At 59.6% G+C, this 56,473-nt stretch carries 48 protein-coding genes and 8 pseudogenes (1 of these 56 running past the window's edge); 26 read left to right on the forward strand and 30 right to left on the reverse strand.

Annotated elements, in window-relative coordinates:
- The first annotated feature begins 69 nt into the window (after positions 1-69).
- The 3 genes and pseudogenes from JFV26_RS07940 to JFV26_RS07950 all read left to right on the forward strand — a co-directional run bounded on the left by JFV26_RS07940 (position 70) and on the right by JFV26_RS07950 (position 7,352).
- Positions 70-696 (forward strand): response regulator transcription factor, encoded by a 627-nt coding sequence (locus tag JFV26_RS07940; protein WP_201191247.1) that lies wholly within the window; start codon positions 70-72, stop codon positions 694-696.
- An 8-nt stretch (positions 697-704) separates the two neighbouring features.
- Positions 705-4,357, forward strand: a pseudogene (locus tag JFV26_RS07945) (transporter substrate-binding domain-containing protein).
- Positions 4,358-4,406: 49 nt separating this feature from the next.
- Positions 4,407-7,352 carry an HD domain-containing phosphohydrolase gene (locus JFV26_RS07950; RefSeq protein WP_201191249.1) on the forward strand — a complete coding sequence of 982 codons (2,946 nt, stop codon included), beginning with the start codon at positions 4,407-4,409 and terminating at the stop codon, positions 7,350-7,352.
- A gap of 113 nt (positions 7,353-7,465) precedes the next feature.
- On the opposite strand, the gene JFV26_RS07955 is transcribed toward JFV26_RS07950, so the two are convergent.
- The gene (locus tag JFV26_RS07955; RefSeq protein WP_007940023.1) at positions 7,466-7,948 is read right to left on the reverse strand and encodes a GAF domain-containing protein; all 483 of its coding nucleotides are present in this window, start codon (positions 7,946-7,948) and stop codon (positions 7,466-7,468) included.
- Positions 7,945-8,835 (reverse strand): ATP-binding protein, encoded by an 891-nt coding sequence (locus tag JFV26_RS07960; protein ID WP_201191251.1) that lies wholly within the window; start codon positions 8,833-8,835, stop codon positions 7,945-7,947. Before JFV26_RS07960 ends, JFV26_RS07955 begins: the two co-directional genes overlap by 4 nt.
- Positions 8,836-9,000: 165 nt before the next feature.
- Between JFV26_RS07960 and JFV26_RS07965 the strand changes: the two genes are divergently transcribed.
- The gene (locus JFV26_RS07965) at positions 9,001-11,322 is read left to right on the forward strand and encodes a hybrid sensor histidine kinase/response regulator (RefSeq protein WP_201191253.1); all 2,322 of its coding nucleotides are present in this window, start codon (positions 9,001-9,003) and stop codon (positions 11,320-11,322) included.
- Here the strand turns inward: JFV26_RS07965 and JFV26_RS07970 are convergent.
- The 3 genes and pseudogenes from JFV26_RS07970 to msrB all read right to left on the reverse strand — a co-directional run bounded on the left by JFV26_RS07970 (position 11,306) and on the right by msrB (position 12,871).
- Entirely contained in the window at positions 11,306-11,767 is a 462-nt protein-coding gene (locus JFV26_RS07970) for a MarR family winged helix-turn-helix transcriptional regulator (RefSeq protein WP_201191254.1), read from the reverse strand. The two genes, JFV26_RS07965 and JFV26_RS07970, sit on opposite strands and share 17 nt — an antisense overlap.
- Positions 11,764-12,248: pseudogene (locus JFV26_RS07975) on the reverse strand (glutathione peroxidase). The gene JFV26_RS07970 and the pseudogene JFV26_RS07975 overlap by 4 nt, the downstream one beginning before the upstream one ends.
- 227 nt (positions 12,249-12,475) lie before the next feature.
- Positions 12,476-12,871, reverse strand: coding sequence for a peptide-methionine (R)-S-oxide reductase MsrB (gene msrB / locus JFV26_RS07980; protein ID WP_201191256.1), 396 nt, complete (start codon positions 12,869-12,871; stop codon positions 12,476-12,478).
- 226 nt (positions 12,872-13,097) lie between these two features.
- On the opposite strand from msrB, the gene JFV26_RS07985 reads away from it, so the two are divergent.
- Both JFV26_RS07985 and htpX read left to right on the forward strand, forming a co-directional pair.
- A complete protein-coding gene (locus JFV26_RS07985) occupies positions 13,098-14,309 on the forward strand; it encodes a pyridoxal phosphate-dependent aminotransferase (RefSeq protein WP_123409453.1) in 1,212 nt (403 codons plus the stop codon).
- A 310-nt stretch (positions 14,310-14,619) separates the two neighbouring features.
- Complete coding sequence (gene htpX / locus JFV26_RS07990) at positions 14,620-15,507, forward strand: protease HtpX (RefSeq protein ID WP_059403635.1); 888 nt, start codon at positions 14,620-14,622, stop codon at positions 15,505-15,507.
- Positions 15,508-15,632: 125 nt separating this feature from the next.
- Here htpX and JFV26_RS07995 read toward each other — a convergent pair whose 3' ends face one another.
- Positions 15,633-16,289, reverse strand: a complete 657-nt coding sequence (locus JFV26_RS07995; RefSeq protein ID WP_201191258.1) for a thiopurine S-methyltransferase — start codon at positions 16,287-16,289, stop codon at positions 15,633-15,635.
- 103 nt (positions 16,290-16,392) lie between these two features.
- Here JFV26_RS07995 and JFV26_RS08000 point away from each other — a divergent pair, with 103 nt between their 5' ends.
- Positions 16,393-17,160, forward strand: coding sequence for a DODA-type extradiol aromatic ring-opening family dioxygenase (locus JFV26_RS08000; RefSeq protein ID WP_201191265.1), 768 nt, complete (start codon positions 16,393-16,395; stop codon positions 17,158-17,160).
- A 182-nt stretch (positions 17,161-17,342) separates the two neighbouring features.
- On the opposite strand, the gene JFV26_RS08005 is transcribed toward JFV26_RS08000, so the two are convergent.
- Entirely contained in the window at positions 17,343-19,016 is a 1,674-nt protein-coding gene (locus JFV26_RS08005) for a DEAD/DEAH box helicase (protein WP_054052043.1), read from the reverse strand.
- A 433-nt stretch (positions 19,017-19,449) separates the two neighbouring features.
- Between JFV26_RS08005 and JFV26_RS08010 the strand changes: the two genes are divergently transcribed.
- Entirely contained in the window at positions 19,450-20,241 is a 792-nt protein-coding gene (locus JFV26_RS08010; protein ID WP_201191267.1) for a crotonase/enoyl-CoA hydratase family protein, read from the forward strand.
- A gap of 112 nt (positions 20,242-20,353) precedes the next feature.
- Here JFV26_RS08010 and JFV26_RS08015 read toward each other — a convergent pair whose 3' ends face one another.
- On the reverse strand, positions 20,354-21,109 hold the full coding sequence (locus tag JFV26_RS08015; RefSeq protein ID WP_201191269.1) for a spermidine synthase: 756 nt from the start codon (positions 21,107-21,109) through the stop codon (positions 20,354-20,356).
- 161 nt (positions 21,110-21,270) lie between these two features.
- Between JFV26_RS08015 and JFV26_RS08020 the strand changes: the two genes are divergently transcribed.
- Positions 21,271-22,617 carry a class II 3-deoxy-7-phosphoheptulonate synthase gene (locus tag JFV26_RS08020; RefSeq protein ID WP_201191273.1) on the forward strand — a complete coding sequence of 449 codons (1,347 nt, stop codon included), beginning with the start codon at positions 21,271-21,273 and terminating at the stop codon, positions 22,615-22,617.
- Positions 22,618-22,659: 42 nt separating this feature from the next.
- Here the strand turns inward: JFV26_RS08020 and JFV26_RS08025 are convergent, their stop codons facing one another.
- Positions 22,660-23,925, reverse strand: coding sequence for a winged helix-turn-helix domain-containing protein (locus JFV26_RS08025; protein WP_201191275.1), 1,266 nt, complete (start codon positions 23,923-23,925; stop codon positions 22,660-22,662).
- Positions 23,926-23,989: 64 nt separating this feature from the next.
- The gene (locus tag JFV26_RS08030; RefSeq protein WP_201191694.1) at positions 23,990-24,205 is read right to left on the reverse strand and encodes a DUF1127 domain-containing protein; all 216 of its coding nucleotides are present in this window, start codon (positions 24,203-24,205) and stop codon (positions 23,990-23,992) included.
- A gap of 96 nt (positions 24,206-24,301) precedes the next feature.
- Here JFV26_RS08030 and JFV26_RS08035 point away from each other — a divergent pair, with 96 nt between their 5' ends.
- On the forward strand, positions 24,302-25,156 hold the full coding sequence (locus JFV26_RS08035; protein ID WP_201191277.1) for a LysR substrate-binding domain-containing protein: 855 nt from the start codon (positions 24,302-24,304) through the stop codon (positions 25,154-25,156).
- On the opposite strand, the gene JFV26_RS08040 is transcribed toward JFV26_RS08035, so the two are convergent.
- Positions 25,146-25,895, reverse strand: a complete 750-nt coding sequence (locus JFV26_RS08040) for a TSUP family transporter (protein WP_201191279.1) — start codon at positions 25,893-25,895, stop codon at positions 25,146-25,148. The genes JFV26_RS08035 and JFV26_RS08040 overlap by 11 nt on opposite strands.
- A 109-nt stretch (positions 25,896-26,004) precedes the next feature.
- On the opposite strand from JFV26_RS08040, the gene JFV26_RS08045 reads away from it, so the two are divergent.
- From JFV26_RS08045 to JFV26_RS08060, 4 genes are all read left to right on the forward strand, one after another.
- Positions 26,005-26,967 (forward strand): LysR family transcriptional regulator, encoded by a 963-nt coding sequence (locus tag JFV26_RS08045; RefSeq protein WP_201191281.1) that lies wholly within the window; start codon positions 26,005-26,007, stop codon positions 26,965-26,967.
- 62 nt (positions 26,968-27,029) lie between these two features.
- On the forward strand, positions 27,030-27,491 hold the full coding sequence (locus JFV26_RS08050; protein WP_201191283.1) for a MarR family winged helix-turn-helix transcriptional regulator: 462 nt from the start codon (positions 27,030-27,032) through the stop codon (positions 27,489-27,491).
- A 363-nt stretch (positions 27,492-27,854) separates the two neighbouring features.
- Positions 27,855-28,274 (forward strand): organic hydroperoxide resistance protein, encoded by a 420-nt coding sequence (locus tag JFV26_RS08055; protein WP_201191285.1) that lies wholly within the window; start codon positions 27,855-27,857, stop codon positions 28,272-28,274.
- Between the two features lie 32 nt (positions 28,275-28,306).
- The gene (locus JFV26_RS08060) at positions 28,307-29,320 is read left to right on the forward strand and encodes an alpha/beta hydrolase (RefSeq protein WP_201191287.1); all 1,014 of its coding nucleotides are present in this window, start codon (positions 28,307-28,309) and stop codon (positions 29,318-29,320) included.
- A gap of 158 nt (positions 29,321-29,478) precedes the next feature.
- Here the strand turns inward: JFV26_RS08060 and JFV26_RS08065 are convergent, their stop codons facing one another.
- Together JFV26_RS08065 and earP are read right to left on the reverse strand one after the other, a co-directional pair.
- Positions 29,479-30,048 (reverse strand): elongation factor P, encoded by a 570-nt coding sequence (locus tag JFV26_RS08065; protein ID WP_032626910.1) that lies wholly within the window; start codon positions 30,046-30,048, stop codon positions 29,479-29,481.
- 48 nt (positions 30,049-30,096) lie between these two features.
- On the reverse strand, positions 30,097-31,239 hold the full coding sequence (earP, locus tag JFV26_RS08070; protein ID WP_201191294.1) for an elongation factor P maturation arginine rhamnosyltransferase EarP: 1,143 nt from the start codon (positions 31,237-31,239) through the stop codon (positions 30,097-30,099).
- A 124-nt stretch (positions 31,240-31,363) separates the two neighbouring features.
- Here earP and JFV26_RS08075 point away from each other — a divergent pair, with 124 nt between their 5' ends.
- Complete coding sequence (locus tag JFV26_RS08075) at positions 31,364-31,774, forward strand: hypothetical protein (RefSeq protein ID WP_201191296.1); 411 nt, start codon at positions 31,364-31,366, stop codon at positions 31,772-31,774.
- A 14-nt stretch (positions 31,775-31,788) separates the two neighbouring features.
- Positions 31,789-32,270, forward strand: a pseudogene (locus JFV26_RS08080) (GreA/GreB family elongation factor).
- A 6-nt stretch (positions 32,271-32,276) separates the two neighbouring features.
- Here the strand turns inward: JFV26_RS08080 and cysB are convergent.
- The 5 genes and pseudogenes from cysB to JFV26_RS08105 form a co-directional block, all read right to left on the reverse strand.
- A complete protein-coding gene (gene cysB, locus JFV26_RS08085) occupies positions 32,277-33,251 on the reverse strand; it encodes an HTH-type transcriptional regulator CysB (protein ID WP_054052018.1) in 975 nt (324 codons plus the stop codon).
- A gap of 274 nt (positions 33,252-33,525) precedes the next feature.
- The gene (locus tag JFV26_RS08090; protein WP_201191298.1) at positions 33,526-34,029 is read right to left on the reverse strand and encodes a universal stress protein; all 504 of its coding nucleotides are present in this window, start codon (positions 34,027-34,029) and stop codon (positions 33,526-33,528) included.
- Between the two features lie 95 nt (positions 34,030-34,124).
- Positions 34,125-35,029, reverse strand: a pseudogene (locus tag JFV26_RS08095) (5'-nucleotidase).
- Positions 35,030-35,053: 24 nt separating this feature from the next.
- Complete coding sequence (locus JFV26_RS08100; RefSeq protein ID WP_201191300.1) at positions 35,054-36,010, reverse strand: putative 2-dehydropantoate 2-reductase; 957 nt, start codon at positions 36,008-36,010, stop codon at positions 35,054-35,056.
- Positions 36,007-36,392, reverse strand: a pseudogene (locus JFV26_RS08105) (thioredoxin family protein). The gene JFV26_RS08100 and the pseudogene JFV26_RS08105 overlap by 4 nt, the downstream one beginning before the upstream one ends.
- Here JFV26_RS08105 and JFV26_RS08110 point away from each other — a divergent pair.
- Together JFV26_RS08110 and JFV26_RS08115 are read left to right on the forward strand one after the other, a co-directional pair.
- The gene (locus tag JFV26_RS08110) at positions 36,391-36,834 is read left to right on the forward strand and encodes a PilZ domain-containing protein (RefSeq protein ID WP_201191307.1); all 444 of its coding nucleotides are present in this window, start codon (positions 36,391-36,393) and stop codon (positions 36,832-36,834) included. The pseudogene JFV26_RS08105 and the gene JFV26_RS08110 overlap by 2 nt on opposite strands.
- 187 nt (positions 36,835-37,021) lie before the next feature.
- Complete coding sequence (locus tag JFV26_RS08115; protein ID WP_201191309.1) at positions 37,022-38,098, forward strand: 3-deoxy-7-phosphoheptulonate synthase; 1,077 nt, start codon at positions 37,022-37,024, stop codon at positions 38,096-38,098.
- Positions 38,099-38,159: 61 nt separating this feature from the next.
- Here JFV26_RS08115 and JFV26_RS08120 read toward each other — a convergent pair whose 3' ends face one another.
- A complete protein-coding gene (locus tag JFV26_RS08120) occupies positions 38,160-38,447 on the reverse strand; it encodes a GNAT family N-acetyltransferase (protein WP_020800382.1) in 288 nt (95 codons plus the stop codon).
- 639 nt (positions 38,448-39,086) lie between these two features.
- On the opposite strand from JFV26_RS08120, the gene oprI reads away from it, so the two are divergent.
- Positions 39,087-39,338 (forward strand): outer membrane lipoprotei OprI, encoded by a 252-nt coding sequence (oprI, locus tag JFV26_RS08125; RefSeq protein ID WP_002553018.1) that lies wholly within the window; start codon positions 39,087-39,089, stop codon positions 39,336-39,338.
- 122 nt (positions 39,339-39,460) lie between these two features.
- Here oprI and JFV26_RS08130 read toward each other — a convergent pair whose 3' ends face one another.
- The 3 genes from JFV26_RS08130 to JFV26_RS08140 form a co-directional block, all read right to left on the reverse strand.
- Positions 39,461-40,432 carry a L,D-transpeptidase family protein gene (locus tag JFV26_RS08130; RefSeq protein WP_201191311.1) on the reverse strand — a complete coding sequence of 324 codons (972 nt, stop codon included), beginning with the start codon at positions 40,430-40,432 and terminating at the stop codon, positions 39,461-39,463.
- Between the two features lie 260 nt (positions 40,433-40,692).
- Positions 40,693-40,986 (reverse strand): hypothetical protein, encoded by a 294-nt coding sequence (locus JFV26_RS08135; protein ID WP_003226812.1) that lies wholly within the window; start codon positions 40,984-40,986, stop codon positions 40,693-40,695.
- 55 nt (positions 40,987-41,041) lie between these two features.
- Entirely contained in the window at positions 41,042-41,644 is a 603-nt protein-coding gene (locus JFV26_RS08140) for an arylesterase (RefSeq protein ID WP_242487767.1), read from the reverse strand.
- A gap of 10 nt (positions 41,645-41,654) precedes the next feature.
- On the opposite strand from JFV26_RS08140, the gene JFV26_RS08145 reads away from it, so the two are divergent.
- The 3 genes and pseudogenes from JFV26_RS08145 to greB all read left to right on the forward strand — a co-directional run bounded on the left by JFV26_RS08145 (position 41,655) and on the right by greB (position 45,386).
- On the forward strand, positions 41,655-42,338 hold the full coding sequence (locus JFV26_RS08145; RefSeq protein WP_201191313.1) for an ABC transporter ATP-binding protein: 684 nt from the start codon (positions 41,655-41,657) through the stop codon (positions 42,336-42,338).
- On the forward strand, positions 42,338-44,842 hold the full coding sequence (locus JFV26_RS08150; RefSeq protein ID WP_201191315.1) for an ABC transporter permease: 2,505 nt from the start codon (positions 42,338-42,340) through the stop codon (positions 44,840-44,842). Before JFV26_RS08145 ends, JFV26_RS08150 begins: the two co-directional genes overlap by 1 nt.
- Before the next feature lie 47 nt (positions 44,843-44,889).
- Positions 44,890-45,386 (forward strand): annotated as a pseudogene (greB, locus tag JFV26_RS08155) (transcription elongation factor GreB).
- A gap of 18 nt (positions 45,387-45,404) precedes the next feature.
- Here greB and JFV26_RS08160 read toward each other — a convergent pair.
- The 3 genes from JFV26_RS08160 to JFV26_RS08170 all read right to left on the reverse strand — a co-directional run bounded on the left by JFV26_RS08160 (position 45,405) and on the right by JFV26_RS08170 (position 47,924).
- Positions 45,405-45,713: a class I SAM-dependent methyltransferase gene (locus JFV26_RS08160; protein WP_201191317.1), complete on the reverse strand. Its 309-nt coding sequence runs from the start codon at positions 45,711-45,713 to the stop codon at positions 45,405-45,407.
- 249 nt (positions 45,714-45,962) lie between these two features.
- Complete coding sequence (locus JFV26_RS08165) at positions 45,963-46,397, reverse strand: DoxX family protein (protein ID WP_201191319.1); 435 nt, start codon at positions 46,395-46,397, stop codon at positions 45,963-45,965.
- A 105-nt stretch (positions 46,398-46,502) separates the two neighbouring features.
- Positions 46,503-47,924: a transglycosylase SLT domain-containing protein gene (locus tag JFV26_RS08170; protein WP_201191326.1), complete on the reverse strand. Its 1,422-nt coding sequence runs from the start codon at positions 47,922-47,924 to the stop codon at positions 46,503-46,505.
- 237 nt (positions 47,925-48,161) lie between these two features.
- Between JFV26_RS08170 and JFV26_RS08175 the strand changes: the two are divergent.
- From JFV26_RS08175 to JFV26_RS08185, 3 genes and pseudogenes are all read left to right on the forward strand, one after another.
- Positions 48,162-48,969, forward strand: a pseudogene (locus JFV26_RS08175) (TatD family hydrolase).
- A gap of 207 nt (positions 48,970-49,176) precedes the next feature.
- Positions 49,177-50,658 carry a methyl-accepting chemotaxis protein gene (locus tag JFV26_RS08180; protein ID WP_201191341.1) on the forward strand — a complete coding sequence of 494 codons (1,482 nt, stop codon included), beginning with the start codon at positions 49,177-49,179 and terminating at the stop codon, positions 50,656-50,658.
- Positions 50,659-50,844: 186 nt separating this feature from the next.
- A pseudogene (locus JFV26_RS08185) lies at positions 50,845-51,173 on the forward strand (terminase).
- Between the two features lies 1 nt (position 51,174).
- Here the strand turns inward: JFV26_RS08185 and JFV26_RS08190 are convergent.
- From JFV26_RS08190 to JFV26_RS08200, 3 genes are all read right to left on the reverse strand, one after another.
- Positions 51,175-51,972 (reverse strand): acyl-CoA thioesterase, encoded by a 798-nt coding sequence (locus JFV26_RS08190; RefSeq protein ID WP_201191343.1) that lies wholly within the window; start codon positions 51,970-51,972, stop codon positions 51,175-51,177.
- A 220-nt stretch (positions 51,973-52,192) separates the two neighbouring features.
- Positions 52,193-52,960, reverse strand: a complete 768-nt coding sequence (locus JFV26_RS08195; protein WP_201191345.1) for a CHAD domain-containing protein — start codon at positions 52,958-52,960, stop codon at positions 52,193-52,195.
- Positions 52,961-53,046: 86 nt separating this feature from the next.
- Complete coding sequence (locus JFV26_RS08200; protein WP_054051974.1) at positions 53,047-53,325, reverse strand: hypothetical protein; 279 nt, start codon at positions 53,323-53,325, stop codon at positions 53,047-53,049.
- A 222-nt stretch (positions 53,326-53,547) separates the two neighbouring features.
- Here JFV26_RS08200 and JFV26_RS08205 point away from each other — a divergent pair, with 222 nt between their 5' ends.
- Positions 53,548-54,585: a patatin-like phospholipase family protein gene (locus tag JFV26_RS08205; protein ID WP_201191347.1), complete on the forward strand. Its 1,038-nt coding sequence runs from the start codon at positions 53,548-53,550 to the stop codon at positions 54,583-54,585.
- 123 nt (positions 54,586-54,708) lie between these two features.
- Here JFV26_RS08205 and JFV26_RS08210 read toward each other — a convergent pair whose 3' ends face one another.
- Positions 54,709-55,398 carry a response regulator gene (locus JFV26_RS08210; protein ID WP_201191349.1) on the reverse strand — a complete coding sequence of 230 codons (690 nt, stop codon included), beginning with the start codon at positions 55,396-55,398 and terminating at the stop codon, positions 54,709-54,711.
- A 48-nt stretch (positions 55,399-55,446) separates the two neighbouring features.
- A protein-coding gene (locus JFV26_RS08215; protein ID WP_201191351.1) for a sensor histidine kinase crosses the window boundary here: on the reverse strand, positions 55,447-56,473 show its 3' portion. The gene runs 1,625 nt beyond the window's last position; only the last 1,027 of its 2,652 coding nucleotides appear in the window; the start codon falls outside the window, past its right edge — the gene reads right to left on this strand; its stop codon occupies positions 55,447-55,449.

Genomic DNA, 56,473 nt, shown 5'->3' on the forward strand with positions numbered 1-56,473 from the left:
AGTTCATACGCCCCCTCAATTAACTGAGCTAAGGTGCGCGCTTTATTCACGCTCGTATGGGACTTGATTATGAACTCCGTTTTTATTGTCGACGATCACCCTGTCATCCGGCTTGCTGTGCGGATGCTGCTGGAGCATGAGGGTTATAAAGTCGTGGGCGAAACCGATAATGGGGTCGATGCCATGCAGATGGTTCGCGAATGCATGCCTGACTTGATTATTCTCGATATCAGTATTCCCAAAGTCGACGGACTGGAAGTACTCGCTCGCTTCAATGCCATGGGCACACCGTTGAAAACACTGGTACTGACAGCACAATGCCCAACACTGTTCGGCATTCGCTGCATGCAATCCGGGGCCTCGGGGTATGTGTGCAAACAAGAAGATCTCAGTGAACTGGTGAGCGCCATCAAGGCGGTACTTTCAGGTTACAACTACTTCCCCAGCCAGGTCTTGAACCCCGTACGCCCGGATGACGCAAGGTACGCAGAACTTGAATTATTCAAGTCAGTCAACGACCGTGAATTGATGGTATTGCAACTGTTCGCCCAAGGGCGCACCAACAAGGAAATCGCCAAAGGCATGTTCCTGAGCAACAAGACCGTCAGCACTTACAAGAAACGACTCATGCAAAAACTCAAGGCCAAATCCCTGGTAGAACTCATCGAGATGGCAAAACGTAACGCGTTAGTGTGAGAGACAGGATGCCCAGTCGCATAAAGGACTATCTAATAACATTGAGCGCGGGTTTATACCTGAGCACCTCAGTGTCCGCAGCACACACTGGCGTCGAGAACTACAGCCTCCTCAGCCACGCAATCGGCGGACACATGGAAGTCCAACTGGATAAATCTCAGCGTCAATGGGCACAAAACAAACGCGAACTGATACTGGGCACATCAGCCCCCGACTACCCGCCTTTTGACCTGACGGTCAGTGGCCGTGACTATGAAGGCTTCACCGCCGACTACGCCGGAATCCTCGGCCAGACCATGGGGTTGCCGGTGAAGGTCCAGCGCTTCGCTTCGCGCCAGGACGCCATACACGCACTGCAAACGGGCGAGATCGACCTGCTCGGCACGGCCAATGAATTCGAAGCCAGCAATGCCGATATTGTGCTTTCTGCGCCTTATGCCGTAGACCAATCGGTGCTGGTGACACGTGAGGGAGAAACCCAATCGCTGACCGACGGCCTCGCCGGACTGCGGCTGAGCATGGTCTATCACTATTTACCGCGCGAGGAAGTGAAGGCGCTGTACCCCAAAGCGATCATCACCGACTACCCCTCCTACCAGAATGCAATCAATGCAGTGGCCTTCGACCAGGCTGATGTCTTTCTCGGCGACACCATTTCAACCCACTACATGATCAACAAGGGTGACCTGAACAACGTCCGCATGGCCAACTTCGGTAAACGCGAAGCCCACGGCTTCAGCTTCGCGGTGCACAAGGACAACCCGGATCTGCTACAGATCATCAACGCGACGCTCAAGGCCGTCCCAACCAGCGAACGGGAAAGCATCGCCAGGCGCTGGAATGCCGGCAGCGACATTCTCCTCACCGATCACAAGCTGCAACTGACTGAACGCGAACAATGCTGGCTGGCAAAACACCCGGTGGTGCGTGTGGTGGTCAACGAGGCATTTGCGCCGCTGACATTTTTTGACAGCAACGGAAACTTTCGCGGCGTCACCGCCGATCTTCTCGAGCAGATCCGCTTGCGTACCGGTTTGCGCTTCGATATCCAGCGCAGCCGCGACGACAAGCAGATGATCGCCCTGGTCAAAGACAATCAGGCCGACTTGATCGCCGCGCTGCTTCCCAGCGCGCAACGCAAGACCCAACTGCACTTCAGCCGCCCCTACCTGGAAAACTCTTTTGTCCTGCTGACGCGCAAATCCGCCGACAGCGCGACAAGCCTTGCGCAACTGCACGAAAAACGCCTGGCCATTGCCCAGGGCAACCCGCTGATGGACTACCTGCGCCGCGAGTTCCCACGAATCCAGCTGATTGAAACGCCGGACACCGTTCACGCCGTAGAGCTGCTCGCCGGGGGGCAAGTGGAAGGTGCCGTCAGCTCGCTGATCATCGCCAACTACTTCACTTCATCGCGAATCTTCGAACACAAACTGCAAATCAGCACCACCATCGGCACCCAGCAGGCGGCGTTCTCCATGGCCACCGCGCGGGGCGCTACGGAGCTGAATGCCATCCTCGATAAAGCGCTGCGCAGCATTGCGCCGGAAGAGCTGGGTGTCATCAACAGCCGTTGGCGTGGCTACTCGGCGGCCCCGGAAAAAATCTGGAACAACGTTCGCCGGGGGCTCTATCAGATCGTGATCGGTGCCGGCGTGCTGTTACTGATTTCCATCACCTGGAATGCCTGGATGCAGCGCCGGATCAAACAGCGCCAGGCGGCTGAGCGCGCGTTGAACGATCAGTTCGAATTCATGCGCTCGCTGGTCAACGGCACGCCTCACCCGATTTATGTACGCGACCGCCAAGGGCTGCTGCAAAGTTGCAACGACAGTTACCTGGAGGCTTTCCAGGCGAAGCGCGAAGACGTGATCGGTAAAAGCATCATGCCGGGTAACATGAGCAATGCCTTCGAAGCCCGGGAATATCAGGCTGACTATCAACGGGTCATAGCCGAGGGCTCACCGTTGATCGTCGACCGCCCACTGCACATTGGCGGCCGCCGGCTGACGATTTATCACTGGATCCTGCCCTATCGCGATTCGAGTGGTGTAGTGCAAGGCATTATCGGCGGCTGGATCGACATCAGTGAACGGCGACAACTGTTCGATAAGTTGCGGGCTGCAAAAGAACGGGCCGATGAAGCAAACCGGGCCAAAAGTACCTTCCTGGCCACCATGAGCCACGAAATCCGCACGCCGATGAACGCGGTGATTGGCATGCTTGAGCTGACCCTTAAACGCATGGATCAGGGCCATCTGGATCGTTCGTCCATCGAAACCGCGTACAGCTCGGCGAAAGACTTGCTGGAGTTGATCGGCGACATCCTCGATATAGCGCGGATCGAATCAGGGCACCTGAGCCTGAGCCCGGAGCGTGTCAACCGGGTGAAATCGTGGCCTCGGTGGTGAGGATTTTCGACGGCCTGGCCCGGCAAAAAATCTTCGCTTGCTGCTGGAGTTCAATCCGCCGCAGCCGCCCGTGGATGTGATGCTGGACCCACTGCGCTTCAAGCAGGTGCTGTCCAACCTGGTCAGCAATGCCATCAAGTTTACCGAGCAGGGTCAGGTCAAAATCAGCATCGACTTGCTTCCTGGCGATGAGCCCGGACGTACGCAGATGCAGGTGCAAGTCCACGACAGTGGGGTCGGCATCAGCGAACAGGATCAGCAGCGGCTGTTCGAACCCTTCGCCCAGATCGACAACACCGGACAGTTGGCCCGGGGCGGCGCAGGTCTGGGCCTGGTCATCAGTCGCAGTTTGTGCGAAATGATGGGGGGCAGTCTGCAGCTGAGCAGCCAGCCGGGGTTGGGTACCCAGGTCAACGTTTCACTGCACCTGGCGACGCTGCCGCCCGAGTTGGCACCTGACTGGGTCGAACCACTCATCCCCACCAGCGACGCGCCCTTAAACGTGCTGGTGGTTGATGATCATCCCGCCAACCGCTTGCTCATGTGCCAGCAACTGGAATACCTCGGGCATCGTTTTACCGGTGCCTGCGATGGCCAGGCAGGACTGGAAGCCTGGACGCACGAAGACTTCGATCTGGTGGTGGTTGATTGCAACATGCCATCATGAATGGCTACGACCTGGCCTGCGCCATTCGCCTGCTGGAACAGCAACAACACCGCCCCCCTGTACCCTGCTGGGCTTTACCGCCAACGCACAGGCGGAAGAAATACACCGTTGCAAGCAAGCCGGGATGAACGATTGCCTGTTCAAACCCTTGAGCCTGGCTGCGTTGAGTCAATGGGTCGAAAGCCTCAGGCCGGCCCCGCGTGAACAGCCATTCAATGTCGAAGGACTGGACCTGTTGACGGGTGACAATCCGGAACTGGCACAGCGCCTGATGGCCGAACTGCTAAGCAGCAACCGTCGGGATCGCCAGGAGTTGCTGGCCTTGTCGCGACTTGAGCCCCGAGTCGATAACCGCCAGGCCCTGCTCGACGTCGCGCATAAAATCAAAGGCGCGGCCCGAATTGCCCAGGCTACCCGATTGATCGAGTGTTGCGAGGCCCTCGAAAAAGCCTGCCACGACGCAGCGCCGGTGGATGAAGTCGCCCGATGCAATCGGGCGATGGACCAGGCCATGCTCGAACTGGAGCGAGCATTGCTGCACCAGATTGGCCTCAACGCCAACAGCAAAATAGTGGAGCCTTAACTATGCTTGGACGCTGAGCAGTGAGTTAACCACTATGGAGAGACCTGCAATGCCCAGCCCACTGCGCCCGGACCAACGCCGGTTCCCCCTGCACGTCCATATCAGCGTCTTGTTCACTGTCCTGTTGTTACTGACCGGCCTGGTGCTGGGGATTTTCAATTACCGGCAAACCACGCAGATCATTCTTTCCAGCAGTGAAAAGCTCTTCAATCGCATCGAGCAGGATGTACGCCTGGACCTGCAAACCACCTATGAACCCATTCGCCACCTACTGAGCCTGTTGGCTGATATGCCGGCCACCCAGGCCCCGGCCCTTGAGCCACGGCTGGCATTGCTCAAGCCGTTCAGCCAATCGCTCAAGGACAACCCCGACCTGGCTTCGCTGTACCTGGGCTACGGCAATGGCGATTTCTTCATGGTTCGGCCACTGCGCACCGCGGCCCTCAAGACGCTCCTCAAGGCCCCGGATACCGCGGCCTATCAGGTCTGGAGCATCGAGCATCACGGCAATGCCAATCAGCTCGTTTCCCAATCCTTGTTCTACGATCAGGCCCTGAACCTCATCAGCCGCCAGGAGGTGTCCGACGAAACTTACGACCCTCGGACCCGCGCCTGGTTTACCAGCGCTCGTGCGGATCCAGACCAGATCACCACCGAACCCTATATCTTTTTCTCCACCCACAACGTCGGCACCACTCTGGCTCGACGCAGCGGCGACGGTGCGGTGATGGGCGCCGACCTGACCCTGGCCGAACTGTCCGCAACCCTGGCCAAACACGTCGTCACCCCCGGTACCGAAATTGTCCTGTTCGATGCCCAAGGCAACGCCATTGCCTACCCGGACGCCAGCAAACTGATCATCGACGACCAGACCGCTCACCTCAGCAAAGCTGCGGACTTGAGCCCTGGCCTCGGCGCCCTGCTCTCCAGTTCGCCAGCAGGCAATCGCCTGGAGGTTGACGGCCGACAGTGGATTTTTGCCCGCAGCAGCATGCAGGAAGGTGGTCCCCAGGGCCTGCAATTGGCACTGCTGGTGCCTGAAGACGAGTTACTCGTCGATGCCTATCGCCTGCGCTGGCAAGGCGCTCTGATCACCCTGGCCACTTTGCTGCTGTGCCTGCCACTGGGCTGGCTGACGTCGCGAATCCTGGTCAAACCCCTGCATGCCTTGGTGAAGGAAGCCGATGCAATTCGCAGTTTCGATTTCAACTTTCCGGTCAGCCGCCGCTCGCCAGTGCTGGAAGTCGATCAGTTGAGCGTGTCGATGGCACGGATGAAGGACACTCTGGGGAGTTTTTTCCAGATCACCGACAGCCTGTGTGCCGAAACACGCTTCGCGCCGTTGCTGCAGCGAGTGCTGTTTGAAACGGTAAAAATCGCCCAGGCCCAGGCCGGTCTGATCTACCTGCGCGAAGGCGACGGCGATCGAATCGAACCCCACGGCCTGGTCATCAATGGCACGTCCCAGGCCTTGCCGTCGTTTGATATTCAAGGGCATGAACTGCAGAACCCGCAGAACCCGCCGTGGTTACAACAGTTGGCAAGTACCGAGAATGTGGTTGCCAACCTGGGTTTCGAACAAGCCGGGGATTGGCAGAAAGTCTTGCTCGCGATGGAGACCCCGCGGGTACACCTGATCGGTATCCGACTGCGCAACCGGCATAACGAAACGGTAGGCTTGCTGGTTCTGCTACTGGCCGACAGCGGCAGCCAAAGTGACCTGGAAAAACTTCGACCGGATCGCATTGCGTTTCTTCAAGCGGTATCCGGCGCCGCAGCGGTGAGTATCGAAAGCCAGCGTCTGCAGGCGAAACAAAAACAACTGCTCGATTCCTTCATTCAACTGCTGGCCGGCGCGATCGACGCCAAGAGCCCCTACACCGGCGGCCATTGCCAGCGGGTGCCAGCGTTGACCCTGATGCTCGCCCAGGCGGCTGCGGCCAGCCAGGCCCCGGCCTTCAGCGGCTACCAGCCCACTGAAGATGAGTGGGAAGCCTTGCACATTGCGGCCTGGCTTCACGATTGCGGCAAGGTCACAACGCCCGAGTATGTGGTCGACAAGGCCACCAAACTGGAAACCCTGAATGATCGCATCCACGAAATCCGAACCCGCTTCGAAGTGCTCAAGCGGGATGCCTGGATCAACTATTGGCAGGCCATCGCCCTGGGTGGCGACGAGCAGCACCTGGCCGAACTGCGCAATGCCGTACTGGCGGGGCTGGACGATGACTTCAGCTTTGTCGCCCGCTGCAATCTGGGCAGCGAGGCCATGGCCGAAGCCGACCTCAAGCGCCTGAACACCATCGCTCAACGGACCTGGACCCGAACCCTGGATGATCGACTGGGGGTTTCCTGGGAAGAGAACCGTCGTCAGGCGCGCACCCCGGCATCGACGCTGCCGGTCAGTGAAACGCTGCTGGCGGACAAACCCGAGCAACTGTTCGAACGTGCCGAAGGCGATCTGATCCCGGCCGACAATCCCTGGGGCTTCAAACTTGATGTGCCGCGTTACAAATACAATCGCGGCGAGCTCTACAACCTGAGCATTCCCCGGGGCACCCTGACGCGCGAAGAGCGCTACATCATCAATCACCACATGGTGCAGACGATCCTGATGCTCAGCCACCTGCCCTTTCCCGGCCACCTCAACAACGTTGCCGAGATCGCTGGCGGCCACCATGAAAAAATGGACGGCACCGGTTATCCCAAACAGTTGAAGCGCGACGACATGAGCCTGCCGGCGCGGATGATGGCGATTGCCGATATTTTCGAGGCGCTGACGGCGGCCGATCGCCCCTACAAGAAAGCCAAGTCCTTGAGCGAAGCGTTGGGCATCATGGCCACGATGTGCCGTGACGCCCATATTGACCCGCAATTGTTCGAGCTGTTTATCAACGAACAGATTTACCGGCAATACGCCGAGCAATTCCTCGATCCGAAACAGATCGACACCGTGGACCCTGCAAGCCTGCTGGTCAGGGCAGGCTTGAGGTAGTGGCGGTCAATCCCCTGCTCGCGATGGCTGAGTGTCAGTCGACATCAATCTTGACTGTCACACCGCTATCGCGCGCAGGCTCGCTCCCACAGGAGGCATGCTTTAACCGATATTCAGCAATCCGTCAGGCGCAGGAAAATCGCCGCCAATTGCTCGATGCCTGCCTGATCGTCAGCGGTAAACCGCGCCAGTTTCGGGCTGTCCAGATCCAATACGCCGATCAGTCGGCCGTCCTTGACCAAGGGCACCACCAACTCGCTGTTCGACGCACTGTCGCAGGCAATATGCCCCGGGAACGCGTGAACGTCTTCGACACGCTGGGTCTGCAAAGTGGCGGCCGCCGCCCCGCACACTCCGCGACCAAACGGAATCCGCACACAGGCGATCTGCCCCTGGAATGGGCCAAGCACCAGTTCTTCGTTGCGATTGAGGTAGAAACCAGCCCAGTTCAGGTCATCGAGCTGGTTAAACAAAAACGCCGAAAACTGCGCGGCATTGGCGATGAAATCCCGCTCGTCCGCCAGCAACGACTCCAACTGCGCCCAGAGCATGCCGTAGCCTTCGAGGCCCTGGCCGCTCTTTTGTAAATCGATCATGCCTTGTGCTCCAACAGCTTGAGCCCGACCCAATAGCGAGCAAATTGATAGGCGCAACGTCCATTGCGATTACCCCGGCCAGTGGCCCAACGCACCGCGAGGATGTCCAGCTCTTCAGTACGCTGCCAGGCCAGGCCGGCCTTGTCGGCCAATTGCCCGATCCAGTGCTCGACGACGTTGAGGAAGTGTTCCTGGGTAAACGGATAGAACGACAGCCACAGACCGAAACGATCCGACAGCGCGATCTTGTCTTCCACCGCTTCGCTGGGATGCAGTTCACCATCAACGCGTTTCCAGTTCTCGTTGTCGCTTTCCTTTTCCGGCACCAGGTGGCGACGGTTAGAGGTGGCATACAGCAGAACGTTGTCCGGCGCCTGTTCGAGGGAGCCATCGAGCACGCTCTTGAGCACGCGGTAATCACCCTCGCCCGACTCGAACGACAGGTCATCGCAGAACAGCACGAAACGCTGGGGGAATTTGGCGATCTGCTCGACGATACGCGGCAGGTCCGCCAAGTGATCGCGTTCAATCTCGATCAAGCGCAAGCCGGCCTCGGCGTGCTCGGCGAGCAACGCACGAACCAGCGACGATTTACCGGTGCCACGCGAACCCCAGAGCAGCGCGTGGTTGGCCGGCATGCCGTCGAGGAACTGTTGGGTGTTGCGCCCCAGCTGTTCAACCTGGCGGTCGACACCGATCAAATCGGTCAAACGAGTGTCGAGGCTGACTTGCAGCGGCAGCAGAAAACCGCTGCGGCCCTCACGCTGCCAGCGCGCGGCCAGGCAGTGCGCCCAGTCGATAGTTTGTCTCGGTGCCGGCAGCAGCGGCTCGATTCTGGCCAGAACGGCATCGGCACGCTCAAGAAAAGCATTCAATCGGGAATCCACGTCTTCTCCTCGGGCACGTTTCACAGTAATGATGGCGATAAAGCAACCCAACTTAGCGTTCAAATAACCGGCCCACTGTTGAATCTTGAGGCCGGGAAACATCAGTATCCCTGCATGATCGACTATGCTGGAGCAGCGAAGGGAAACGGAAGTGGTTCAACCCCCATGGATATCAAGTTCACCCACCGGCTTTCTTACAAGCAAGCCCGGCTTACTGTGCTGGTCGGTTTCATATTGGGCACCTTACTCAGTCTGGTGCAAATAGGCATCGATTATGCCAGTGAAGACGCCTCCATCAACCGTGAAATACTGTCTTTGCTGGAAATCAGCCATAATCCGGCGTCACGTATCGCCTACAACATCGACGCCGAACTCGCCAAGGAACTGACCATGGGCCTGCTGCGTTCGCCGGCCATCATCAGCGCGCAATTGACCGACAACAACAATACCGTGCTGGCCAGCGTCAAACGCCAGGGCCTGGAAAGCGGTTATCGGGTCATCAGCGACTTCCTGTTCGGCGCCAACCGCCAGTTCGAAGATCGCCTCTACCTCGACCACTTGCCCGACGAATCCCTCGGCACCTTGCAGCTGGAGGTCGACACCTATTCCTTCGGCAGCCGCTTCCTGCGCCGGGCCGAAGTGACCTTGCTCAACGGATTCGCGCGCAGCCTGATCCTGACCGGCATCCTGCTGGCGCTGTTTTACGTGATGCTGACCAAACCGCTGGTGCGGGTCATCCGCGAACTCAGTGGACGCGATCCACGCAGTGCCGAGCCGACGTGGCTCGAGTACCCGGCGGGGCATGAAAACGATGAAATCGGTGTGCTGGTCAAAGTGGCCAATCAACAGTTCGAAAACATCGCTACCGAAATCCAGCAACGGCGCAACGCTGAAAACCGCCTGACCGACTACCTCGGGCAACTGGAAAACATCGTCTCGGCCCGCACCGCTGAACTCAAGGCGATCAACACCCGGCTCAGTCAGTCCAACGAGGAACTGGAAGTCGCCCGCCGGACCGCCCTGGACATGGCCGAAGCGCGTTCGGCGTTCCTGGCCAATATGAGCCATGAAATCCGCACGCCGCTCAACGGCCTGCTGGGGATGATCGCCCTCTCGCTCGATGGCCCGCTCAATGCCGAGCAACAGCAACAACTGTCCATTGCCCATGACTCGGGCAAAGTACTGGTGGAACTGCTCAACGATATTCTCGACCTGTCGAAATTCGATGCCGGCCAGCTTGAGCTCGAACACATTCCGTTCGATCTCGGCTCGCTGATCGAGGACACCGCCAACCTGCTGTCGCAGAACGCCGCGCCCAGCGTCGAACTGGCCTGCCTGATCGATCCGCAGTTTCCGGCGCTGGTGCTGGGCGACCCGACCCGGGTCCGGCAGATTGTCAGCAACTTACTGTCCAACGCGCTCAAATTCACCCGTTTCGGGCGGGTCGATGTGCGTCTTTCAACGTTTGAAGAGGGTGTGCGCATTGAAGTGTGCGACACCGGCATCGGGATCGCCCAGGACGCGCAGGTCAAAATATTCCAACCCTTCACCCAGGCCGGCGCCGGTATTACCCGGCAATTCGGCGGCACCGGGCTGGGGCTGGCCCTGACGTACAACCTCTGCGAAGCCATGCAAGGGCGCCTGACGATCAGTTCGGAAGCCGGCTTTGGCAGCCAGTTCTGCGCCGACCTGCCGCTGCCTGCCCACACCCGCGCCATTGCGCCTGCACCGCTGAAAGGCAAGGTCATAGCGATTACGGCAGCCAGCAGTGGCCTGGCAGAACTGTTGAAAGGCCTGCTGCCTTTATGGGGGCTCGAATATCAGCAGCGCTCCATTGAAGATTCACTGCTCGGCCTGGAACCCGATGTATTGATCACCGACTGCCCGGAATGCCTGTTCGGCCTGCGCCCTACGCTCACGGCGCCGATCCTATTGGTAACCGCCTATGGCAGTTTCATGCCCAGCCAAGAAGCTGCCGCCCTGGCGCCCTTGCAGCAACAGGCGCGGCCATTGGCGCGCAACGCGCTGTACCAGACGCTGCGACGGGTCTTGCACCCGGACACCACGACAATCAACGACGCCCGGCTGGACGCCCTCACCCCGCAGCGCCGTGGGCGGGTGCTGCTGGTGGAGGACAACCCGGTCAATCAGCTGGTGGCCAAAGGCATGCTTGGCAAACTCGGCTGCGAGGTGATTGTCGCCGCCCACGGCGCCGAAGCCCTGGATCAACTTGAACTGGGGGAATTCGACCTGGTGCTGATGGACTGCAACATGCCGGTGATGGACGGCTACGAAGCCAGTCGGCACATCCGCCGCAGCGGACGCTGGCCACAATTGCCAATCGTCGCCCTGACCGCCAACGCCATGTCCGAAGAACGCGAGCGTTGTCGGGTGGCGGGCATGAGCGACTACCTGGCCAAACCCTTTCGACGGGAGGAGCTGGCCGCTTTGCTCGACCAGTGGATACCGGCTAGGACAGCGCTTTGATCTGCCCCAACAACTGATCAAGGCCATCGCGCAGTTCATTCAGGCGATTGAGGTCCACACCGCTGTCGCACAGCAGGCGCGCCTTCAGCGGCGCGACCTGCTCGCGCAAGGCCTGGCCTGCCGGCGACAGGCTCAAGTGCACTTCCCGCTCATCGCGCACCGAACGCTGGCGCTGGACCAGTTGCAACTGCTCAAGCCGCTTGAGCAACGGCGTGAGCGTGCCGGAATCCAGCGCCAGGCGCTCGCCCAGGGCCTTGACGGTCGGTTGCTCGGGGGCCGCTTCCTGCCATTCCCACAACACCAGCATCGCCAGGTATTGCGGATAGGTCAGGCCGAGCTGATCGAGCATCGGCTTGTAGCCACGAATCACCGCCCGGGACGCGGCATACAGCTTGAAGCAGAGCTGGCTGTCGAGCTTCAGGGAGTCGGCGGACACGGTGTTCATTTGAGCAGGGCTTCGATCTCGGCGCTCAAATCCTGCGGCTTGGTCGCCGGGGCAAAGCGCTTGACCAACTGACCATCCTTGCCGATCAGGAACTTGGTGAAGTTCCACTTGATGCCTTGGGAACCGAGCAGGCCCGGCGCACGTTTTTTCAGTTGGACGAACAGCGGATGGGCGTCGGAACCGTTGACGTCGATTTTTTGAACAACGGGAAGCTGACACCGAAGTTCAACTCGCAGAACTCGGAAATCGCCCCTTCGTTGCCCGGTTCCTGCTTGCCGAACTGGTTGCAGGGAAAGCCGAGCACCACCAGGCCTTGATCCTTGTAGGTCTGCCACAGCTCCTCCAGGCCTTTGTACTGCGGGGTAAAGCCGCACTTGCTCGCGGTATTGACCACCAGCACCGCTTTGCCGGCGAAGTCGGACAGGGTCTTTTGTTCACCCTTGATGGTGGTGACCGGGATGCTCAGCAGATTGTCGCTCATGATTCGGGCTCCAGATGAAGGAAGAAGCGTCAAACATAGCGAGCAATTGAATTGTGCGCAATTTAATAAATCGATTCGACTGTTATGGACAACACGATTGCGTAGGAGCTGCCGAAGGCTGCGATCCTTTGATCTTGCTTTTTCTCGAGATCGCAGAAGATCAAGATCAAAAGATCGCAGCCGCCGGCAGCTCCTACAGGTGCCGCGTATTTACCCGAAGAAGCCGGTTATTCGCGCGGAACCAGGTCCAGGCACACCGAGTTGATGCAATAACGCAGGCCGGTCGGTGGCGGGCCGTCAGGGAATACGTGCCCCAAGTGCGCATCGCAGGTGGCGCAGACCACTTCGGTGCGGATCATGCCGTGGCTGACGTCGCGGATCTCGACCATCGCACTGTCGCCGATCGGCGCATGGAAGCTTGGCCAGCCACAGCCGGAATCAAACTTGGTTTTCGAATCGAACAACGGCTCGTTGCAGCAGATGCAGTGGTAAACGCCGTCAGTCTTGGTGCCGTTGTACTTGCCGGAGAACGGTCGTTCGGTGCCCTTGAGGCGACAAACGTTGTACTGCTCCGGATCGAGCATGGCCTTCCACTCTTCCAGGGTTTTTTCCAACTTTTCCATCGTCACACCTCAGCAGCTGAAAAAGCCCGATCTGTACCTTTTCCACGGATCGGGCGGCACGTATGATTGCGCCTCGTCAAACGCCAGTCTGGCAGCCAGACCACGCGCATTCAAACGGATTTATGGGTGCTGCCTCTCAAGGCGTCAGGCCTGTGTGATTACGCAGGATTCCCAGTACGGTAGTTCATACGCCGCCTGGATCGTTCATTTTCGGGAACACATCGCCATGCAGGTCAGCAAATCGAACAAGCTCGCCAACGTCTGCTATGACATTCGCGGCCCAGTGCTCAAGCACGCCAAACGCCTGGAAGAGGAAGGCCATCGCATCCTCAAGCTGAATATCGGCAACCCGGCACCCTTTGGTTTCGAAGCGCCGGATGAAATCCTCCAGGACGTGATTCGCAACCTGCCGACAGCCCAAGGCTACAGCGACTCCAAGGGTCTGTTCAGTGCGCGCAAGGCCGTCATGCAGTATTACCAGCAGAAGCAGGTCGAAGGCGTTGGCATTGAAGACATCTACCTGGGCAACGGCGTTTCCGAACTGATCGTGATGTCGATGCAAGCGTTGCTCAACAATGGCGACGAAGTACTGGTGCCAGCCCCCGACTATCCACTGTGGACCGCCGCAGTCAGCCTGGCAGGCGGCAACCCGGTGCATTACCTGTGCGATGAGGGCGCCGACTGGTTCCCGGACCTGGCCGACATCAAGGCCAAGATCACCCCGAACACCAAGGCCCTGGTGATCATCAACCCGAACAACCCGACCGGCGCGGTGTACTCCAGGGAAGTCTTGCTGGGCATGCTCGAACTGGCCCGCTCGCACAACCTGGTGGTGTTCTCCGACGAGATCTACGACAAGATCCTCTACGACGACGCCGTGCACATCTGCACCGCCTCGCTGGCGCCGGACTTGCTGTGCCTGACCTTCAACGGTCTGTCCAAGTCCTACCGCGTCGCCGGTTTCCGCTCTGGCTGGATCGCCATTTCCGGGCCGAAACACCATGCCCAGAGCTACATCGAAGGCATCGACATGCTGGCGAACATGCGCCTGTGTGCCAACGTGCCGAGCCAGCACGCGATCCAGACCGCACTGGGCGGCTATCAGAGCATCAATGATCTGGTGTTGCCTCAGGGCCGTCTGCTGGAGCAGCGCAACCGTACCTGGGAATTGCTCAACGACATTCCGGGCGTGAGCTGCGTCAAGCCGATGGGCGCGCTGTATGCGTTCCCGCGAATTGACCCGAAAGTCTGCCCGATTCACAACGACGAGAAATTCGTCCTCGACCTGCTGCTCTCCGAGAAGCTGCTGGTAGTTCAAGGCACGGCCTTCAACTGGCCATGGCCGGATCACTTCCGCGTCGTCACCCTGCCCCGGGTCGATGAACTGGATCAGGCCATCGGCCGGATCGGCAACTTCCTCAAGACCTACCGTCAGTAGGCTGACATTCACCGTGCGACCCAGGTCGCACGGTGATTAATTCAGCAACACATCTCTGCACCTTGCCGCACATCTTTGTTACCACCGCTGCCTGGTGACCGGTTTCGTGCGCGCGTCCAGCAAAGACGGGGGCCACACAGTCAATCGACTGACAAACCCTTGCAGTGTCCACGTCGGAAATGTCCTGCACACAGCTAAACTATTGCTGTAGGACACAGTTTGAAATAGTCACTCGGTTGAATAGCACGGTGCAGCACCTTATATACCCCGCAGTACGCTACATCTTTAGCAAAAGGAGATTTCTACAACCATGATGCGCATCCTGCTGTTTTTGGCCACTAACCTGGCGGTCGTGCTGATTGCCAGCATCACCCTGAGCCTTTTCGGCTTCAACGGGTTCATGGCGGCCAACGGGGTTGATCTCAACCTCAATCAGCTGCTGATTTTCTGTGCGGTCTTTGGTTTCGCCGGCTCCCTGTTCTCGCTGTTCATCTCCAAGTGGATGGCGAAGATGAGCACCAGCACCCAAATCATCAGCCAGCCGCGCACCCGTCACGAACAATGGCTGCTGCAAACCGTTGAGCAACTGTCTCGCGAAGCCGGGATCAAGATGCCCGAAGTCGGGATTTTCCCGGCCTACGAGGCTAACGCCTTCGCTACTGGCTGGAACAAGAACGACGCCCTGGTCGCGGTCAGCCAGGGCCTGCTCGAGCGGTTCTCGCCGGATGAAGTCAAAGCCGTCCTGGCCCACGAAATCGGCCACGTCGCCAATGGTGACATGGTCACCCTGGCCCTGATCCAGGGCGTGGTGAACACCTTCGTGATGTTCTTCGCGCGGATCATCGGCAACTTTGTCGACAAGGTGATCTTCAAGAACGAAGAAGGCCAGGGCATCGCCTACTACGTGGCGACCATCTTCGCCGAACTGGTGCTGGGTATCCTGGCCAGCTCGATCGTCATGTGGTTCTCGCGTAAGCGCGAGTTCCGGGCCGACGAAGCCGGCGCACGCTTGGCCGGCACCAGCGCGATGATCGGCGCGTTGCAACGCCTGCGAGCCGAACAAGGGCTGCCGGTGCACATGCCGGACACCTTGAACGCCTTTGGCATCAACGGTGGCATCAAGCAAGGGTTCGCCCGCATGTTCATGAGCCACCCACCGCTGGAAGAGCGTATTGACGCGCTGCGTCGTCGGGGCTGATTAGCTGCGCACTAAAAGAAAAGGCCCGCAGAGATGCGGGCTTTTTTTGTCTGCTGATTGTTGTGGTGTTCTGCTGGGCCTCTTCGCGAGCAGACTCGCGAATAGGCCTGCAAACTCAACACATCTTAATGACTGGAAACCCGATACACCCGCTCTTCAAGCCGCGTAACGCCCCCTTCAAGGAACTTCCAGCTCTGGCCCAGGATGTCCTGATCTTCCAGAATCTTCAGTTCCCACGAAGCGCCCAACAACCGTTGCACTTCGTCATCGAGCACTGCAAACGGCGGTCCGTCCATTTGCGCCTGGTCGTAATCCATCGTGATCAAAAGCCCCAGGGAATCCTTCGGCAGAATCCGCTTAAGATGCTCGGTATATTGCTCACGCATTGTCGGCGGCAACGCGATCAACGCCGCACGGTCGTACAGCGCGCTGCAGTCGGCGACATCGCCAGCGGTCAACGCGAAGAAATCACCGCACCAAATCTCGATCGAACCTGCCCGATAGACCGTGAAAGGACCTTGGTCGCTGACATCTGGGTCGAATTGATGCTCGTGGAAAAAGTCTTCCACTGCTTTTTCCGACAATTCGATACCCAACACTTCATGACCGCATTTCGCCAGCCACAGCAGATCCAGGCTTTTGCCGCATAACGGCACCAGTACGCGCGCGCCCTCCTCCAGGCCCAGTTGCGGCCAGTACCGTTGCAGATATGGATTCACTTCCGGCAGGTGAAAGCCGATCTGGTTCGACGTCCACCGCTTGTGCCAAAACTCCGGCTGCATAATTAATCCCGAAAATTCGATCAAAAGACGCTAAAACTTATATTAGATTTAGATCAATGATCTGACTGAAGATGGTGCCATCTTACCCCTCAGGAGCTCATTCATGTTCCCCAGCCTCTACATATCCCATGGTTCGCCGATGTTGGCACTGGAACCGGGGGCCAGCGGCCCGGCCTTGGCGCGCCTCGCTGCAGAAATGCCGAAGCCCAGGGCCATCGTGATTGTGTCGGCGCACTGGGAAAGCAACGAGCTGCTGGTCAGCGGCAACCCCCAGCCTGAAACCTGGCATGACTTCGGTGGCTTCCCAAAGGCCTTGTTCGAAGTGCAATACCCGGCGCCTGGTGATCCACAATTGGCGGCAGAGGTGGTCGAGTTGCTCAAAGCCGATGGCTTACCGGTGCGTATCGACGCCAGGCGGCCGTTCGATCACGGGGTATGGGTACCGTTGTCATTGATGTACCCGCAGGCCGACATTCCGGTGGTGCAAGTCTCACTGCCCACCCGTGGCGGCCCGGCCCTGCAAACCCGTGTCGGTCATGCGCTGGCGGGTCTGCGCGAACAAGGCGTGCTGCTGATCGGCTCCGGCAGCATCACCCACAACCTGCGTGAACTGGACTGGCATGCCGGCCCGGAAAGCGTTGAACCTTGGGCCAGGACGTTCCGCGACTGGATGATTGAAAAACTGGCGGCCAATGATGAGGCCGCGCTGCATGATTATCGCCAGCAGGCGCCGAACGCGGTGCGCAACCATCCGAGTGATGAGCATTTGCTGCCGTTGTACTTTGCTCGTGGGGCTGGGGGTGAGTTCAGTGTTGCCCATCAAGGATTCACCATGGGTGCCTTGGGCATGGACATTTATCGTTTCGGGTAACTTTAAGATCAAAAGATCGTCCGAACGCGGCCCGAGCCTCCGGCAGCTCCTACAGGGAAATGCACTCTCATGTAGGAGCTGCCGAAGGCTCGGGCCGCGTTCGGACGATCTTTCTTCAGGCAAAAAAAATCCCCGAACCAGTCGGGGATTTTTTATGTTCGATCAATCAGCCCGAGAGCGGATTAATCTTCGCGATAGCGACGCAGCTTCAACTGCTTGCCAGCAACGCGAGTGTCCTTCAGCTTGGTCAGGAGTTTCTCCAGACCATCTTCCGGCAGCTCGACGAGGCTGAAGCTGTCACGCACCTGGATGCGACCGATTGCTTCACGAGCCAGACCACCCTCGTTGAGGATAGCGCCCAGCAGGTTCTTGGCAGCGATACCATCACGCGCACCCAGCGCAGTACGGCAACGAGCACGACCTTCAGCCAATGGAACCGGAGCACGACGCTCACGATCACCACGGTCCGGACGATCACCGGTGCGCTCTGGACGATCGCCACGCGGTGCGTTGTTCGGCACCAGTGGACGTTCTTTCTCGATGGCAGCCAGGGTCAGCGCCTGAGCGTTGGTGGCCTTGCGCAGCAGAGCAGCGGCCAGTGCACGCGGGGTGCAACCGATGTCAGCGGTCAGGCGATCCAGCAGATCACCGTGAGTCGATTCGGCATCAGCGACCAGCGGCGACAGGCTGTTGGTCAACTTCTTGATGCGAGCATCGAGAACAGCTTGGGCGTCCGGCAGGCGAACTTCAGCAACCTTCTGACCGGTTACACGCTCGATCACTTGCAGCATGCGGCGCTCACGCGGAGTCACCAGCAGCAATGCACGACCTTCGCGACCGGCACGGCCAGTACGGCCGATACGGTGAACGTAGGACTCCGGGTCGTACGGCATGTCAACGTTGAACACGTGAGTGATACGCGGAACGTCCAGACCACGAGCAGCTACGTCAGTCGCCACAACGATGTCCAGACGACCATCCTTGAGGGATTCGATCACGCGCTCACGCTGGTTCTGAGCAATGTCACCGTTCAGCGCAGCGGCTTTGTAGCCTTTGGCTTCCAGGGCACTGGCCAGGTCCAGGGTCGCTTGCTTGGTGCGCACGAACATGATCAGGGCGTCGAAGTCTTCAACTTCCAGCAGGCTCAATACAGCCGAGGTCTTCTGGTCAGCGTGAACCAACAGGTGAGCCTGTTCGATCGCGGTAACGGTCTGAGTCTTGGTCTGGATCTTGACGTGCTGCGGATCACGCAGGTGACGCTCGGCAATGGCACGGATCGACTGCGGCAGGGTCGCCGAGAACAATACGGTCTGACGGGTTGGAGGCAGAGCCTTGAAGATAACTTCGAGGTCGTCCATGAAACCCAGTTTGAGCATTTCGTCCGCCTCGTCGAGAACCAGGTGGTTCACGGTAGACAGGACTTTTTCGTCACGACGCAGGTGGTCGCACAGACGACCCGGAGTGGCGACAACGATCTGTGCGCCATTACGGATTGCTTTCAGTTGTGGACCCATAGGGGCGCCGCCGTAAACGGCCACAACGGTAACGCCCGGCATTTGCTTGGCGTAGGTTTCGAAAGCGGTTGCTACTTGCAGCGCCAACTCACGGGTTGGCGCCAGGATCAGGGCTTGCGGCTCGCGCTTAGCAGGATCGATGCGATGCAGGATTGGCAGAGCGAACGCGGCGGTTTTACCGGTACCGGTTTGCGCCTGGCCAATCATGTCGTGGCCGGCCATGATGATCGGGATCGATTGCTGCTGAATAGCCGAAGGCTCTTCGTAGCCAGTCGCGATGACGGCTGCAAGAATATTCGGATTAAGATTAAAAGCGGCGAAGCCGCCGGTTTCCTGGGTCATGGGTCTGCCTCTAAGTGCATCCGCAAAGACCCATGCTCCAAAGCTGCGCATGCCGTGTAAGACTCAAGAGTCGCCCTGGCTGCTTTGTCGGCGGGGATTTGCGAAAACGAATGAATGAAAAAGATTCGTCAAGGAAGAGTCCGCTGTGCGGACGTGCAGCCGAAGCTGACTTCGGGGAATTGCGCTACCTAAACGCGGCCCGGTTAAAGGCCGGCGCGCACTATACCGGAATTCGCTCAAAAAGGGAGCATTATTTGTCTGAAAAACGACGCATACACCGTTATGTCACAGGCTTTGCGGATAATCGTGCAACGGTCTATTTTTCAAAGGCCCGGCCCTGCTGGCGATGGCGCTAAAACGGTTCATCCTTGTGACACAGACCTTCGGTCTGACACCCCCCATCCACGCCCCTTCCCGCCCGAGGAAATGCCTCATGAATCAGTCCGTTTCCAGCCGTGTCAGCCGCGAACGACGCGGCCATCTCCTGTTGATCGGCCTGGACCGGGTCGCCAAGCGCAACGCCTTTGACCTTGATCTGCTCAATGAGCTGAGCCTGGCCTACGGCGAGTTCGAGGCCGACAGCGAAGCACGGGTGGCGGTGGTGTTCGGCCACGGCGAGCATTTCACCGCCGGGCTCGACCTGATCAATGCCAGCGCCGCCCTCGCCAACGGCTGGCAGGCACCGCCCGGTGGCTGTGACCCATGGGGCGTGTTCGCCGGGCCCAGGGTCAGCAAACCGGTGATTGTCGCCGCCCAGGGTTATTGCCTGACCATTGGCATCGAGCTGATGCTGGCCGCCGACATCAACCTGTGCGCGAGCAACACCCGTTTCGCCCAGATGGAAGTGCAACGCGGGATCTTCCCGTTCGGTGGCGCCACGTTGCGCCTGCATCAGGTGGCCGGCTGGGGCAACGCCATGCGCTGGCTGCTGACCGGCGATGAGTTCGATGCCCATGACGCCTTGCGCCTGGGGCTGGTCCAGGAGGTCATGGCCAGCGAGGATTTGCTGCCGAGGGCAATTGAACTGGCCGAGCGCATTGCCCGGCAAGCGCCGCTGGGGGTTCAGGCGACGCTGATGTCGGCCAGGCAGGCACGTTATGAAGGGGAAACAGCGGCGGCGCAGGCGTTGCCACCGATGGTGAAAAAGTTGCTGGCCAGTGAGGATGCCAAGGAGGGTGTGCGGTCGATGATCGAGAAGCGACCCGGCGTTTTCAAAGGGGTTTGAGGGAAGTGTTGATGCGGGTATTGCCTTCGCGGGCAAGCCTCGCTCCTACGGGTCATGCGCAACCCTTGCAGGAGCGAGGCTTGCCCGCGAAGAGGCCCGCCCAGACAACGAATTAGGTGGCCGGGCGAATCGCCTTGATCAACGACGTCAACGAATACCCCAACCGCGGCGCCAGCCCTTCGGCCCGAGCGATCAGGCCGTCCATGTCCAGTTCCTGATCCAGCTCCGATGGCACGATCAGGATCACATTGCCCTCCTTCACCGGCAGTTCCCAGTAATGCCGGTGGTAGAGCCCGCGCAACAACGCCGCACCCAGTGGTTTGCCATCGTCGGTCGCCCACTGATTGATCACCAGCCAGCCACCCGGATTCAAGCGTTTCTGGCAATCGGTCAGAAAACCCCAGGCCAGATGCCCGACGCCGGGGCCGACATCGGTATAAAGATCGACGAAAATCAGGTCCGCCGGCTCGGCCGTGTCGAGCAGTTCCAGCGCATCGCCGACCCGGATGTACAACCGAGGGTCGTCATCGAGCCCCAGGTATTCGATGGCCAGGCGCGGCACATCTGGGCGCAACTCAATGGCTTCGACGTCTTCCAGCGGCAGGAACTTGAGACAAGCCTGGGTCAGCGTGCCGGCGCCAAGCCCCAGGAACAGCGCGCTTTCCGGCTGCTCATGGCACAACGCGCCGATCAGCATGGCGCGGGTGTAGTCGTACTCCAGCCAGCTTGGATCGGCAGTGAACACGCAGCTTTGCTCAATGGCATCGCCGAATTCGAGAAAACGGTAATCGGCCACTTCCAGCACGCGAATCACGCCGAACTCATCCTGTACCTCGGCGAGCAGATGCTCGACGCGCTCCTCAGTCATTTCGTCTCCTGATCGTCAACAGGCCTGCCACTTGGCAAACGGCGACGCAATACACCGCAACATGGAGCGGCAAAGGCGCGATTGTCCGCGAAGCGACGGGAACAGGTCACGCACTAATTGCTGATAACATGAGCGCCCGTGCGTAAACACTAGAGAACGTGATGAGCCAACCCTGGAGCCCTGACAGCTGGCGCGCCTTGCCGATCCAGCAACAACCCCAATATCCCGACGCAGCGCATTTGCTGCAGGTCGAGCAAACCCTGGCCAGCTATCCGCCACTGGTGTTTGCCGGTGAAGCCCGGGAGTTGCGCCGTCAGTTTGCCGAAGTGACCCAGGGCCGCGCGTTTCTGTTGCAGGGCGGCGACTGCGCCGAAAGCTTCGCCGAGTTCTCCGCCGCAAAAATCCGCGATACCTTTAAAGTGTTGCTGCAAATGGCGATCGTCATGACCTTCGCCGCCGGTTGCCCGGTGGTCAAGGTCGGGCGCATGGCCGGCCAGTTCGCCAAGCCGCGTTCGGCCAACGACGAAACCATCGACGGCGTGACCCTGCCCGCCTACCGTGGCGACATCGTCAACGGCATCGGTTTCGACGAAAAGAGCCGCGTACCGGACCCGGAACGCCTGTTGCAGTCCTATCACCAGTCCACCGCCACCCTGAACCTGCTGCGCGCCTTCGCCCAGGGCGGGTTTGCCGACCTGCATCAGGTGCACAAGTGGAACCTGGATTTCATCGCCAATTCGGCCCTGGCCGAGAAATACAGCCACCTGGCTGATCGCATCGATGAAACCCTGGCCTTCATGCGCGCCTGCGGCATGGACACGTCGCCGCAACTGCGCGAAACCAGTTTTTTCACCGCCCACGAAGCGCTGCTGCTGAACTACGAACAAGCCTTCGTCCGTCGCGACAGCTTGACCAACGATTACTACGACTGCTCGGCCCACATGCTCTGGATCGGTGACCGCACCCGTCAGCTCGACGGCGCACACGTCGAGTTCCTGCGCGGCGTGAACAACCCGATCGGCGTGAAAGTCGGCCCGAGCATGAACCCCGAGGACCTGATTCGCCTGATCGACGTGCTCAACCCGGACAACGACCCGGGTCGCCTGAACCTGATTGCACGGATGGGCGCGAACAAGGTCGGCGATCATCTGCCGCAGTTGATTCGCGCGGTTGAGCGTGAAGGCAAGAAAGTGCTGTGGAGCTGCGACCCGATGCACGGCAACACCATCAAGGCCAGCAGCGGCTACAAGACCCGCGATTTCGCGCAGATCCTCGGCGAGGTGAAGCAGTTCTTCCAGGTGCACGAAGCGCAAGGCACCTATGCCGGCGGTATTCACATCGAAATGACCGGGCAGAACGTGACCGAATGCATTGGTGGCGCGCGGCCGATTACCGAGGATGGGTTGTCGGACCGTTACCACACCCATTGCGATCCGCGGATGAATGCCGATCAGTCGCTGGAATTGGCTTTTTTGATTGCCGAGACGTTGAAGCAGGTTCGACGCTAAATCGCGTCGCTCCCATCGCGAGCAGGCTCGCTCCCACAGGATTCAGGTGATCCATTGTGGGAGCGAGCCTGCTCGCGATGGCGCCCGCTCAATCACCGCCAATGCCACTCGCAACCGCCCCGCACTCACCCGCTGACAATTCAATTGCACCCGCTCCAATCCCAACCAGTGCGCCATCTGCCGCAAATTGACCGCCAACGCCATCATCCCCGCCTCATCCAGCCCCGGCTCTTCCTCATGCACAGCATGCACCGCCAACCGACTCAACGCCCGTTCAGCGCGCAAATCCACCCGCGCGGCAATCCGTTCGTTGTGCAAGAACGGCAACACGTAATAGCCGTATACCCGTTTGTCCTGCGGCGTATAAATCTCCAGTCGATAGCGGAAATCGAACAACCGCTCGGTGCGGCTGCGCTCCCAGATCAGTGAATCAAACGGCGACAGCAAAGCGCTGGCCTCAACCTTGCGCGGCACCTTGGGCTCGGGAAGGCAATAAGCCGGCTGCCGCCAGCCTTCGACTTCGCAGCTCAGCAGTTCACCCGCCTCGACCAGCTCTGCCAGACGCGGTCGGCTGTCGGCCGGGTTCAGGCGAAAATAGTCCCGCAGATCTTTTTCCGTGGCCACGCCCAAGGCATTTGCGGCATGCAGCAACAGACCGCGCAGGGCTTCGGCTTCTGTGGGCAAGGGCTGTTGGAGAACGGTCGAGGGAATCACTCGCTCCGGCAAATCGTAGAGCCGTTCGAACCCGCGTCGGCCAGCAACGGTCACTTCTCCGGCGGCAAACAGCCATTCCAGTGCATGTTTTTCGGCGCTCCAGTCCCACCAGGGCCCGGCTCGCCCTTGTCGAGTCGACAGACTGCCAGCGCCCAATGCGCCCAGCGCCTCAACCGAACCCAACACCCGACGAATCGTGTCCTGTTGCTCACGACCAAACCGCGCCAATTGCTGGTAGATGTCTTCGCCACGGGTAGCGCGCTGCATGCGCCAGCGCATCAGCGGGTACATGGACAACGGCAACAACGAAGCTTCGTGGCCCCAATATTCAAACAAGGTACGTCGCCGGCCCTGACTCCAGGCAGCCTGGTCGAGCAAATCGGATGAGTAGTTACCGAGGCGGGAAAACAAGGGAAGGTAGTGCGAGCGCACTAATGCATTGACTGAATCGATCTGCAGAATGCCCAGGCGTTCGATCAGTCGGTTGAGCTGAACCGGTTTGATCGAAGCTGGCGGCTGGCGCCCGCTGAACCCTTGGGCTGCCAGTGCCAGACGTCGAGCCTGTTTGTTGGAAAAGGACAGCGTTGCGGGCATGAGCATCTCCTTGTCTGCTCGCAACCTACCTCACCAGAGAGGGGTTTGTGTAGCAATGGCGTCATCATTTATGCATCGGATCGTCCCAGAACGGCCGGATCGATTCGTGCTCGACATCCGCACGACTTACGCCGATGTCCTTCAGCGCTTCATCGCTCAGGCTCGCCAATAGCTCGCGTTCGCGGTGAAGTTCGTACCAGCGACTAAACTTGTGCAGCAAATCGGAAACTGCGTGGATTGAGAATTTTTCTGCCGTTACCTGCTCGTGTTGACCTTTCATCATGTCGCCCTCCTTTAGGGATGGCTCAAGTCTCGCGCCGGAGCTAAGATCAATCCAACGAATGTTTCTGATGGTATGCATCTCGGAGATTGATGAATGTCGGCGTACCCAAGTATCGATACCGATGTACTGCGTACCTTTGTTGCCATCGCCGACCAGGGCGGCTTCACCCGTGCCGGTGAAATGGTCAACCGCACTCAGTCGGCGGTGAGCATGCAGATGAAGCGCCTGGAAGAAGACGTGTTGCAGCGCCAGCTGTTTGAACGTGATGGGCGCCAGGTCAAGCTGACCGCCGAAGGCCAGGTGTTGCTCGGCTATGCGCGGCGCATCCTCAAACTCCACAGCGAAGTCTTTAATACCCTGCGCGAGCCGCACATGGTCGGCACGGTGCGCATCGGCACGCCGGATGATTATGTGATGCGGTTTCTACCGGGGATCCTGTCGCGCTTTGCGCAGTTTTACCCGCTGATCCAGATCGAAGTTCATTGCGAATCGACCAAGCAACTGTTGCAGCGCCAGGACCTGGACCTGTCGATCGTCACCCGCGAGCCCGGCACCGAAATTGGCCAGTTGCTGCGCAAGGAGCGTTTTGTCTGGGCCGAAGCGCAATGTTTCAGCGCCCACGAGCAAACACCCCTGCCCCTGGCGATGTTCAACAGTGATTGTTTCTGCCGGTTGTGGGCGTGCAACGCCCTCGACGCGATGGGCCGCGATTATCGTATTGCCTACAACAGTTCGAGCCTGTCGGCGCTGATGGCGGTGGTTAGCGCCGGCCTTGCGGTGACCGCGCAACTGGAAAGCCTGATCACCCCGGACATGCGCATCCTCGGCGCCGCCGAAGACCTGCCGCTGCTGCCCGAGGCCTGCATTATGCTGGTGCGCAACCTGCACAACCCGTCGCCGATCACCGAGTGCCTGGCCGAGCACATCGTCGAAGGCTTCAAACTTTAAACGCGAGCAGCACCGCACAGAACACCAGAAAACCACAGAACAGCCCGCGCAGCAGCCGTTCCGGCATAGCGTGGGCGATCTTCACGCCCCAACTGATGCTCAGCAATCCACCGACCGCCAAGGGCAGGCCAATCATCCAGTTCACTTGATGATGCACCGCGTAAGTCACCAAGGTGACGCCAGTGCTCGGCAACGCCAACGCCAGCGACAAGCCTTGGGCCACCACTTGAGTGGTGCCAAACAGGCTGGTCAGCACGGGCGTCGCCACCACCGCCCCGCCCACACCAAACAACCCGCCCATGGTCCCGGACGCCGCGCCCAGCACGCCCAGCCATGGCCAGGAGTAATGCATTTGTGAGGACGCCGGTGCATTGGCGGTGAACATTCGCACCAGGTTGTAGGTCGACAGGGCGACCAGGAACGCGACAAATCCCACGCGCATGGTTTGCGCATCGATGCCCACGGCCCAGATCGAACCGATCCAGGCGAAACAAAACCCCATCGAGGCCAATGGCAATGCGTGGCGCAGTTCGATGCGATTGCGCTGGTGATAACGCCACAGCGCGAGCATCACGTTCGGCACCACCATCACCAGCGCCGTGCCTTGGGCCAGTTGCTGATCCAGGCCGCACAACACGCCAAGCAGCGGAATGGCGATCAAACCACCGCCTATACCGAACAAACCACCCAAGGTGCCCAGGGCCGCGCCAAAGATCAGATACAGCAGAAACTCAATCACAGGCCAACTCCCTCTCGTCAGGCCTTTCATCCTACGCAGTCGGCGCTAGCGAGGAAACGCATAGCAACGCACAATGGTTGTGCCGATTTCGCACAAGCGCTGGTAAACCATGAACCCTAATCAACTGACCGAGCAACTCGGACTGTTCCTCGACGTACTGGAAACCGGGAGCTTTTCCGCCGCGTCCCGACGCCATCCGCTGACGCCTTCGGCAGTGGCCCGGCGTATCGATAGCCTGGAAAGTGCCGTCGGCAGTCAGTTGTTCCTGCGCAGTACCCACGCCGTGCGCGCGACGCCGGCCGGCTTGGCGTTTGCCGAGCGTGCGCGGCGAATCGTTGCCGAGTTGCGATTGGCCCGGGCCGAAGCGGTGTCCCTGAGCAGCGCGCCCGAAGGTTTGATTCAGGTCGACGCGCCAGCGGCATTCGGACGCCGGCATCTGGCCCCGGTCATTGCCGATTTTCTGATGCTGTATCCCGGCCTCGACGTGCAATTGCACCTGATCGACAGCTTCGTCGACATGCAGGGTCTGAACCTGGGCAAGGTCGATCTGGTGCTACGCGCGGGGCAGATAGCCGATACCCGGCTGGTGGCCACGCCGCTGGCGAACATGGTGCGCATTGCCTGCGCCAGCCCCGACTATTTGAAGCGCCGAGGCGTGCCGACCGATCCGTCACAACTGAGCGAGCACGATGGTCTGGACTGGGACGGCCTGGCCCCGCCCTTCGCCTGGCGCTTTGAACGGGACGGGCACATGCAGTTGCACCGCCCTGGGCGGATCCGCATGAGTGCCAACAATGCTGAAGCGTTGGTCTGCGGCGCACTGGCCGGGCTGGGCATCGCGCATTTGCCGACGTGGCTGGCCAGCGAATACCTGCTGCGTGGCGAACTGCTGCCGCTGTTCTGCGAAAACGGCCTGCCAAAACCCGAGACCGCAGGGATTTATGCTCTGCGCCTGGAGCAACAGGCCAGCTCTCGCAGTCGTTTGCTGCTGGAATACCTGAAAACCCGCTTCGGCCCGATTGCCCCTTGGGATCTGGTGCTGCAAAGCGATCTGGGCCGGCACTGGTCATAATTATCTGGCGCATTAAAGATTCGCCCGATAGATTCATCACGATCACCGATCAAGGCTTTGACATGACCACCGAACGCAACACCCCGGACACCTGCGACAACCTGCTGCTGGACAATCAGGTCTGCTTCGCCCTGCATTCCACTTCGCTGCTGATGACCAAAGTCTACAAACCCTTGCTGCAAGCACTGGGCCTGACCTATCCGCAGTACCTGGCGATGATGGTGTTGTGGGAACGGGATGGATTGACCGTAGGCGAAATCAGCACGCGGCTGCTGACCGATCCGGGCTCGCTGACGCCATTGCTCAAACGCCTGGAGGTGGAAGGATTGCTCAGCCGGACGCGCAGTCGCGAAGATGAGCGTGTGGTGATAGTCGAGCTAACCGAACAGGGCCGCGCCCTGCGGGACAAGGCTCGGGACATTCCGCAGTGCATCCTTGGCGCCAGTGGGCAGACGCTTGAGCAGTTGAAAAAGCTGCAAGCGGATCTCCAGGAGCTGCGCAGCCACCTGCAAGACAGCCTCTAATCTTCCAACCACCACAAATCCCCTGTGGGAGCGGGCTTGCTCGCGAAAGCGGTGTGTCAATCAGCATTAATGTCGACTGACACACCGCTTTCGCGAGCAAGCCCGCTCCCACATTTGTCTTATGGCGCAGCTGAAGCCATCGCTCACTCCCTCTTCGCAAAAAAATCACGCTACGAAAATCCTGAACCAACCGCTCTAACTCAATAGTCTTTCCGTCATTCGACGCCCCGTTCGTTTGTCTTCGCCAAACTTTTTCAAAAATTTATATTGCGCGCAAACTATTGGCGAGCTACATTTTATTCGCAGTTACTTAGCGCGCAAATATTTAGCGCAAAACATCAAAACCCGAATGAGGCTCACACCATGCAAACTCTCTACACCGCAATCGCTACTTCCACTGGTGGCCGTGACGGTCGTGCGGTTTCCAGCGACAACATCCTCGACGTCAAACTCGCCACTCCCAAAGAACTCGGTGGTGCTGGCGGCTCGGCGACCAACCCGGAACAACTGTTCGCAGCCGGCTACTCCGCCTGTTTCATCGGCGCACTGAAGTTCGTCGCCAGCCAGACCAAACGCACCATCCCGAACGACGCTTCGATCACCGCCCATGTCGGCATCGGCCAGATCCCTGGCGGTTTCGGGCTGGACATTGACCTGCACGTCAGCCTGCCGGGTCTTGAGCAAGCCGATGCGCAAACCCTGGTCGACGCGGCGCATCAGGTCTGCCCGTACTCGAACGCCACCCGTGGCAACGTCGATGTGCGCCTGCACGTCACCGTTTAACTGCTGATTCCAGGCCCGAACAGGAAACAACCATGAACACATTCAGCAAAGTCTTGACCGGTACCCTTCTCGCCCTGTCCGTCCACAGCGCATTCGCAGGCGATGGGGTTGAACACACCACCCAGGCCTTCCTCAATGCTCTGAACGCCGGCACCGGCAAACCGATGGAACAGCTCACGCCTAAAGAAGCCCGTGCGGTTCTGGTGGGTGCGCAAGCCGGGGTGAAACTGACGCTGCCAAAAGCCGATGTCAGCCAGAAGACCATTCAAGTCGATGGCCAACCGATCAGCCTGACCATCGTCCGGCCAGCCGGGGTCAAGGACGAGCTGCCGGTGTTCATGTTCTTCCACGGCGGCGGCTGGGTACTGGGGGATTTCCCGACCCACGAACGGCTGGTTCGGGACTTGGTTGTCGGCTCGGGTGCGGCGGCGGTGTTCGTCAACTACACCCCTTCGCCGCAAGCGCACTACCCGGTAGCGATCAACCAGGCGTACGCCGCGACGCAATGGGTGGCCGAGCACGGTAAAGAGATCAACGTCGACGGCAAACGCCTGGCGGTGGCCGGCAACAGTGTCGGTGGCAACATGGCCGCAGTGGTTGCGCTAATGGCCAAGGACAAAGGCACGCCGGCAATCAAGTTCCAGGTGCTGTTGTGGCCGGTGACGGATGCGAGCTTCGAGACCGCCTCCTACAACCAGTTTGCCGAGGGACACTTCCTCACCAAGAACATGATGAAGTGGTTCTGGGACAACTACACCACCGATGCCCAGCAACGTAGCGAGATCTACGCGTCACCGTTGCGGGCGACCACCGCACAGCTCAAAGGCCTGCCACCCGCACTGGTGCAGACCGCGGGCGCCGATGTGTTGCGCGATGAAGGTGAAGCTTATGCGCGCAAACTCGACGAGGCCGGCGTGCCGGTCACGGCGGTCCGCTACAACGGGATGATCCATGATTACGGTTTGCTGAACGTGGTGAGTCAGGTGCCGGAGGTGCGTTCGGCGCTGTTGCAAGCGTCCGAAGAGCTCAAGCAACACCTGAAATAAAGCAAAAGATCGCAGCCTCGTTTCACTCGACAGCTCCTACATGGGTTTTGCATTCCCCTGTAGGAGCTGTCGAGTGAAACGAGGCTGCGATCTTTTGATCTTGATGGCACAAAAAAGCCCGACTCAATGGTCGGGCTTTTTCATTACTCAAGCGGTGCTTATTTGGCACGGCCTTTGTAGGAACCGCCTTCGCGGGTGTCGATTTCGATGCGATCACCGATTTCGATGAAGTCGGCAACTTGCAGCTCAGTACCGTTGCTCAGCTTGGCAGGCTTCATGACTTTGCCGGAAGTGTCACCGCGAGCGGAACCTTCGGTGTAGTCAACTACGCGCACGATAGTAGTCGGCAGTTCTACGGAAACCAGGCGTTCTTCGAAGAAGATCGCTTCGCAAACATCGGTCATGCCTTCTTCAACGAATGGCAGAACGGCTTCGATGTCTTCAGCGTTCAGTTCGTACATGGTGTAGTCAGTGGTGTCCATGAACGTGTAGGTGTCGCCGCTGATGAAGGACAGGGTCGCTTCTTTGCGGTCGAGGATTACGTCGTCCAGTTTGTCGTCAGCGCTGTAAACGATCTCGGTCTTGTAACCGGTCAGCAGGTTCTTCAGCTTGGTCTTCATGATCGCGCTGTTACGACCGGACTTGGTGAATTCAGCTTTCTGAACCAGCCAAGGATCGTTTTCGAGACGGATCACGGTACCGGGTTTCAGTTCTTTACCAGTTTTCATTGCGAATATCCGAATTTGGATGGGATTTACAAAAATCTAGGCCGCGTATCATATCCAATTTACATAAAACTGTACCAGCGCCACGGCAAGATCAGCCTGCAAGGCTTGTTCCAGGCACCACGCCTCGGCATGTTTTTCCAGCTCCGGCCAGTATTTACGGGTCACCAGCCACTGGTCGGCCATGTCTTCACCGGCATTCCACGCCCGCCAAAGACCGCTGATCGCCTCGCTGGCCGCTGCCGACAAGCCTTTTGTATAGAGCGCGATGAAGGCTTCGAGCTTCTCCAGGTGCACATCTTCTTCCTGCTGATAGATGTGCCAGAGCATCGGTCGCCCTGCCCATTGGGCGCGAACAAACGAGTCTTCGCCGCGCACTGCGTTGAAATCGCAGCACCAGAGCAGGTGATCGTATTGATCCTGTCGGACAAACGGCAGCACCTGAACGGTCAGTGCATCGCGCACATGCAGCGCACCGGCCACCAGGCCGCTGACCCCAAGCCAGCGTTCGACATCACCGAGAATCCGCCCTTCGGGCACCAGCAAATGCGTGGGCGTGGAGTCGCTCGACAGTGTGTCGAGCCAGCTCGCCAGTCCAGTGTTTTCGTAGGCAAACAGTGAAATCAACCGGGCTGCGGGGGCACGATCAATTCCCAGACCTTGCAGGAATTCGCGCTGGGCTTCGGGGCTTTGCTGAAACTGCCGACGCCGCTCCAACAATCCGCTTTCGCGGAGCAAGCCACCGGTACCCTTATGGAACCCCGGAAAGAAGAAGTACTTCTGCACGCTCTTGTACTTCACCGACGGCAGACCGTGGCAACCGATGACCCAGTCCTCGGCGCTCAGATAATCCAGATTCAGCCACAACGGCGGTTTTTCCCGCTCGACCATGGCGTCCATGTAGACGCCGGGTAGTTGGCAGGCGAACGCAGCGATCACTACATCAGCGGCATCAACCGGTTGCCATTCGGTTGGCCAGTGACACACCTCGACACCCTGCTGCCATTGCTGGGGCGCATTGACGTCGATTTCCGGGCACAGGCGCTCGAAGGCGCGCAGATCGTCAACCCATAGGCGCACGACCACAGCATGTTCGGCCACCAGTTGCCGGGCCAGGCGCCAGGTCACGCCGATGTCGCCAAAGTTGTCGACCACGGTGCAAAAAATATCCCAGCGGGTTTTCAGTTCAGGCATTACAGGCTCCCGTTGGCAAAGGCGCCGATTGTCCGCATAAATTACCCCGTGCAGAAGAGCCGACGGCGATTAATCTTCGTGCGACAATCGCCATCCGCCCGCGACCACCCGCCAGGAGGCAGCCATGCCCTACCGCCCCAACCCGCGCCGCCCGTTGCCGATCCGCCTCAATGCCGTGCAATTGACCGCCAGCATTGCCGTGGGGCTTTGGCTGGGGTTCATCGCCATCGCGCTGACCTGTTGGCTCGCTTCGCGTTTTTTGCCCTCCGAGCAATTGGCGCCGGTGGCCCAGGCCGTCCAGCGACTGACGCAACCGGCGGCAGTGGTGCAACCGGTGCCGGATATCCCGCCTCAGAGCCCGCTGTTCGAACAATACAAAGAAAACCTGCGCAAGAACGAGCAACAGCAAACCCTGGATCAGGCCCGCACGAATAACCGCAACCTGTCGAATCCGAAATGCCAGTTCTGGCTGCAACAGGACCAGACCGCGCCGAGCGAAAAAAGCCGCGCCAATGTCCTGCAATTCTGCGATTGATCATGAAGCTCTCTATGCACAAGCCGACCGTCCACCAACTGATTCTCGACAAGCTGCGCATCGATCTCGACGTCGCCGAACGCGCTGCGCAAACCGCCTACGAAACCGCGACCCACGAAGAAAATATCGCCGAAAACAAGTATGACACTCTGGGGCTGGAGGCGTCTTACCTCGCGGCCGGGCAGGCGAAGCGGGTCGAGGAAATCAGGCATTCACTGACGCTTTGCCAGAACCTGACATTGCGCCCGTATGACGATCAGCGCGGTATCGAGGTCGGCGCGCTGCTCGGTCTCGAAGACGAGAAAGGGCGTGAACAATGGCTGTTCCTGGCCCCCGATGCGGCGGGTTTGAAGGTTGACCTGGTGGGTCAGATGATCACCGTCATCACCCCCGCTCGCCGCTGGGCAAAAGCCTGCTGGGCAAGTTCGAAGGGGATGAGGTGGAGATTCTGGTGGCGGGCGCTCGGCAACAGTTTGCTGTTACCGAGGTCGTTTAGAAAGGTTTAATGAACAGGCAGTTCGACGCCGTCGAACAGCTCTTCCAGTTCCTGCTTGTTGTGGCACTGAATGGCTTTGGCCATGACTTCGCGGGTCAGGTGCGGGGCAAATTTCTCGATGAAGTCGCACATGAAACCACGCAGGAACGTGCCGCGACGGAAACCGATTTTGGTAATGCTGGATTCGAACAGATCGCTGGCATCGAGCATCACCAGGTCACTATCGAGTTTGGCATCGACCGCCATTTTGGCGACGATACCGACACCCAGCCCCAGACGAACGTAAGTCTTGATTACGTCGGCGTCGGCCGCAGTGAACACCACTTTTGGCGTCAGGCCACGATGGCTGAAGGCTTCGTCGAGTTTCGAACGGCCGGTGAAACCGAACACGTAGGTCACGATCGGGTATTCGGCCAGCGCTTCGAGGGTCAGCTTCGGCAGCTTGGTCAGCGGGTGGCCCTGAGGCACAACCACGCAGCGGTTCCAGCGATAGCACGGCATCATCACCAGGTCGCCGAACAGCTCGAGGGCTTCGGTGGCAATGGCGAAATCCACGGTGCCGTCAGCGGCCATTTCGGCGATCTGCATCGGCGATCCCTGGTGCATGTGCAGGGCCACGTCCGGGTATTGCTTGATGAAATTGCTGATCACTGGCGGCAGCGCATAACGCGCCTGGGTGTGAGTGGTGGCGATCGACAGGGTGCCTTTCTTCTCGTTGGAGAATTCCTGGGCGATCTGCTTGATGCTTTCAACCTTGCGCAGGATCTCGCCGGCGGTGGTGATGATGCGCTCGCCGGCCGGGGTGACGCGGGTCAGGTGCTTGCCGCTGCGGGCGAACACCTCGACGCCCAATTCGTCTTCCAGCAGGCGGATCTGCTTACTGATGCCCGGCTGCGAGGTGTAGAGACTTTGGGCGGTAGCGGAAACGTTGAGGTCGTGGTGCGCCACTTCCCAGATGTAGCGCAATTGTTGAAGCTTCATATGAATCCCTCAAAGCAGGTAGACGCCACGGGCATCAGCGACGGTATATAACTATATTAATGGTTTGAAGAATAAATCTAGAACTTTTTTATCAAAACACCATTATTCGTGCTCTGGTGTCCTGCTTCGTGAATACGTTCCTCTTTTGACGAGGGGCTGTTGCTGCCAGGCAAGGCGCCGCAACGAGTCATAGCCCGCGATGGCGAGGAGCGGCAACGCAGCATGGCAGTAACAGACCCTCGTCAAAAAGGAACAGTATTTGCGAAGCAGGACACTAACGATCACCTTGGCGCCGACGCTCCACCAACGGCACCAGATAGACCGGCACCCGCGCCAGTTGCAGCACCCGCGCCGCCGTGCGCCCCAAAGGTGTTTCCGCACCCGCGCGATGGCTATGACTACCTACGATCAGCAAATCCACCGAGAGTTTCTGCGCCTGCTCGAGAATCACCTGCGACGGGTCGCCCTGAAGCACCCGCACCGCTTTGATCCGTTCCAGATCCTGCTCGCCCTCATCCCCCAGTTCTTCACGAAAGCTTTCGAGTACCCGTTGCTCGATATTGGCGATCACCGTGTTCAGGCCCTGACGGTGAAACTCGTTCAGCGCCTGCTCATCGAGATAACTTTGCAGCACCGATTCGGCGAACAGGCCCATGGGTTCCACCGCGTGCACCACATACAAGTCGGCATTGAATGTTCGCGCCAATGCCAAGGCGTGCTGCATCACCAAAGGTGCGTACAGGCCGAGGTCGGTGGCATACAGCATGGAACCAATCATATGACCTCCTTGCGTGCCAACATGGCGGAGATTTGATTCAGCTTAGCAGCGCCTTGGCGTGTATGACGGGCCGCGTAACGCCTTGAAGCAAGGGCCTAAACTTTCTGCTCGTTGCTGATGCCGTGAGGCACATGACCGGTGGCGACCACTTCGCGAGCCAGTTCGCAATGACCGGCCTGATCATCGAAAAACACGTCAGCGGCAAAGGCTTCCAAAAACGCCGCTTTGGTCAGGCCGCCGAGAAACAGCGATTCGTCCAGGCGAATGTCCCACTCGCGCAGCGTGCGGATCACTCGCTCGTGGGCCGGTGCCGAACGTGCAGTCACCAGCGCCGTGCGGATCGGGCAAGCGTCGTCGGGGAATTCGCGCTGCAACAGATTGAGCGCCGCCAGGAAGCCTTTGAACGGCCCACCGCCCAAGGGCTCCCGGGCCGCTTCACGCTCGCTGGCCTGAAATGCCGCAAGGCCTCCCGATTGATACACGCGCTCCGACTCGTCGGAAAACAGCACCGCGTCACCGTCGAAGGCAATGCGCAATTCGTCACTGGCCGCACGGCTCGCGCCACCCGACAGAATGGTCGCGGCGGCAAAACCGGCATCGAGTGCGCTGCGCACATCTTCGGCATGGGTCGACAGAAACAGGTCGCAACCAAAAGCCTTGAGGTACGGGTAAGGACTGCGCCCGCCGACAAACGCCGCGCGGGAAATCGCCAGGCCGTAGTGGTGAATCGAGTTGAATACCCGCAGGCCGGTGTCGGCACTGTTGCGCGATACCAGCACCACTTCGACCCGGCGCGGCCAAGGCTGGTGTTGAGTTTCAGCAGTTTCTCCACCAGCGCAAAGGCATCGCCGGGCTCGAGGATCTCGTCTTCGTGCTCGATCTGGTATTGCCGATAGGCTTCGACACCGCTCGACAAATACACCTTGTGGCTCTCGCTCAAGTCGAACAGCGCCCGCGATGAAATCGCCAGCACCAACTTGTCATCTATGTCCTTGGCCATGCCCTTCCCCTCTGGTTGACCAACTTAAACGTTTCGTCGATCGATAAAACCGAGCGCCCGATACAGGGCCTCGATGCGCGGCAATTCACACCCCGCCGCTTTCGCCGCCGCCAGGGGCCGGGCGTAGATCGCTTCCAGCTCCAGCGGTCGTTTGTGCTGGAAATCGTGGTACATGCTCGGCCAATAGTCGGGCATTTTTTCGGTCACCATAAACAAGTGATCGGCATACCCGGCCGGGATGTCGTGACCACAGGCCGTTGCGCCGCGAACCACTTCGGCCATCAATGCCTTGACCAGTTCCCGACTGTCGGCGTCGGCCATCAGCGGTGTAGTGCTCGCCCCAAGCAGCACTGACAGACCGTTGTAAGGGATATTCCAGACCAGTTTTTGCCAGCGCGCCTGATGCAGGTTCGGCATGCCCTGAGAGTCGATGCCAGCCGAGCGGAACAATCCGACGCCCTCTTCGAGGATTGCCTGGCGCGCCTGCTCATCACTGGCCGGGCCACTGTGATAGCCGACATTCACCGCGCCGAGCGCCTGATGGGTAATGACGCCAGGCCCGGCGCGATGGACGCAGATAAAACAGAGCCCGCCAAGTACGTGCAGCGAATCGGGGAGTAATTCGCGCAAGCTGTCCTCAACATCCAGGCCGTTTTGCAGCACCAGTATTTTGGCATCGGGTGCGGCGGCCTGGAGGATGGCCGGGGCCAGATCGGCGTTGCTGGTGGTTTTGGCGCCGACCAGCAGCCAGTCGCAGGGCGGCATGTCTTCGGCGCACGAATAGGCCTGGACCGGGTTCAGGCTCAGCGCGCCATGCACTGCACTGTTGAGTTGCAGGCCGCGCTCGGCGACCGCTGAAAATTCACTGCGCAACAGAAAGTGCACATCGAAACCGGCGTGCGCCAGCATCACCCCGTAGAAACCACCGATCGCGCCGGTCCCGATAATACCGATTGTCGGCTTGGCAACTGCTCCCATCATGGCAACTCCTCAGCAATTCGATTCAGCGCCTGCCCTACCGCCGCATTAAGTTCGGTGCCGGTCAGGCGCGACTGTACCGCCCCAAAAATTCACCGTCGCGCACCACAAACAGCGCCGGCAAATGAAAGACCTCATAACGCGCCACCAACCCGCCATTGTTGCCGGCGTCGATCCAGTACAACTGATCAACCACCAGATCGAGCCTTGGCAACTGCTCGCGGGCAAAACGGCAGCTGGCGCAGCCGACACTGGTGAAAATCACCAGTGAAGTGCCGCTCATCGCCAGCAGCCGTTGGTCGGCGTCGAAATCGGTCAGTTCCGATTCGAACACTATACTGGGGGAAATAGTGTCAAATGGGCGACACAGGGAGTCCGTGTTCATGGGACGTTTTCTTCCTCATCCTGACGATGTACCCGTGGAGCTGACGCTACTCAAACATGAGTGCATTTCACGGCAACGGCTGCACACTATCAGCCTCGGCGGCATGGCTTGCAATTACCACCGCGCCTGGCGCCACGGCACGGCGCTGGAAGTTCGTATGCCGACCTTGAACCCCGACTTGCGTTACCTGGGCTATGTAGCCTGGTGCCTGCGACGAAAGCACGGCTATCTGGTGGGCATTGCCTTTGTTGACGAGCAGATGCTGTTCAGTGCCCGGATGGGCGAGCAGGTGTGCCAGATCGAACGCTATTGCCGCCTGCACGAGGAGCAGGAGGACTTGCAGGATATTCAAGCGCTGGCCCTCGAATGGGTCCAGCAGCATGCCGACGAGTTCTCCCATGACACGGTTCGCAAGGCGTTTGCTCAGCCAGTGCTGGATTAGGGGGCATTCTCAGTTGGTTTCCCCGCCGCGGTAGGGAAACTAACCGAGAATGCCCCCTACTCGCTGTCTGCCCATTGTCTAGCCACGGTGTAACGCGCTAAGGTTCCGCTCCCCGACGCGCTTAATTTGCTGTGCTCCGCCGCGCGGGTTCGCTGGCGGCCGGCACCCGTGACCTGACGAGTAAACGATGGCTGATTTACCGATCAACGACCTAAACGTCGCTTCCAACGAGACGCTGATCACCCCTGATCAGCTCAAGCGTGATATCCCTCTGAGCGACGCTGCCCTGCGCACCGTGACCAAGGGCCGCGAAGTCATTCGCAATATTCTTGATGGCACCGACCACCGCTTGTTCGTTGTGATCGGGCCTTGCTCGATCCACGACATCAAGGCTGCCCACGAATACGCCGAGCGCCTGAAGAAGCTGGCCGCCGAAGTGTCCGACACCTTGTATCTGGTCATGCGCGTATATTTCGAGAAGCCACGTACCACCGTTGGCTGGAAAGGTCTGATCAACGATCCTTACCTGGACGACTCGTTCAAGATTCAGGACGGTTTGCACATCGGTCGCAAATTGCTGCTGGACCTGGCCGAGATGGGCCTGCCTACTGCGACCGAAGCCCTCGACCCGATCTCCCCGCAATACTTGCAGGACCTGATCAGTTGGTCGGCCATTGGCGCGCGCACCACCGAATCCCAGACTCACCGCGAAATGGCCTCCGGCCTGTCCTCGGCAGTCGGCTTCAAGAACGGCACCGACGGCGGCCTGACCGTGGCGATCAACGCCCTGCAGTCGGTGTCCAGCCCGCACCGTTTCCTGGGCATCAACCAGGAAGGTGGCGTGTCGATCGTCACCACCAAGGGCAACGCCTACGGTCACGTGGTATTGCGCGGTGGCAACGGCAAGCCGAACTACGATTCGGTCAGCGTCGCACTGTGCGAGCAAGCGCTGAACAAAGCCAAGATCAAGCCGAACATCATGGTTGATTGCAGCCACGCCAACTCCAACAAGGACCCGGCCCTGCAACCCCTGGTGATGGAGAACGTCGCCAACCAGATCCTCGAAGGCAACCAGTCGATCATCGGCCTGATGGTCGAGAGTCACCTGAACTGGGGCTGCCAGGCCATCCCGAAAGACCTCGCCGATCTGCAATACGGCGTGTCGATCACCGATGCCTGCATCGACTGGTCCGCCACAGAAAACACCTTGCGCAGCATGCATGCCAAGCTCAAGGATGTGCTGCCCAAACGCGATCGCAGCTGATCACCGCTTTCTGCGCACACAAAAACGCCGGGCTAAACCCGGCGTTTTTTATGCGTTGTGTTTACTGGCTCAGCTTGGCAGCGTGCCGCTGGTGACGCTCCATGTAGCGCTCCACGTAGGAGCACGATGGAATGACTGTGTAACCCATTTCCTCGGCGTACTGCAGCGCCTGCTCGGTCAATGCCGCCGCAATACCGCGGCCACGCAAGGCGTTGGGCACGAAAGTGCGATAGATATCCAGGGTCTGTTTCCCCAGATCCATATAGGTCAGGTAGGCACGATGACCGTCCACATTGGTCTCGAACTGATGACCAGCCTGGTCATGGTGGATGGACAACGCCTCGCTCATCACTACTCCTCGCGGGTCTTGGATTCTGACCCCTACCTTACCGATGTTTTTCCGGCGAAGGAACATCTACGCCACCCTGTGCCTGAATGGACACCGAGAAGAGCTGCACCTATCTCGCGCAACCTGACACGTATCAAATAGTAGGCACCATTGGCAGAAATGCTCAAGGTGCGCTCGTCATCACGTTGGGGGCGGCAGGTACGGCTCCGGGTTACGCAGGGACGGCTCGACCGAGGATCTTCCCGGGTCGAAAGCCTGAACATTGCCGGATGTTGAGACTTAAGACGAGCGCCCTTTGTTAAAGTCACCTCAACATGCAGAAAGATATGAGAGGCGCTGCGCAAAATCCGAACAAAAGTGTAGACGAAAGCATATAGACAGACTTTAACAAAGACTGAAAATACCGCCTTCGGGATCGGGAACTTTTCTCTCGCGGCTCGCTCAGCTTGGGCGTTGCAGCTGGATATTTTTTATCCTGAGCAGTTAAAAGTTGCTCGAAAAAGAATCAACGCCTACAATTTTTTTGCTTCTTGCTTTACGTCAGTTTACTTACGACAAGTAATGGGTAGTATGTACGCCGGCTATTTCCTCACTCTGAGGAGACAGCTACTTAATAGAAAGTCCTTGAAGGGGAACACGATGAACAACGTTCTGAAATTCTCTGCTCTGGCTCTGGCCGCAGTTCTGGCTACCGGTTGCAGCAGCGTATCGAAAGAAACCGAAGCACGTCTGACCGCTACTGAAGACGCAGCTGCTCGCTCCCAGGCTCGTGCAGACGAAGCTTACCGTAAAGCTGATGAAGCTCTGGCTGCTGCTCAAAAAGCACAACAGACTGCTGACGAAGCTAACGAGCGTGCTCTGCGCATGCTGGACAAAGCTAGCCGCAAGTAATAATCCTTCGGGATTGTTATCAAGCCGATCCATTTATGGGTCGGCTTTTTTATGCCTGGCGTTTAGCACCGGCCATAAAAAACCCGCCGACGCGGCCTGCGTCGGCGGGTCTTGATCAGCGCTTACTGCTGCAGGTCGATCGGCGCACTCGACGCCATCGGTGCAGAAGTATTCGGCACGGCGATTTCCACCGGCAGGCCATCTTCGGCAGCGACCACGTCACGCACCACATCCCAGTTCATGCGCAGGTTGTTGGTAATGTCTTCACGTTTGAGCATCGCGTTGATCACAGCGGTGTGTTTGTCGACCACTGACGGGTTGCCGTTGTCGTCCAGCGGCGTATGCGCTTCGAGATAGACCTTGCCGCCACTCATGCCGAACTTGTACGGGTCGTTGATGATCCGCACCGACGTACCAACCGGCACCATGCCCGCCATTTCCAGCACGTTGTTGTTGAACATGCGGAAGCAGCCGTGGCTGGTGCGCATGCCGATACCGAATTTTTTGTTCGAGCCATGAATCAGGTAGCCCGGAGTGCCCAGGCTGAACTTGAACGGCCCCAGGGGGTTATCAGGGCCGGCCGGCACCACGTTCGGCAACGGGTCACCATCGGCGGCGTGCTCGGCCTTGATCGACGCTGGAGGAGTCCAGGTCGGGTTCGGCGTTTTGGCGGTGATGGTGGTGTGGGCAATCGGCGAACCCCAACCTTCACGACCAATACCCAGCGGGAAGGTGTACACCACGTTCCGGCCTTTCGGGTAGTAGTAGAGACGGTATTCAGCCAGGTTGATCACGATGCCTTCACGCGGACCCGGTGGCAGGATGAAGCGGGTCGGCAGAATGATTTCGGTGCCGGCGCCCGGCAGCCAGGCATCGACGCCCGGGTTGGCCGCGACCATTTCCGAATAGCCCAGATCGTAAGTGGTACCAAGGTCGGCGAAGGTATCTTCGTACTTGGCCTTGATCACTTGCACCTGACCGATGATGTCTTCACCAGGGGGTGGTAGAGGCAGTTCCAATGCTGAAACAGGACCGGCCACACAGAGGGCAGCAAGGGTCAGGCAGCGGGTGACGGCAGGAAAGCGCGGCAACATCCGGAAAATCCTTCGCATGAACGACAAGAGGTATAAGACGGCGATTGTACACCGACACCCGTAAATTCGGGGAGATCGAGAACATTGCAGGCGATACATGACGTTTTTTTCATGTATGGCTTGCTCGCACCTTCACGCTTGATTGCGACTGACACTACGCCATCGCGAGTAGGCTCGCTCCCACAGTGAAGCGGTACCGAGCGTAAATAATGGGCTCGACGAAGATCAACTGTGGGACCGAGCTTGCTCGCGATAGCAATCTAAAGCTCGAAGCGCAACTCCGGCCAGATCGGCGAGGTGCCGCGTTTTTGCGACTCGAGGATGGCGCGGCACAGCGAGCACAGACGTTGGTCCTGAAACACCCTGCGGTCCACGCTCGACCAGCGCGGCTGCGCCGGCAGCAAGCTGCCGCAGAGGGTCCGGTCCGCCGAGCCGCCGAGTTCCAGCTGACGGGTCACCAGATGCACCCGCACTTCCTGGCAGGCGAACAGATCCAGCTGCTCGTCAGGCTCGATCAGTTGGTAGGCAAAAAGGGACCAGGCGGGACGCGGCATCGGGGGCTCCAAATCGGGGCGCCACCTTAGCCGAAACGCCGCCACTAGAAAAGCGTCAAAGCAGCGGTTTCAGTGTCGGCCAGACATTTTCCAGCAACTTGCCTTGAGCCACCGCTGCCGGGTGCAGGCCGTCGGCTTGCATCAAGTCCGGATGACCGCCAATCCCGTCGAGAAAAACGGCACCAGAGGGATTTTTTCTCATTGGCCAGGTTGCCGTAAACCTCGGCAAACGCCTCGGTGTAGCGCTTGCCATAGTTGGGCGGCAATTGCATGCCCAGCAGCAGTACCTTGGCGCCACTGGCCCGGAGCTGTCGATCATCGCAGCAAGGTTTTGTTGCAATTGTGTTGGCAGCATTCCGCGCAAGCCATCGTTGCCGCCCAATTCGAGGATCACCAACTCGGGTTTATGCTCTGCAAGCAGCGCTGGCAGGCGTGCCTGCCCTCCGGCACTGGTGTCGCCGCTGATGGAGGCGTTGATCACTTTATCGTCGAAACCTTCGCGCTTGAGCCGTTGCTCAAGCAGCGACACCCACCCCAAGCGGGTATCCAGCCCGAAACCGGCGCTGATACTATCGCCAACGATCAGGACTGTACCCGCCGCTGCGTTCTGGGCCATGCACATCAAGGCCAGGCCAGCACTCAAAAACCACACACGCATCGGATTCTCCATGGGCGCAAGCATTCTCACCGCGAAGAACCTCAGCAAAGTGGTTCCCAGCGCGGAAGGTGAACTGACTATCCTGCACGAACTCAGCCTGGAACTGAACAAGGGCGACAGCCTGGCCATCGTTGGCGCCTCCGGTTCCGGCAAATCCACCCTCCTGGGCCTGCTCGCCGGCCTCGACCTGCCGAGCAGTGGCGAAGTCACCCTCGCAGGGCAAGCCCTGAGCAGCCTCGACGAAGACCAACGCGCGCGCATCCGCGCCGAGCACGTGGGTTTTGTCTTTCAATCGTTCCAGTTGCTCGACAGTCTTAATGCGCTGGAAAACGTCATGCTGCCGCTGGAGCTCGACGGCCGCAAAGACGCCTGGGAGCGCGCAACCGAGTTGCTGCAGCGGGTCGGCCTGGGCCAGCGCCTGACCCACTCGCCGCGCCAGCTCTCCGGTGGTGAACAGCAGCGCGTGGCGATTGCCCGAGCGTTTGCCGCCGAACCTGACGTGTTGTTTGCCGATGAACCCACCGGCAACCTCGACAGCCACACCGGCGAGCGCATCAGTGACCTGCTGTTCGAACTGAACCAGGAACGCGGCACGACCCTGGTGCTGGTGACCCACGACGAACGCCTGGCACATCGGTGCCGGCGCCTGATCCGCCTTGAAGCCGGCCTGCTGGTCGCCCCTCTGGAGCCTTGATGGCACGCTTGCCGCTATTGCGCCTGTTCAGCCTCGCCATCCGCCAACTGCTGCGCGACGCCCGCGCCGGTGAGCTGCGGGTGTTGTTCTTCGCGTTGCTGGTGGCCGTGGCGGCGAGTACCGCCATCGGCTACTTCGGCGCCCGCCTCAATGGCGCCATGATGCTGCGCGCCACCGAGTTTCTCGGTGCCGACCTTTTGCTCGAAGGCAGTTCACCAGCGCGCCCCGAGCAGATCAAAAGCGGAACGGAGTTGGGCCTGGAACATGCGCAGGTGGTGGAATTCTCCAGTGTCATCGCCACGGACAAGGGCATTCAGCTGTCCAGCATCAAGGCGGCCGACGATGTCTATCCACTGCGCGGCGAACTGAAAAGCGCCCCCGCGCCGTTTGCCCCGGAAGTTTCCGGCGGCGGGCCAAAACCCGGCGAAGCGTGGGTCGAAGCACGCTTGCTGACAGCTCTGGACCTGAAGATCGGCGATAGCATCGACGTCGGTATGAAAACCCTGAAGCTGTCGCGGGTGTTGACGTATGAACCGGATCGCGCCGGCAATTTCTACAGCCTGACGCCGCGCGTGTTAATCAACCTGAGCGACCTTACGGCGACCGGCGTGGTGCAGCCCGGCAGCCGGGTCAGTTATCGCGAACTCTGGCGCGGCAATGCCCAGGCGCTGGAAACCTATCGGCAACTGGTCAAGCCAGGCCTCGCCGCCAACCAGCGCCTGCAGGATGCCCGGGATGGCAACCGACAGATCGGTGGCGCGTTGGGCAAGGCCGAGCGCTACTTGAACATGGCCAGTCTGGTCGCGGTTTTGCTGTCTGGTGTGGCCGTGGCGCTGTCGGCGACGCGCTTCGCCACGCGTCGCTTCGATGCCAGCGCCTTGCTGCGCTGCCTGGGTCTGTCCCGCCGGGAAACCATGCTGCTGTTCAGTTTGCAGCTGACAGTACTTGGCCTGCTCGCCAGCCTCAGCGGCGCCCTCCTCGGCTGGTTGGCGCAACTCGGGCTGTTTGCGCTACTGCATGACTTGCTACCCACAGACGTTCCACCGGGTGGCTTGCTGCCAGCCATTGCCGGGATCAGCACGGGGCTGGTAGCACTGGCCGGTTTCGCCCTGCCACCGCTCGCCGCCCTCGGCCGGGTACCGCCATTGCGCGTATTGCGCCGGGACATGCTGCCAATCCCGTCCAGCACCTGGATGGTTTATGGCGCGGCGCTGGGCGCGCTCGGCTTGATCATGTGGCGCTTGAGCCTGGACCTGGTGCTGACCTTCGCCCTGCTGGGCGGTGGCGTGATCGCTGCGGTCGTGCTCGGCGGCTTGCTGCTGTTGCTGCTCAACAGCCTGCGTCGGATGTTGGCTCGCGCCTCGTTGCCCTGGCGTCTGGGTTTGGGCCAACTGCTGCGCCACCCATTGGCGGCGGCAGGCCAATCCCTGGCCTTCGGCTTGATTCTGCTGTCCATGGCGTTGATCGCGTTGCTGCGCGGTGAATTGCTGGACACCTGGCAAAACCAGCTGCCAAAAAATGCGCCGAACTATTTCGCGCTGAACATCCTGCCAGCAGACAAACAGTCTTTCACCGATCGCCTGATCGAACTGGCGGCGCAATCGGCGCCGCTGTACCCGGTGGTGCCGGGCAGGCTGATCAGTATCAATGGCGAAGCGGTGCAGGACATCGTCAGCAAGGATTCAGCCGGTGACCGGGCGATCCAGCGTGACCTGAGCCTCACGTGGGCAGCGGACCTGCCAGCGGGCAACAAGCTAACCTCGGGAACCTGGTGGACCGAACAAACGCCGGAGGACGTTCCGGGTGTGTCGGTGGAAGGCAAGGTTGCCGAGAGCCTGAAGCTCAAGCTGGGCGATCATCTGGTATTCACCGTTGGCGGGGTCAATCGCGAAGCGAAAGTCACCAGCCTGCGGGAGATCAACTGGGACAACTTCCAGCCGAACTTCTTCATGATCTTCCAGCCCGGCACTTTGAAAGATCTGCCCGCAACCTACCTCACCAGCTTCTATCTGGCAGCCGGTCACGATCAGCAGATTGTCGATCTGTCCCGGGCATTCCCGGCGGTCACCATTGTGCAAGTCGAAGCCTTGCTGGAACAGCTGCGCAGCATCCTCGCCCAAGTCACCCTGGCGGTGGAGTACGTGTTGTTGTTCGTGCTGGCGGCGGGCATGGCCGTGCTGTTCTCCGGCCTGCAGGCAACCCTGGATGAGCGTATTCGCCAAGGTGCGCTGTTGCGCGCCCTGGGGGCCGAGCGCCAATTGCTGGTCAAGGCCCGACGCATCGAGTTCGGCTTGCTCGGCGCCGTCAGCGGCCTGCTGGCGGCCCTGGGTTCGGAGTTGGTCAGCCTGGTGCTTTACCGCTACGCCTTCGACCTCCCCTGGCAGCCGCATCCATGGCTGTTGGTGTTGCCATTGATCGGCGCGGTGCTGATTGGTGGCGCCGGTGTGTTCGGTACGCGTCGCGCCTTGAACGCCAGCCCCCTGACAGTCCTGCGCGAGGGTTGATAGACTCAGGCACTTTCTATCCCAAGACGCTACCAAAAGAAGTCGCCATGAGCCGTTATCGCCCTCCCCGCACCGCTGGCACCGCGCTGATCACCCCCGAAGGTGAAGCGCGGATGCGTGCCGAGTTCCACGAACTCTGGCACGTGCGCCGGCCGCAGGTAACGCAATCGGTCAGTGAGGCCGCAGCTCAGGGTGATCGCTCGGAAAATGCCGAATACACCTACGGCAAAAAATGCTGCGCGAAATCGACAGCCGCGTGCGTTTTCTCACCAAGCGCCTGGAAGCCCTGAAAGTTGTCAGCGAAAAGCCCAGCGATCCGAACAAAGTGTATTTCGGCGCCTGGGTCAGCATTGAAGCAGAAGACGGCAAGGAGTCGCGCTATCGCATCGTCGGCCCGGATGAGCTCGACTTGAAACTGGGCCTGATCAGCATCGACTCACCACTGGCTCGCGCACTGATCGGCAAGGCGCTGGACGCTGAAGTTCGAGTCCAGACACCGACCGGTGAACAGTGCGTGTATATCGTGGCGATCGAATACCCCTGAGCCGCAGCGCTCTGAGCCTCAGCGACGGGTAATCAGTCCCTGGCGCGCAACGCGAGTCAGTTGTTTGATCATTTCAGGGGCGTTTTCAAGGCTGGGCGATTGAATCACTGCCAGGTCGAAACTGTCGCTGGCAAACCGAGCCAGCGACTCGCCATCTTCGACAAACTGGATCAGGAAAGCTGCGGGGCCGCCGGTACGACGTGGCCAGCCGTCGAGATAACGCAGAAGTGTCGGCTGATGTTTGCCGCCAAGCAGGATTTTTGGATTGCGCTGGGTGAGGTGCGCCGTGATCGGCGCGGGACGTACAACAGGGCTTAATGCATTCATTGGGTCGTGTCTCTGCCTCAAAAGTCTGCATGGCAGGTGAGAGGCAACACCGAACCAGCGCTTTAGCGGTATTTCGAAGCCTGTTTCAAGCTTCTATCGGCAACTGAATGAGTCACCTGGCGCCCCGCAAGTAGCTGTTTAAATCGGCGCATGAGCAGCATCCTAGAGAACCTGACCGGACAGTGTCAAGAATCCCGAGCAACAAAAAAGGCCCGCGCAATGCGGGCCTTTTTTGTTGAACCAGAGCGGTCAGCCGGCGATGGCACGGTCTGCCGAAAGCTTGCCTGCACCTTCGATCAGCACCGCGATGCTGCCACCGAGCAACGCCAGGGCGAACTCATAACCGTTGTTAGCCAAGAACAGACCGTTATGGATGTGCACCGAGAAGATCGCCACCAGTGAGAGAAAGGTCAGCCCCAGTGCCGCCGGACGCACCAGCAAACCGATGATCAAGGCCAGACCGGCGAAGAACTCCGTACCACCCGCCAGGACTGCCATCAGGTGACCCGGTGCAAGGCCAAGGCTTTCCATGTACTGGGCGGTGCCGGCAATCCCGTAGCCACCGAACATCCCGAAGAGTTTCTGCGAACCGTGAGCCGCGAAAATGATGCCGACGAAAATACGCAGAACCGTCAGGCCGTAGCCAGCGCGGGTGAACAGTACCTTGTTGATCAGAGTGCTCATGCTGTGTCATCCATTGTGAGTATGTGTGTTGGTTGGCCGCTATATTAATCGTTAAATCGGATGTTAAAAGCAGAAATATTCCACCATAACAATCAGTTTAGTCGATCATTTGCGCGAGGCCACTTTTTGCCCTTTAGGCTCCAACGACTCCCGTTCCCGATCAAACGCCAAGTAATACTTGTTCACGCTATTAACATAGCTGACAGCGCTCATCCCCACTTGCTCCATGGCAATGCGCTCGACCTGAAAGAACCACTGATTGGGGTTCAACCCCCGTCGCCGGGCCTCGGCGCGCATGCCCTGAACCCGTTCCGGCCCCATGTTGTATGCCGCCAGCACGAACGCCATCCGTTCGCGCTCGTTGAGTTTGGGGCTGGAGAAGAATTTTCGGCGGATCATCGCCAGGTACTTGGCCCCGGCCTGTACATTGGCATCAAGGTTCTGAACGTTGTTGACCCCTACCCGCTGCGCCGCCGACGGAGTGATCTGCATCAGGCCAGTGGGACCGCCGCCACTGCGGGCCTCGGGTTGCAGCGCCGACTCCTTGAATGCCAACGCCGCCAGGTTCAGCCAGTCCATGCCTTGGGCATCAGCGTGTTTTTGCAACACCGGCCGGAGTTTTTCCAACCGCTCGCGATCAGCCTTGGCCAACGGATAGTGCACTTGATACAAGCGGCGGTAGATACGCAGGAACGCTACGTCCTCATCCGACGGTTTCTTGTAGGTGCTCAGGAAGCGATCAATGCTCGCCCTCAACATCGAGGCATCGCGGCGCACGAACCAGTATTCCTCGCCGGGCGCACCGATCAGCACCTGCCTGTCAAACCGCAGCTTGGGCAGAATCTTGCCCCAGCGCTCGGCGATCGGCTGCTCGACGATCGTCAGGTGGAAGATGCCGCCCTGGACCATCTCCAGCACATCCTCGACCGCCAGGCTGGGGTCGACCCACTCGACCTTCACCGGCGCCAGTTTGTGCAGAGCGAGTTTTTGATTGATCTGACTGACCGCGTCCCCGGCTGCACTGCCCGTGGGCAATGCCAGGGTTTTGCCAGAGAGTTGTTCTAGATGGGTGTAACGTCGTTCACCCTTAATGCCGACCAGGATCAGCGGCACGTTGCTGGCAATCGGTTCGCTGGTACTCACGGCGTGGCCGGATTGCGGATCGAGCAATTCCCCGGGAGCCACCAGATCGCCCTCGCCGCGTTGCAACGCGCCGAGCAGTTGATCCTTGGCTTTGGGGATGATCTTGAGGGTGATTTCCTGGCCGTCACGTGCGTGGCCATTGAGGTATTGCTCGAAAGCCCGCAGGCGATGGTACTCCACACCGATGGCCTGGCCCTCAACTTCACCGGAGCTGTTACGACTCTGATTGACCAGGACCTTCAGTACGCGGCTGCTGCGGATTGCCGCCAGGTCGCGAACCTGGGTCGCCGGCACGGCTTGCAACGGCCCGGCCAGGCGCGCAACCGCCGGCATCGGCAGCAGCAACGAACAACACAGCAGTAGCAAAACCGAGGGACGTGTCATCCACTCTCCGGAAAGAATACTGGTCCGGCTTCAGGGTAAATTCCGTGAAGCAAAACGACAGAAACAGAGCGCCTGGAGCGCTGGCAACGTGCGAAAGACCGGCACAGTGATGGCACCTTCACCAACCCGACCTGCCTCACGGCATCAAAAGACAGCTTTAACTCGTTGTAGTTCTTGGCTTTTCTTATAAATCTACAGCTCTGATATGCTTTCCGGCCTTTGGTCCGAGGTAGCACCATGCAACTCATCGATATCGGCGTCAACCTGACCAACCCCAGTTTCGTCGACAAACACCAGGCTGTACTCGACCGAGCCTACGCTGCCGGGGTCTGCCAATTGGTGCTCACCGGGACCAGTGTCGACGGCAGCGAACAGGCCCTGGAGCTGTGCCGGCAACTGGATGAAAGCGCGCAACGGCTGTTCGCCACCGCCGGCATTCACCCCCACTGCGCCAGCGACTGGAATGCCGACAGCGAACGGCGCCTGCGCAGTTTGCTCAAGGAGCCGAACATGGTGGCCGTGGGCGAATGCGGGCTGGATTTCAACCGCGACTTCTCGCCGCGCCCACAGCAGGAGAAGATCCTCGAAGAACATCTGGCCATGGCGGTCGAACTGCAATTGCCGGTGTTCCTCCACGAGCGCGATGCCAGTCAACGCTTGCTCGAAATCCTGCGCGACTACCGTGATCAGTTGCCAGCCGCCGTGGTGCATTGCTTCACCGGTGAAAAAAGCGCTGTTCAGTTACCTCGACCTGGATCTGCACATCGGCATCACTGGCTGGATCTGTGATGAACGACGAGGCACGCACCTGCATCCGTTGGTGAAAGAGATCAAGCGTGGCCGGTTGATGCTGGAGAGCGATGCACCGTATCTACTGCCGCGCAGCCTGCGGCCCAAGCCGAAGAACGGGCGCAACGAGCCTGCGTACCTGACCGAGGTGTTGCGCGAAGTGGCGTTGCATCGTGAGGAAAGTGAAGAAGACCTGGCGGCTCATACCACCGCTTGCGCCCGGGCATTCTTCGGATTGCCCTCCATCCCCCAGTAACACCTAAATCCCCTGTGGGAGCGGGCTTGCTCGCGAAGGCGGCGGCACATCCAGCATTGATGTGCCAGACACACCGCTTTCGCGAGCAAGCCCGCTCCCACATTGGAACTGTGGTGCTCATTGACCTGCATCAACGCCCAAATCCCTAATAGCGGCACAATGATGGCACCTTGCCAATGCTGTTTCCGCTATCAGAGAAGACCTCCTATGGGTGCCTGGCTTAGCAACATCTCGCTGAAATACAAATTCTGGGCGGTCAACGCGGTCGCCTTCGTCACCACCCTGCTGTTGGTGCTGTACGCCGTACAACTTGAACAGCAAGCCCGCAGCCATGCATCCCAGGTATCGGCCCAGGCCCAGGCGCGATTGCTCAATGCCTGGCCCGCCGGGCAGCCGCTGCCAAAGGCTGACAACGTACTGACCTTCAGTCACGGCCAGGCACCACGGATCAACGGTCAACCAGTGCTGGAACTGACCGACACCAATGGCTGGGTCGATATCAACCGCATGCCGCTGTTCGGCAACAATCCGTTGATGGGCGCCGAGGTGTTCAGCCGCGCCGATGCTCAGCAAGTCGCGATAATCGCGTACGGCCCGAGCCTGACCCAAGTGTTTGGAGAGCGTTTCTTCAACTATGCGATGGCGGTGGCAATCCTGATGCTCGCGATGCTCGGTGCTTCGCAGTTGTTGATCCGTTTCTTGCTCAGCCAGCTCAATACCTTGAAAGACGTGATGCTGCACGTCGAGAAAACCGGTGACCTGTCGGCCCGCGTACCACTGGCCTGCAAGGATGAAGTAGGGCAGATGGCCAATGCCTTTAACGCCATGCAGGCCGGTTATCAGCGAGTGGTCAACACCGTCGCCAACACTGCCCGGCAACTGGATGTCGGCGCGGCACGGCTGGCGTCGAGCATGAATGAAGTGCGCCATGGCATGCTCGGCCAGCAAAGCGAAACCGATCAAGCCGCCACCGCCATCAATGAAATGACCGCCACGGTTTATCACATCGCCCAGCATGCCGGCGCCACCCGCGACCTCTCGCAAAGCGCCGACACCCTGGCCGGCAGCGGCCAGGAAGTGGTCAGCCGAGTGCAGAAATCGATTGCCGGGTTGTCCAGCGGCGTGCAGCAGACCGCCGAGATGATCCAGCGCCTGGCCAAGGACAGCCAGAAGATCAATGGCGTGGTCAGTGTGATTCACAGCATTGCCGAGCAAACCAACCTGCTGGCGCTCAACGCGGCCATCGAAGCGGCGCGGGCCGGAGAAATGGGCCGCGGCTTTGCGGTGGTCGCCGATGAAGTCCGCAACCTGGCCAAGCGCGTGCAAACCTCGACGGATGAAATCACCCTGATGGTTGCTGCCTTGCAGGCCGGGACCCGGGACGCCGTGGACTTCATGCAGGAGAGCTCGTTCAAGGCCGACGATTGCGTGCAGCAGGCCCAGGAAGCCGGGGCAGCCCTGGCGCAAATCACCAGCGCAGTGGCGCAAATGCGTGAAAGCAATACGCAGATCGCAGTGGCCGCCGAGCAGCAGAGTCATGTGGCCGAGGAGATGAATCGCGCGGTGGTGAGTATTCGTGACGTGACCGAGAACACCGTGCAGCAGACGGTGGATTCAGCCACCACCAGCAATGAATTGGCGACGTTGGCTGGAGAGTTGAGCAAGGCCATCGGGCAGCTCAAGCTTTAAAGTCAAAAGATCGCAGCCTTCGGCAGCTCCTACATTGGATCGTCGTACACCTGTAGGAGCTGCCGAAGGCTGCGATCTTTTTTGCCCATTACACCTATCGAGTCAATAGCCAACCTTGATTCGCCGCCCGCCCCTGCCCCGCCTATTCTTCAAGCATGTGTTCAACATGTATCGAGGAGTTTCAACATGGGCAAACGTCATCCCAACCTTCCAGCCTGGCAATGGAAGTCACACCCGCAAAATGACCAACACGCAACCCATCAGGCTTTAAATCTGATCGCCGTTGCACTGGTCATCATCGGGTTTCTGCTGCTCGTTTCAGGCGTTTTCAGCCTGAGCCCGATCAATGTCGTGATTGGCGCCATCGGTGTGTTCGCCGCGCTGGGTATTCAGCGCCGCGGTCACAGCCTGAAGGCGTGAGTCTGAGTGATGTCGTGCTTGCTGGCCGATCAATTCCTGACGTTCTCAGCGGTGGCGGGTGGCGTGCTTGGTGTAAGCAGCGCCACCGTCACTGAGTCAGGCGAAAATAGTCACGGTTTGCCGGCTCATGGCAATCAACTGACCGTCAGTGCTCCACAGTTTCGCTGCCGCATGACCGTAGCCATCCGCAGCGTGTTCGATGTCCACCAGGTATTTGCACCAATCCAGCGTGCTCAACGCCAACAGCGGCTGGACGAATTCGATGGTCCAGGTCAGCGTACTGCCCGCCGCCGGTTTGTTCAGGTGCGGCAACAGGGCCGGCGGCCAAGCGTCAACCAGTGCCAGGATGTACGCCTCGCTGAGCGGCTCGTCCTTCACATCCCCGCGCAAACGCACCCAACCGCCCATGTCCCGGGATTTGTTCCCGGTGAACGGCAATCCGCCGACACTCCAGCGCATCGCCAGATGCTTCATGAATTCCGGGGTCACACCTTTGATGTAGGGCAGTTCCTGGCAGTCGTCCCAGTGTTTCATCTCAGGCGCTGGTTGCGCCGTCACGGCCACTTCGGAAGGTCGCGAGGCACCGAAACTGCCCTGGACCAACGTCACCACCTGACCTTTCTGCATCACCCGGCCCAGCACCTGGCTGACAGCCTTGCCTTCGCGCAATACATCGACTTCAAAACTGACCGGGACATCGGGTTCGACCGGGCCGACAAAAGTGATCGCCAGCGAACGCACTGGCCGATCCGCCGGGACTTTTGCGCGCATGGCTTCGTACTGCAACGCGGCGACCAGGCCACCAAAACTGGCCCGCCCCTGGCCCCATTCGGCGGGAATAGACAGCGCCTGCGGCTGGCTGCGGGCAGCGTCGAGCAGATCGGAAAAGCGCATGGGAACCTCAGAACGCGGAAAAGGATGAAGGGATCTTAACCAGCCTCTGAGGGCAGCACAGCGCTTATTCCGGCCAAATTGACTGACAGATGAGCCGGATACACACCTGCGGCGTAGGAGCTGCCGAAGGCTGCGATCTTTTGATCTTCGGCGCCCTTGATTACGTCACAGATCAAAAGATCGCAGCCTTCGGCAGCTCCTACGCGGGACGGAGGTGAATTCAGGATTTGAAGCAGGAGCTGCTGAGTTTGTCGAGCACTCGGTCGGCTCGACCTTCAGCCTGGGCCATGGTGGTTTTCCAGACCGCGACGCAGGGCTTTAAATCCGCTTCCTGTTCGGCCCGAAGCAACCACTGCCAGCAGTCGTGCCAATCGCCCAGCGCGGCCTGGGCCGATTTGAGTCTGGGCATTGCCTGCTTGGGTAATCGATCAAGTTCGGGGTAGGCCTCGATGCCATAGCGCACACGCTTGATCAACAAGCGCAGCAGATGACGATCATGGGCCGGATCGTGCAGGGTGTGGTCGAGCTTCTTCCACTGTTTGGCCAGGCGTTTTTCGATGCGCTTGCGCAACCCCTTGAGCAAGCCCTGACGCTGGGACGCCCGCAGGAAGCGCGGAAACGCGTCGAGGATCATCAGCAGTTGAATGACTTCAGGGCTGGTCGCGACGGTCGGATAAGCCTCGTCCATTTGCGCCATGCGCCGCTGCGCGGCCTCGGGTTGAGCGTGCTGGAGCAAGTACGCCGCCAACACTTCGCGATCACGCAGAGGCGTGGTCAACTCACCGACCCCAGATGCGGCCACTTCCAGTTGCTCGACCCCAGGCAAACCACGCAAGGGCCGCAACAGGCTGCGCAAACGGCGAACCGTGGTACGCAGATCGTGCAGCGCTTCTGGGTCAGTGCGGGCAGTCAAGCGTGCCTGACAGGCCAGCAAACGGACTTCCAGGCTCAGAACCTGAGCCACCAATCGGTCAACCAAGGCAGACATCGTTTGCTCCCTGAATCGAATTGCCTGCGGCATTCGATGCATCTTGCCTGTATCGAAGCTCGCCGCCATTGAGCTACATCATAGACTTAACGGCCCGCGCGGGACTCACGAATATAGAAGCGCGCCTTCTCGGCTTTGCTGGTGCAACCTTCGTAAGCTTCGAATTGCTGCTGGGTCTTGGCGCCGGTCAACAGCGACAGGGCCTTGGAGTAACTGACAGTGCCGGCGAAACCTTCGGCCTTGGCCAGGTCCAGTTCATGCCAGGCGGCATCGATCTGGGTACCGCAACTGTCACGATAAGCAGTTTTCCCGGCACAACCAGCCAGCGCCAGGGCAATCAAAGGCACACAGATCCAGGCTTTCATCGATAACACCTCAAAGATAAATAAACAGTCGTGCAGGTAAGACGTTCCGGCGAGTAAAAAGTGCCTTGGCCCCGACGTACAAACTATAGCGCTCGCGAGCATACCCATCTGTCGCCATGCAGTGTCGAAAAAACGACGCCCCTGCCCCGTCTAGCGACCTTAACGATTGAAGCGCGCCCCTCGATGGGTGCATTGTTGAACCTTGTCAGACGAGGGCGATTCATGAAAAAGCGTGTCGCACTGGTGCTGGGCTCAGGTGGAGCCCGGGGCTATGCCCATATCGGTGTCATTGAGGAGATCGAACGGCGTGGCTACGACATCGCCTGCATTGCCGGTTGCTCGATGGGCGCGGTGGTCGGCGGGATTTATGCCGCCGGCAAACTCAACGAGTATCGTGACTGGATCGAAAGCCTGGATTACCTCGATGTGTTGCGCCTGGTGGACGTCAGTTTTCGCCTGGGGGCGATTCGCGGGGAGAAAGTCTTCGGCCAGATCCGCAAGATCGTCGGCGAGATCAATATCGAAGACCTGCGCATTCCCTACACGGCGGTGGCCACAGACCTGACCAACCAGCAGGAAATCTGGTTCCAGGCAGGCTGCCTGCACCAGGCCATTCGCGCCTCGGCGGCGATTCCCAGTTTGTTCACCCCGGTGATGCAGGGCAATCGCATGCTGGTCGATGGCGGTTTGTTGAACCCGCTGCCGATCGTGCCGGTGGTGTCGAGCCATTGTGACTTGATCATTGCGGTCAACCTCAACTCGACCAACCAGCGTCACTATCAACTGCCGGTGATCCAGCGTCCGGCAGCGTTCAAGTCGCGCTTCGATAACCTGATCAATTCCCTTGGCTCGAAGATGCCGTTCCGGCGCAAACAGGCCGAACAATTGCTGCTGCTGGAACAGGAAGCGCTGAAAGCCGAGGCGGCGGAAATCAATCCTTGGATCGAATCCGCCGAACCCGAAGCCCAGCAACCGGCGGCGGCTCCGCAAGGTGAGGGTGCGCCGAAATCCGCCACTGGCTCGTTCATCATTGACAACGTCGGGCCGGCGTCCTTGCTGGACCTGATCAACCAGAGTTTCGAGGTGATGCAGACCTCGTTGGCACAGTACAAGATTGCCGGGTATCCGCCGGATGTGTTGATCAACGTGCCGAAGCGCGTGTGCCGGTTTTTCGAGTTTTACAAGGCGCCGGAGTTGATCGCGTTGGGGCGCGAGATAGCGCGCGATACGATGGATCGGTATGAGAATGAGCAGAATTGAAGAGCGAAGATCAAAAGATCGCAGCCTTCGGCAGCTCCTACATTGGGATGGCGTACACCCTGTAGGAGCTGCCGCAGGCTGCGATCTTTTGGATGATCGTTCCCACGCAGAGCATGGGAACGATCAGGACTCGATCAACCGATACCCCACCCCCGCCTCGGTCACGATAAACCGCGGCTGAGTCGGATCATCCGCCAACTTCTGGCGCAAATGCCCGACCACAATCCGCAGGTAATGACTGTCCTCGGTATGGGTCGGCCCCCAGATATCCTTGAGCAATTGCTGCTGGGTGATGACCCGCCCCGGATGCCGTGCCAGTTGCGCCAGCACCGCGTACTCCTTGCGGGTCAGCGCGACTTCAACACTGTCGAGCAGCACTCGGCGATACGCCAGGTCTACGGTGAGCGGGCCAAACGTCAGGGCCGCTTGCTGAGCTTCACCGGCCGGCGCCTGACGCAACAAGGCGCGAACCCGGGCCAAAAACTCCTGAATACCGAACGGCTTGGTCACGTAATCGTTGGCGCCGCCATCCAGCGCTTCAACCTTCTGTCCTTCGCTGGCGCGCACCGACAGCACCAGCACCGGCACCGTCGACCATTCGCGAAACTCGCGCAGCACTTGCTGGCCGTCCATGTCCGGCAGCCCGAGGTCGAGTACCAGCAGATCGGGTTTGTTCAGCGCCGCTTGCGCCAAACCTTCGTTACCAGTGCCGGCCTCAAGCACTTTGTAGCCTTGGGAGGCGAGGCTGATACGCAGGAACTTGCGAATCTGCGGTTCGTCGTCGATGACCAAAATGGTCGCGGTCTGGCTCATGAATTCACATCAACAAAAAGAAGTGGCAAGAGAGTAGCGCAAGCGCGATCAGGCTTCACTTTCGTAGCCCGGTTGCGCCTGCAACGGCAGGTGCAGGGCGATGCAAGTGCCGCGCCCTTCAATGCCATCGGCAACGCTGATCCGCCCACCATGGGCGCCGACCATACCCTGACAAATCGCCAGTCCCAACCCGGTGCCCTGCCCGCCACGATCACCTCGGGCGGCGGTGTAGAACATGTCGAAGATCTTCGCTCGCTCGTCCTCCGGAATCCCCGGCCCTTCATCGCTGACGGAAAAAAACAACTCGCTGTCATCCGCTCCGGCGCGCACTTGCAGGCGTCCGTGAACCGGTGAGAACCGCGCGGCGTTTTCGATCACGTTGACCAGCGCCTGTTCGATCAGCGCCGCATGGACGTAGAGCAGCGGCAGCTCGGCCGGTACTTCGGCACTGACCTGCAACGGCGCCAGCACTGCGCGCAGGCGATTAAGCGAACTGCCGACGATATCGGCCGGCGACACCCAGTCCCGGGCCAGTTTCAGGGCTCCGTGACCGAGCCGGGTCATGTCCAGCAGGTTCTGAATGTAGCGATCCAGGCGCTCGGCTTCATCGCGGGTGCCCTCAAGCAGCTCGCGACGATCCTCCAGCGGGATCGCTTCGCCGAGGGCCAGCAGGCTGTCGATGCTGCCGCGCATGGAGGTCAGCGGCGTGCGCAAATCGTGGGACACCGAGGCCAGCAAGGCACTGCGCAGTTGCTCGGTTTCGCCGTGCAGCCGCGCCGCTTCGAGGTCTTCGGCCAATTGCGCACGGGCCAGGGCCTGGGCCAGTGGCTGGCTCAGCGCCGTCAGCAAGCGCCGGCGCTGCCCGCTTAGGGTCTGGCCTTCTTTGGCACACACACCGAGCAACGCCAGCGGCCCGTCTTCAACCGACAACGGCCACCACCACCAACGCCCGAACGGCAACGTGCCGGTGCCCGCGCCCGCTGGCTGATCGTGTTGCCAGGCCCAATCGGCGGCGGCGCGTTCGGCCTCGGAGAATTCCAGCGGGCCACCGGTTTCGACTTTCCAGCCGCCCTGC

Source organism: Pseudomonas sp. TH31, from assembly GCF_016650815.1.
In the GTDB taxonomy this organism is placed as follows: Bacteria; Pseudomonadota; Gammaproteobacteria; order Pseudomonadales; family Pseudomonadaceae; genus Aquipseudomonas.

What these genes read in the sequence shown, in the direction of transcription:
- JFV26_RS08210 (WP_201191349.1), bottom strand. Translation starts at nt 55,398, where the DNA reads ATGAGCCAGACCGCGACCATTTTGGTCATCGACGACGAACCGCAGATT.
- JFV26_RS08000 (WP_201191265.1), top strand. Translation starts at nt 16,393, where the DNA reads ATGTTCCCCAGCCTCTACATATCCCATGGTTCGCCGATGTTGGCACTG.
- JFV26_RS08060 (WP_201191287.1), top strand. Translation starts at nt 28,307, where the DNA reads ATGAACACATTCAGCAAAGTCTTGACCGGTACCCTTCTCGCCCTGTCC.
- cysB (WP_054052018.1), bottom strand. Translation starts at nt 33,251, where the DNA reads ATGAAGCTTCAACAATTGCGCTACATCTGGGAAGTGGCGCACCACGAC.
- JFV26_RS08200 (WP_054051974.1), bottom strand. Translation starts at nt 53,325, where the DNA reads ATGAAAGCCTGGATCTGTGTGCCTTTGATTGCCCTGGCGCTGGCTGGT.
- JFV26_RS08140 (WP_242487767.1), bottom strand. Translation starts at nt 41,644, where the DNA reads ATGCGTGTGTGGTTTTTGAGTGCTGGCCTGGCCTTGATGTGCATGGCC.
- JFV26_RS07995 (WP_201191258.1), bottom strand. Translation starts at nt 16,289, where the DNA reads ATGCAGCCGGAGTTTTGGCACAAGCGGTGGACGTCGAACCAGATCGGC.
- JFV26_RS08075 (WP_201191296.1), top strand. Translation starts at nt 31,364, where the DNA reads ATGCCCTACCGCCCCAACCCGCGCCGCCCGTTGCCGATCCGCCTCAAT.
- JFV26_RS08050 (WP_201191283.1), top strand. Translation starts at nt 27,030, where the DNA reads ATGACCACCGAACGCAACACCCCGGACACCTGCGACAACCTGCTGCTG.
- JFV26_RS07985 (WP_123409453.1), top strand. Translation starts at nt 13,098, where the DNA reads ATGCAGGTCAGCAAATCGAACAAGCTCGCCAACGTCTGCTATGACATT.
- JFV26_RS08135 (WP_003226812.1), bottom strand. Translation starts at nt 40,986, where the DNA reads ATGCCGCGTCCCGCCTGGTCCCTTTTTGCCTACCAACTGATCGAGCCT.
- JFV26_RS08090 (WP_201191298.1), bottom strand. Translation starts at nt 34,029, where the DNA reads ATGATTGGTTCCATGCTGTATGCCACCGACCTCGGCCTGTACGCACCT.
- JFV26_RS07940 (WP_201191247.1), top strand. Translation starts at nt 70, where the DNA reads ATGAACTCCGTTTTTATTGTCGACGATCACCCTGTCATCCGGCTTGCT.
- JFV26_RS08205 (WP_201191347.1), top strand. Translation starts at nt 53,548, where the DNA reads ATGAAAAAGCGTGTCGCACTGGTGCTGGGCTCAGGTGGAGCCCGGGGC.
- JFV26_RS08170 (WP_201191326.1), bottom strand. Translation starts at nt 47,924, where the DNA reads ATGACACGTCCCTCGGTTTTGCTACTGCTGTGTTGTTCGTTGCTGCTG.
- JFV26_RS08180 (WP_201191341.1), top strand. Translation starts at nt 49,177, where the DNA reads ATGGGTGCCTGGCTTAGCAACATCTCGCTGAAATACAAATTCTGGGCG.
- JFV26_RS08120 (WP_020800382.1), bottom strand. Translation starts at nt 38,447, where the DNA reads ATGAGCGAGGCGTTGTCCATCCACCATGACCAGGCTGGTCATCAGTTC.
- JFV26_RS07970 (WP_201191254.1), bottom strand. Translation starts at nt 11,767, where the DNA reads ATGAACACCGTGTCCGCCGACTCCCTGAAGCTCGACAGCCAGCTCTGC.
- JFV26_RS08045 (WP_201191281.1), top strand. Translation starts at nt 26,005, where the DNA reads ATGAACCCTAATCAACTGACCGAGCAACTCGGACTGTTCCTCGACGTA.
- JFV26_RS08055 (WP_201191285.1), top strand. Translation starts at nt 27,855, where the DNA reads ATGCAAACTCTCTACACCGCAATCGCTACTTCCACTGGTGGCCGTGAC.
- JFV26_RS08145 (WP_201191313.1), top strand. Translation starts at nt 41,655, where the DNA reads ATGGGCGCAAGCATTCTCACCGCGAAGAACCTCAGCAAAGTGGTTCCC.
- JFV26_RS08015 (WP_201191269.1), bottom strand. Translation starts at nt 21,109, where the DNA reads ATGACTGAGGAGCGCGTCGAGCATCTGCTCGCCGAGGTACAGGATGAG.
- JFV26_RS08030 (WP_201191694.1), bottom strand. Translation starts at nt 24,205, where the DNA reads ATGAAAGGTCAACACGAGCAGGTAACGGCAGAAAAATTCTCAATCCAC.
- JFV26_RS07965 (WP_201191253.1), top strand. Translation starts at nt 9,001, where the DNA reads ATGGATATCAAGTTCACCCACCGGCTTTCTTACAAGCAAGCCCGGCTT.
- JFV26_RS07950 (WP_201191249.1), top strand. Translation starts at nt 4,407, where the DNA reads ATGCCCAGCCCACTGCGCCCGGACCAACGCCGGTTCCCCCTGCACGTC.
- oprI (WP_002553018.1), top strand. Translation starts at nt 39,087, where the DNA reads ATGAACAACGTTCTGAAATTCTCTGCTCTGGCTCTGGCCGCAGTTCTG.
- JFV26_RS08110 (WP_201191307.1), top strand. Translation starts at nt 36,391, where the DNA reads ATGGGACGTTTTCTTCCTCATCCTGACGATGTACCCGTGGAGCTGACG.
- JFV26_RS08165 (WP_201191319.1), bottom strand. Translation starts at nt 46,397, where the DNA reads ATGAGCACTCTGATCAACAAGGTACTGTTCACCCGCGCTGGCTACGGC.
- JFV26_RS08115 (WP_201191309.1), top strand. Translation starts at nt 37,022, where the DNA reads ATGGCTGATTTACCGATCAACGACCTAAACGTCGCTTCCAACGAGACG.
- JFV26_RS08020 (WP_201191273.1), top strand. Translation starts at nt 21,271, where the DNA reads ATGAGCCAACCCTGGAGCCCTGACAGCTGGCGCGCCTTGCCGATCCAG.
- JFV26_RS08100 (WP_201191300.1), bottom strand. Translation starts at nt 36,010, where the DNA reads ATGATGGGAGCAGTTGCCAAGCCGACAATCGGTATTATCGGGACCGGC.
- JFV26_RS08065 (WP_032626910.1), bottom strand. Translation starts at nt 30,048, where the DNA reads ATGAAAACTGGTAAAGAACTGAAACCCGGTACCGTGATCCGTCTCGAA.
- JFV26_RS08005 (WP_054052043.1), bottom strand. Translation starts at nt 19,016, where the DNA reads ATGACCCAGGAAACCGGCGGCTTCGCCGCTTTTAATCTTAATCCGAAT.
- JFV26_RS08160 (WP_201191317.1), bottom strand. Translation starts at nt 45,713, where the DNA reads ATGAATGCATTAAGCCCTGTTGTACGTCCCGCGCCGATCACGGCGCAC.
- JFV26_RS08010 (WP_201191267.1), top strand. Translation starts at nt 19,450, where the DNA reads ATGAATCAGTCCGTTTCCAGCCGTGTCAGCCGCGAACGACGCGGCCAT.
- htpX (WP_059403635.1), top strand. Translation starts at nt 14,620, where the DNA reads ATGATGCGCATCCTGCTGTTTTTGGCCACTAACCTGGCGGTCGTGCTG.
- JFV26_RS08150 (WP_201191315.1), top strand. Translation starts at nt 42,338, where the DNA reads ATGGCACGCTTGCCGCTATTGCGCCTGTTCAGCCTCGCCATCCGCCAA.
- msrB (WP_201191256.1), bottom strand. Translation starts at nt 12,871, where the DNA reads ATGGAAAAGTTGGAAAAAACCCTGGAAGAGTGGAAGGCCATGCTCGAT.
- JFV26_RS08035 (WP_201191277.1), top strand. Translation starts at nt 24,302, where the DNA reads ATGTCGGCGTACCCAAGTATCGATACCGATGTACTGCGTACCTTTGTT.
- JFV26_RS07955 (WP_007940023.1), bottom strand. Translation starts at nt 7,948, where the DNA reads ATGATCGATTTACAAAAGAGCGGCCAGGGCCTCGAAGGCTACGGCATG.
- JFV26_RS08130 (WP_201191311.1), bottom strand. Translation starts at nt 40,432, where the DNA reads ATGTTGCCGCGCTTTCCTGCCGTCACCCGCTGCCTGACCCTTGCTGCC.
- JFV26_RS08190 (WP_201191343.1), bottom strand. Translation starts at nt 51,972, where the DNA reads ATGCGCTTTTCCGATCTGCTCGACGCTGCCCGCAGCCAGCCGCAGGCG.
- JFV26_RS08195 (WP_201191345.1), bottom strand. Translation starts at nt 52,960, where the DNA reads ATGTCTGCCTTGGTTGACCGATTGGTGGCTCAGGTTCTGAGCCTGGAA.
- JFV26_RS08025 (WP_201191275.1), bottom strand. Translation starts at nt 23,925, where the DNA reads ATGCCCGCAACGCTGTCCTTTTCCAACAAACAGGCTCGACGTCTGGCA.
- earP (WP_201191294.1), bottom strand. Translation starts at nt 31,239, where the DNA reads ATGCCTGAACTGAAAACCCGCTGGGATATTTTTTGCACCGTGGTCGAC.